Here is a 57,671-nt window from a genome sequence, read left to right as displayed (position 1 = left end):
TGACGCAGAACGTCACCACTAATATCGGCGCCGGCACGGTGCTGAGCCTCAACGACGATCCCAGGACCTCGACGGCCGTGATCAACATCGAGGCCTACAACACACTGAACACCAACGACACCGCGAGTCTCGCCACAGCCAGCTTCTTCGCCGGCGGTGGTGCTGAATCCAACATGACGGCGAATGCCACGCTCGCGGTCAACATCAACGCCCGTGAGCTGTTCAGCGCCGGCAAGATCTATGTCGGCACGGCGGCCAAGATGGCGGCGGCGAACAACGCCAATGCCAGCCTCTATGGCGCGATCGCGGGCGTCGGCGCCAGCACCAACAGCTGGGTTCACGCCAACCAGTCCGTCAACGTCGGCGCCAACGCGAAGATCGTGGCCTGGCGCGACATCAACATCTATGCCGGCCTTGCCGGCGACGGCAGCGTCTTCAGCAGCGTGCAGGCGACGGCGACGACGGTCGTCTACAACAACACTGCCATTCCGATCTCGACCCTGTACCGCGGCACGGCCAATGCCGACGACACCACGAGCCTGACACTCGCGTCCACCTCGAGCATCCTCGGGGCGCGCGACATCTATCTCGGCGCCACGCAGGGGCAGGTCACGGCAGTCGGCAACGGCAGCAACTACAACCCGTACCTGGACATCTTCAGCGCCAAGAACAGCGACAACCACAGCCATACCAGCGGAACCGGCGATGTCGCGCTCAACGGCCTGGTGGTGGCGGGCATCAACAACGACGTGACGATCACGATCCAGCTCGGCGCGAGCACGCCGACGCTGAGCACGACGAGCCCTTACTCCGCGCTGACCCTCGAGTCGGTCGCCGACGTCAACCACTTCAGCCCGGTGATGAGCTGGAACCACCAGACGGTCCAGTACGCCATCGTCGGCAACTTCAATCCCTACCAGCTGGTGGTCAACCAGCTGGCGTCGCTGACCGGCCTGACCGAGGCGCAGGTCCGCTCCCAGCTTGCAGCGGCGACGCCGACGTCGCCCGCCAGCATGTCGCCGTCCGGCACCGATCCGACCGGCGACATCCAGCGCCAGATCGACACGCTGATCAAGCAGGCGCCGTTCACCTCCGACGCGCCCGGCAACGCCTTCGCGTTCGGCGACATGCTGGTGTCGGCCGGCAACGTCTCGATCCTGGCGCAGAAGCTCACCGGCAACAGCGGCACGAACCCGGCCGCGCCCGCGGTCATCGCGCGCAGCTCGCCGTTGATCAAGATCGAGAACAAGGGGCTCGACTTCATGAGCCTCGGCAACCTCACGGTCACCGATGTGACCGGAGGCAACATCACCTATCGCCAGACCGACCATGTCGACCCGGATTCGCACTCCAACGTGACCTTCACCGCGATGCCGAGCGCCTCGCCGACCATCGACATCTCGGCCACCTACAACCGCCTCGATCCTGACAGCGGCCAGGGCATCGACCAGAACGGCAACGTGCTGACCCGCACGCCGGACATCTATTTCAATGGCGCGGTCAGCAACGCGAACGGTCTGCTCAAGATCATCAACAATCTCGGCAGCGTCGTCGCATCGCAGTCGCTCAGCGCCGCGACCGTGCAGATCGTCGTGCCCAAGGGCACCTTCACCTTCCTCGGCGGCATCGGCAGCTTCTACGACAGCGGCAGCGCGGTCACCTCGCAATGGGCCAGCACCGAGAACAGGCCGGAAGACGCGCTGACGGCGGTGATGACGGCGGCGACCTATCTCGGCGCCTACGGTGACTACTATACCGCTCCACATATCGGCTCCGGAGCCGATCATCCATACTTCTATTACTGCTGCGCCGACGGCAGCCACGGCATTTATCAACCCGTCGGCAACGCCGATGCCAGCACGATCTTCACCGCGCGCATGCTGATGACGTATTACGACGGCACCTCGCTCTATTCGTCGATCTTCCTGCCAGTGGGCAGGGGTACGCCTGGGAACACCAGCACTCCCGATGCCGGCAGCGTGCCTGACGTCGCGACCCTCAAGATCATCGAGGGGCAGTCGCAGGACTCGACCAATGTCGTGCTCGCGCAGTGGAAGAAAACGACTTATGACGGCCGAAACGTTTACACCGATAGCGGTCCGTACAAGACGCCATTCAACTGTGCGTCAGCCTGCGACAGCTCGGGCTTCTTCCAGGTGATCAACATCCAGCCGGATGCGATCACGCCGAAGACCGCGAATTCGCCGGCCACCGCGACAGCCTCCCGGACCATCACCGGCCAGGCGGTCATCATCTCGGCGTCGGTGATCAACATCAACGGCACCATCCAGGCCGGCTCGAGCAGCAATTACTCGGTTAACATCGGCGCCGCGGCGTACGATGCCATCTATGGCAGCAACGGCCTCAAGAACCGCAACGGAGGCGCAGACTTTGCTGCGGCCCAGGCCAATGCGCGGAACGGCGTCTACTACGACGTCTCCGGCTCCGTGACGGCGTCAGCCAGCGGCGACGCCAAGATCGGGGTCGGGTACAACGCTCTCACCGACCAGCTCATCTTGAACGGCGTGGCGCAGGGCGCCGGCGGCTACGTCTATCTGAACGGCAAGATCATCTCGACCTCGACCGACAGCACCCAGACCCAGGGAAACATCGAGATCAAGGGCGGCGCCGGCACGGTCACGGTCAACAACACCAGCGGGCTCCAGCTGGTCACCAATACCATCAATACCAGCGCCACCGCCCAAAGCGTGGTCGAGATCGTCGATCAGCTGAAAGGGAAAACGACGTGGTGGGTCTACGATCCCAAGGCGGCGAGCAACCAACAGGTCTCAAAGTACGAGGTCAATAGCGTCAACGCGGCCGCGATCGACCCGTCGATGCTTACAGCCAGGACCGGTACGGCAGGCATCCAATACGCGACGCAGGAGAACATGCTCTATCAATGGGTCGACACTGCGACCCTCGATCGTCCGACCACCAGCACGCAGTTCGACTACGGCTGGCAGTTCACGCCCAATCAGGCCACCGGGGCAAACTGGACCACCACGACCAGCCTGGTTTCGGGCGTGCAGAGCACCAACTACCAGAAGGTCACGACCGCCACCGGCAGCTATCACTGGGCGGGCGGCGTGAACCCGGACGGGAGCCCCGTTGGACTCAACACCCACTCCAACGCGTGCTGCGGCGCGGATGCCCAGTACAACTGGTACCAGGCGATCTATGATCACCTGACGCTCTCGCTGACCAACACGGTCAAGGCGTCGAACCCGATCAACATCAAGTTCACCGGTGGCAGCAGCAGCGACGTCGTGGTCAATTCGACCTCCGGCATCGTCATCAACGGGTCGATCAACAACCAGCAGGGAACGACGACGCTGGCCGCCACCGGCGTCAACTCGTCGATCACGGTCGGCGCCAATGCCAATAACCCGGTGATCTCGGGCACGAGCGTCTCGCTCCGGGGTGACGGCGGCATCGGCACGCTCGGCACCACCAAGGCTCCCGTCCAGGTGCAGCTCTATGGCGGCAGCCTGACCGCCAGCTCGATCGACCGCGACATCGCGATCTCGGCCGTCGGCGCGCTGTCGATCAACCAGGTGAAGGTGAATTCGGCGGGCGCCACGCCGCAGGGCAGCGTCTTCCTCTCGGCGACCGGCGACATCAACTCGGCCGCCGCCTACAACGTCGCGACACCCGTCGTGATCGGCAAGAACATCGAGATCAACTCCACCTCCGGTGCGATCGGCGCGACGAGCGCCGTCGTCAACAACGCCTCCACCCTGACCAACATCAATCCGCTGGTGATCCAGGCGACGGGGACGGTGCAGGCGGGCGGCGCCGTCGATGGCGGCGTGCTCGACAGTGCCTCGGCAACCGGTACCTACATCATCCAGTCCAAGGGTGATCTGCGGCTCGGCACGATCCAGTCGACCGGCGGCCCGGTCTTCCTGGAGGCCGCCGGCTCCGACGGCAACCAGGCCAGCATCCTGAACGGCCGGGCGGCAGTCGGTCTCACCCAGGCGCAGAGCCAGCATCTGCAGGACGTCTGGGCCAGCCTCGACCTGCTCAGCGGCAACGCCGCCACGAATGCCGTCAACAGCTATCAGTCGATGGTGACGTCAGCGTACAACGACTATTTCCAGCTCAAGAACATCGCCTTCCCGAACGGCAGCACCTACGCCCCGACCTCGGTGGGGCAGACGGTGCTGCGGGCGCAGGTGGCGGCCAAGCTCGGCATCGACCCCGCGAATGTCACGACGACGCAGATGAAGACCGAGGCCACGACGCGGTTCCTGCGGGATCAGTTCCTGCTCGGCAAGATCACCACCGACGAGCTCAAGACCTCGCTGACGAGCCTGCTCGGCACCGCACCTTCGGATCCGCTGGGCACGCTGTTCGGCAGCTCGTTGTCGACGACGTTGTTCACGAAGCTGTTCGACGGCGTCTCGACCGCCAACCAGCGCATGCCGACCAACACCGCGCTGCAGACCGCGCTGAACACGTACAATGCGAGCTACAGCTACACGCTGGCATCGACCGAGCGGGTCTATGGCATCATCACCGCGGGTGCGCAGTGGACGCAGAGCCAGCTGGCCTACACCGTCTCGTCGTCCTCGATCGGCGCAGCGCCGCCGCCGATCGACGAGAACGTCGTCGCCAATGTCAGCGCCAACCAGATCATGCTCTACGCGCCGCGCGGCTCGGTCGGCAATTCGGCGGCGCCTCAGACCTTCACTTTCACCAGTGTCGATGCCTCCTCGCTGACGACGGAGCAGCGGGCATTGCTGTCCTCGGCCGGTCCCGGCCAGCTCACCGTCGGCGCGGTGACGGACCCGACGACCCATGTCACCACTTATACAGTCAGCCTGTCGCAGCAGAACCTCGTCGTCGTCGACAACCCGATCGCGATCTCGGCCAAGGCGCTGACCAATGTCTATCTCGGCAGCAAGAACAGCCTCGCGCTCGGCGGCGTCACCGCCAATTACGGCCCGATCACGGCCGCCCAGGCCAACGGCATCCAGGTGACCGGCCGCGGCGACGTCAAGCTCGACGCCGTCAGCAACATCTCCGCCAATGTGGCCGGCGCCGTGATTTCAGGCGATATTGCCAACCTGACCCTGATTGCCGAGCGCGGCAATGTCGGCGCGCCCGGCGCGGCCGGAAGCAATCCCGTGACCAACGCGAACGCGCTTCAGATCGCGTTTGCCGATCCGGGCAACGACCAGCTCGACCAGGTCTCGTCGGCGCAGGGCATCTATGTTAAGCAGACCACCGGCGATCTCATCCTCGGCAACATCGCCGCCGGCAATGCGATCCAGCTCGCCGCGACCGGCAGCATCTACGCCGAAGCCGGCTTCACGGACCGCTCCGCGATCCACATCCTCGGCACCGACCTCGACCTGCGCGCCGGCGGCAGCATCGGCTTCAACGGCTCGACCTTCCAGCCGCTGCAGGTGAACATCTCCGGCGCGGTGACCGGCTCGGCGGTCGGCGATCTCAGCATCCTCGCGGTGACCGGTGATCTCGCGGTCGGCACCAGCGGTCCCTATGGGGCGCTGACGGCTGGCGGTGCGTTGACGCTGAACGCGGCGCGCGGCGCGCTCACCATCAATACTGGCATCACCAGCGACGGCCTGATGCAGCTGCTCGCCAACCGCGGCATGACCTTCGCGGCCGGCACCAGTGCGGCGCCGGTGGTTGCGACCAGCAGCGCGGACGGCGTGACGCTGGTGGCTTCCACCCTGTCGATGGGCGCCTATTCGGCCGTCAACGCGGCCGGATTGATCTCGGTGACAACCACGGGCGATGCGACGATCGGCCAGCTGAATTCGTCGCTGTCCTATGCGGCCGCCTCGAACACCCCGTCGATCATCGTCACCGCCGGCGGCGTCGCCTCGCTCGGCGCGATCATCGACAATGCCGACGGCCAGACCAAGTTCATCGCCTCCGGCGCGGGCGCCGAACTCGCGCTGGGCGCCTCGAACGGCATCGGCAGCGCGACCGGCCGGTTCACCGTCAGTGCCGCGCGGCTGTCGGCGAGCGCGAGTGCCGGCGACATCTACGTCAAGGTTCTCACCGACACCGAGGTGAGCCTGCTATCCGCGCTGAAGGGCAGCGTGGACATCATCGGCACTGGCGGATTGACGCTCGACCAGGTGATGGCGGGCACGGCGACCGGCGCGAGCGGATCTTTCCGCGCTGTGGCGAACAATGGCAGCATCGTCATCGGCACCGCCGACAGCAGCGGCTCGCAGACGATCCACGCGACCCAGAACGTGACGTTCAAGTCGCTCGCGACCACCGGCAATAGCGGCGACGTCGGCAACATCAATGTTACCGCCGACAACGGCTTCATCCTGGCGCAGACGGTGACCTCGGGCGGTGTGACCACGCTGGGCTCGGTCTCGGCCCATGGCTCGGCGACGCTGCTGGCGGCGACGACGATCACCGGCAACACGCTCGCCGCCACGACTGGCTCGGGGCTGCTGACGGCCACAGGCCCGATCAACTGGAATACGCTCAACGTCGGCACGACGCTGGGCGCGACCGCGGGGCAGGGCAGCATCACGTTCCAGACCGCGCAGAGCGGGGGGACGCAGACCATTCTCGCCCGCGACAATGTCAGCTTCAACGCGTTGACGGCGACTGGCGTCAACAGCGATGCCGGCAACATCAACGTCACCGCCGACACCGGCTTCATCCTGGCGCAGACCGTGACCTCGGGCGGCGTGACCACGCTCGGCTCGGTCTCGGCCCACGGCTCGGCGAGCTTGCTCGCCGCCACGACCATCACCGGCAACACGCTCGCCGCCACGACCGGCTCGGGCCTGCTGACGGCTAATAGCGGCCCGATCAACTGGAACACGCTCAACGTCGGGACGACGCTGGGCGCGACGGCGAGCCAGGGCAGCATCACCTTCCAGACCGCGCAGAGTGGCGGCACGCAGACCATCCGCGCCCACGACAACGTCAGCTTCAACGCGTTGACGGCGACGGGCATCAACGGTGATGCCGGCAGCATCAACGTCACCGCGGACAACGGTTTCATCCTCGCGCAGACGGTGATGTCAGGCGGCGTGCCGACACTCGGCTCGGTCTCGGCCCACGGCTCGGCGAGGCTGATCGCGGCGGGTACCAACACCGGCCATAACCTCACGGCCTCGACCGGCAACGCAGTCCTCAGCGGCACGGTCGTTCATTGGGACAATCTCAACGCCGGCGGCACGCTCGACGTCACCGCGACGACCGGAGGGATCACCGTCGGCACCGCCATCAGCGGCGGCACGCAGACCCTGCATGCCGTGAACGACGTCGTCTTCAGCCAACTCACCACGACGGGGATCCCCGGTGATGCCGGCGATCTTAACATCAAGTCCGACACGGGCTCGCTCCGCGGCGGATCGATCTCCGCGCACGGCGACACGCATTTCGATGTGGTCGGACCGGTCTCGCTCGACCGGATCAGCGGCGACATCGTCAAGATGACCTCGTCGGGTGATTTGACGATCAACTGGGTCAGCGTCGTGCGGGAGCTCGACCTCGCGGCTGATACCATCAACGTCAAGGGCGAGCAGATTCGTTCGAACCCGGCGGTCCCGCTGATCCTGAACGTCACCGGCTATAACGGCGGCGTCGCGAAGTCCGCCAACATCTCGATCGATCCCGACCACATCATCGTCAACCAGTTCAGGGTGGTGGACGCGACCTTCTGGACCGATGCGCCGGCTGTCTCGATCCTGAACGGCTACGTGCCGGGCCAGCTCATGCTCACCACGGCGACCCAGCAGATACTCCTGAACAACCGTACGCCGGCGCCGTCCAATTGGCCGACGCTCCAGCTCTACCAGCCGGGCGGCGTGTTCACGATGAGCCAGACCGGCAACGCCAATATCAGCAACGCCTATGTGGTGTTCTACACCGGGGACGTCTCGGCGACCGTCACCAATTACGGCCCGACCCACACCTGCTGCAATGTCTTCACCGGCGCCAGCATGGCGCGCAACATCTCGGTCGACGGCGAGGGCAAAGAGAGCATCGAGACCTGGCTCGCGAAGAAGGATGGGGGGACGTTCTACCTGCTCGGTCTCTCCGGTCAGGCGCGGCTCGATGCGCTGCTGACGCCACGGCCGGTCGAGGCCGTCGGGTCCGGCCCCGCCGTCAACATCGAAGGGCTCAGCGACATGCGCAAGCTGCACCAGAAGGGGCAGCGTGCGGGACGTCCGGGCTGGAAGGATGCGGCGGTTGAATCGGCGAAGCCGGCCGTTGGCCGTCTCGCACAGGCATGGTAATTGGATTCGGGATGCGGATTCTGGGGGCATCGTTGGGGATCGGGCTTGCAGCTTGCTGCATCGCGTCTGCGCGCGCCCAGTCGATCAATCCCGGCGTGATCCAGAACGACGTCGACCGGCAGCGGCGGCAGCTCGAACAGCAGAGCGCGCCGCCCAAGCTCACCGGGCCGGCGGTGATCGGCGGCGAGCGGGAAAAGTCCCAGCTCCTGAAGCCGGGCGGGCCGAAATTTCGCCTGCGCAAGGTCACGTTCGACGAGTCCAAGTTCATCACGCCGGCGGAGCTGGATGAGATCGCGAAGAAATATGTCGGCAAGGACGTCGACATCGCCTCGCTGTTGCAGCTCGTTGCCGACATCAACGCGATCTATGCCGCGCGCGGCATCGTCACGGGCATCGCGACCCTGCCCGAGCAGGACGCCAAGGGCGGTGTCGTCCGCGTCAAGCTGACCGAAGGTCGGCTGCAGAAGACGACGGTCGAGGGCAACAAGCAGACCCGCACCGACTACATCCTCGATCGCGTGAAGGAGCCCGAAGGCGAGGTCCTCGACGTTCCAAAGCTCAACCGCGACGTGATCTGGTTCAACCGGACCAACGACGTCCAGATCAAGGCGCTGCTGCAGCCCGGCACGAGCTTCGGCCTCACCGACCTCCAATTCGCGGTGATCGAGCCGCCGGTCGACACCTTGCAGCTCTTCACCGACAACCAGGGTTCCGAGAACACGGGGCGCTGGGAAGGCGGTGCCTTCTACAAGCGCCACGGCCTGTTCGGCGTCGACGACCGCCTGACCTTCTACGGCGTCCGTTCCGACGGCAATCTCAACGGCAACGTCGCCTACAGCATCCCGGTCAATCCCTGGGGCGGCCGCGCCGGCGTCAGCTATACCGAAGGCAAGATCAAGATCGTCCAGGGGCCGTTCGTCGCGCTCGACGTCACCGGCCGCTCGAGCCAGGCCGCGGTCAATTTCAGCCAGCCGGTCTGGGTGACCCAGGACTGGCTGGTGCTGCTCAACGCCGCCTTGACCGAGGGCAAGACCGTCAGCCGCTTTGCCACGGTCGCCGTCACCGACGACCACTACGACAAGACCACGGCCGGAATCTCGGTGACCAAGTCCGGCAACACCTATTCGATCACGGTCTCACCGGCAGTGAACTACATCGCGTGGCATGACTATGTGCTCGGCAACAACCGCGCGTTCAACACCTATACCGGCTCGCTGATCGCGACGAGCGCTGCAGGGCCCCAGAACTTCAGCGCCAATGTGCTGGCGAGCTGGCAGTACACGCAGGAGAAGCTGCTGCCGGGCGATCAGATCTTCTCGATCGGCGGCCCCACCACCGTACGCGGTTATCCCTCCAATGCGGCTTCCGGCGACAGCGGCTATTATCTCAACGCCGAACTGCATTACAACTGGTCGCAATGGCTGAGGGGTTTCGACACCTACGTCTTCACCGACTGGGGTGCGGTGTATTCGACCTTCCCCGGCGTCACCGAAATGGCCTCTGTCGGCGTCGGCTTCTCCTGGACTTATGCGTCGTTCATGACGTTCGAGGCGAATTACGCGACGCCGCTGAAGATGGCGGTCTCGACCCAGAACCATTACGAGGCCTATGGCCGCGTCATCTTCCGGCCGCTGCTGATGTTCCAGAAGCCGGAGCCACCCTCGCCTGTGGCGGCGATGGCTGGCAGGAGCAGGTCGTAGCGTCTCCGTCATGGCCGGGCGTGTCCGGCCATCCACGTTCTTTTGACGTGGAAACGAAGACGTGGATGCCGGGACAAGCCCGGGCATGACGAGCTTGGGGTCAACGCCGCAACGTAAACTCATCCGCGCCGCGCCGGTGCTCCCATTTCGCCTGCTCCAGCTCGGGCTGGTCGCATTCGACTTCCGGATAGCCGATGCAGAGATAGGCGATGAACTTCCAGGTATCGGGCACGTCGAGAACGGCGTGGATACGATCCGGATTGAGGATCGAGATCCAGCCGATGCCGATGCTCTCTGCGCGTGCGGCGAGCCACATCGCGGTGATGGCAGCGACCACGGAATACTCGGTGGTTTCCGGCATGGTCGCGCGGCCGAGGCCGTGGCCGATGTCGCTGGCCTTGTCGGCGAACACGGCGAGGTGTCCGGGGGCCTGTTCGAGGCCCGACAATTTCAGCGTGGCGTAGCGGGCCGCACGTTCGCCGGAATAGCAGTTCAGCGCGTCGGCGTTGCACGCCGTGAAATCGTCGATGATGGCGCGACGTCGTGCAGCATCATCGACGGTGACGAAGCGCCAGGGTTGACTCAGGCCGACCGAGGGCGAGAGACAAGCGGTCTCGATCAGGCGATCGATGGCGCCGGCCGGCAGCGGGTCAGCTCGAAAGCGGCGGACGTCGCGGCGCCATACGAACAGCTCGCGCAAGTGCTGACGGAAGGTGTCGTCGAACTCGACCATGAGATCAGCCTCCCATCCGGAAGGATGCCGCGACCAGCAGAATGAGGATCTCGCCGATCTGCTCGAAGGCACCGAGGATGTCGCCGGTCTGCCCGCCGATCTGGCGCACCGCAAGCCGCGCCAGCAACAGGCCGGCGAGCGACAGCAGGATCAGGCCGACCAGCGCCTTGCCCGGCCCCAACGCGAGAGCGAGCGCGAGCGTTCCAAGAGCGAAGGCGATGGCAATGCTGCGGCCCGGCGGCGATCCCGCGCTCGCCGACAGCCCGTCAGGCCGCGCTGGCGGTACCAATGACATGAAGGCCGGCACGCCGGCGCGGGCGGCGGCATGCGCTGACAACAGTGCACATGCAACCAGCAAGGGATCGGCGATGGCCGCGAGTGCGCTCCAGCGCAGGCCGAACGACACAATCAGCGCGCAGACGCCGTAGGTCCCGATCCGGCTGTCACGCATGATCTCGAGCTTGCGCTCGCGCGTGCGACCGCCGCCGAGCCCGTCGGCGGTGTCGGCGAGACCGTCTTCGTGCAGCGCGCCGGTGATGAGGGCGGTCGTCGCGAGTGCAAGCAGGGCAGCAATGTTCGGTGTCAGTCCGAAGCGGATGGCGACCTTGTAGACGAAAGCGCCGGCAAGGCCGACCAGCAGTCCCGCGACGGGTAGCGCCCAGGTCGCGCGCGCGACGGCGCCGTCGCCTGCAGGCTTCGACGATGCGACGGGAAGGATCGTGACGAACGACGCTGCCATCCTGAGATCGGCGACGACGTCCTTGAAGAGCTCGGCGCGCGGCATCATTTCAATTTCATGGGCAAACCGGCGACGACGAACTCGACCTCGTCGGCGGCTTCGGCGATGATCTGGTTCATGATGCCGGCGGCGTCGCGATAGCTGCGCGCCAGCGCGTTGTCGGGGACGATGCCGAGACCGACCTCGTTGGTGACGAGGACGACCGGGCTTTTCAGGCGGGGCAGGGCGGCCGCGAGTTCGGTCACTTCACGCTCCCAGTCGCGTTCCGCATGCATCAGGTTGGAAAGCCACAGTGTCAGGCAGTCCACCAGCCGTGCGCCGCCGCCATCGCTTGCGACTAGCGCGGGAACGAGATTAAGCGGCACTTCGCGCTCGATCCAGTCGGTTCCGCGGCGCGCGCGATGCTTGGCGATGCGCGCCTCCATTTCGGTATCGAGTGCCTCCGCCGTCGCGACATAGACGGGCTGCCCGGGAAAAGCGCGCGTGCGCGTTTCCGCACGCTTGCTCTTGCCCGATCTCGCTCCGCCGGTGATCAAGATGACGGCCATAAAGGTCTCCTGTGGGCCTGACTAATCACCAAACGCGGCCAAAGACAAAGCCGAAATCAGGCGGGTAGGGGCTTGCGCTTGGGACTTGCTTTGCGCAACAGGGGCGGGACAGGAGGCGTGTGTGGGCTTTGCGGGCGCGATGGTGGTGGCGATGGCGGTGGATGCCCTCCTGGGCTGGCCGTCGTGGCTGTTCGCGCGGATCGGTCATCCCGTGACCTGGCTGGGTCGGCTGATCGGTGCCATCGACATCACCTGGAACCGCTCGTCCGATCCGCCGGCATTTCGCCGCGCTGCTGGTGTCGCTGGCGCGCTTCTGGTGATTGCGCTCTCCGTCGCACTCGGCTGGACGCTTCAGGCCTTGCTTTCCTCGGGTTGGATCCAGATCGTGCTGATCGGCATCCTAGCCTGGCCCTTGGTCGCTTCGCGCTCGCTACATGACCACGTCGCCGCCGTCGCGAATCCTCTGATGGCCGGTGACATCACCGCCGCGCGCGAGGCGGTCTCGCGCATCGTCGGTCGCGATCCCAAAGCGCTGGATCAAGCCGGCATCGCGCGGGCGGCGATCGAAAGCCTTGCCGAAAACGCCTCGGACGGCATCGTCGCGCCAGTGTTCTGGGGCGCGCTGTTCGGCCTGCCGGGTATCCTCGGCTACAAGGCGATCAACACGTTGGACTCCATGATCGGCCATCGTAGCGAGCGGCATGAGGCCTTCGGTTGGGCCGCGGCGCGCATCGACGATGTCGCCAATTTCATTCCGGCGCGGCTGACCGGCTTTCTGTTCGTGCTGCTGGCCCCGCACCGATCGCAGGCGCTGGCGTGCATGACGCGGGACGCGCGCCGTCACCGCTCGCCCAATGCCGGCTGGCCGGAAGCGGCGATGGCGGGTGCGCTCGGTGTGCGGCTCAGCGGCCCTCGCATCTATCACGGCAGCTCGACGAATGAGCCCTGGCTCAATGAAGGTGCGCGCGATCCGCTGGCAGCTGACATCGGCGAGGGACTGACGGTCTATCGCCGCGCCATGGTGCTGCTCGCTGGCACCCTTGCGATCCTGGCCTTCGCGTGAAAGAACGGGGCATGCGCGAGCACGGTGGAAATCTGGATCTGGCACAGCAGCATTTTGGCGGGCGCGCGGAAGACTGGATTGACCTGTCGACAGGGATCAACCGGCTGCCTTACCCCGTGGCCGAGATCGATCCGCGCTATTGGAACGCACTGCCTTCGCGATCCGACCTCAACGCCCTGCATCAGGCGGCGCAGCAGGCCTATCGCACCAGCGCACCGATCGTTGCGATGGGCGGCGTGCAGGCTGCCATTCAATTGCTGCCGCAACTGGTGCCGACCGGCCGCGCGCGCATTCTCGCGCCGACCTATAACGAGTACGCAGGGGTTCTGTCGGCCGCAGGCTGGGATGTCCAGGAGGCCAGCGAGCTCGACGCGCTGGCAGGCGCGGATCTCGCCATCGTCGTCAATCCCAACAATCCCGGCGGTCAGCATCATGCACCGAAGGATCTGCTCGCACTGCTGCCGCGCGTCGGCCGCCTCGTCATCGACGAGAGCTTTGTCGACGCCGTTCCGCTGCTGTCACTTGCATCGGAAGCCGGTCGGCCGGGACTGCTGATCCTGCGCTCGTTCGGAAAGTTCTATGGTCTTGCCGGCCTGCGGCTCGGCTTCGCGATCGGCAATGCCGCCGACATAGGCAAGCTTGCGTTGATGTCGGGTCCATGGCCGGTTTCGGGAGCGGCGATCGCGATCGGCTGTCGCGCGTTGCGTGACGACGCCTGGGCCGAGGCCACGTCAGCGCGACTCGCCCGGGACTGTGTTCGCCTCGATGCCATCGCGCACGCGCAAGGCTGGATGCTGCTTGGGGGGACGCCGCTGTTCCGTCTCTACGAGACGCCCGGCGCGCTCGCCGCGCAAGAGAGATTGGCACGAAGCCATATCTGGTCGCGCGTCTTTGCACAAAGGCCGACATGGCTGCGCCTCGGGCTTCCGGGCAGCGAAGCCGAATGGACGCGGCTTGCCGAGGTGCTAGCGCGCTAGCGCGAGCAGTCCTTCCACGTCGAGATGCTTTTCGATGTGATCGGCCAGCGCATCGAGCGCGCTTTCGACCCTGGCTTGATAGGGCTCGCCACCTGCGGGAATGTCGAGCCTGGCCAGATAGGCCTTGCGGAAATCATCCGACGTGAACAGGCCGTGCAGATAGCTGCCCTGCACGCGGCCATCGCGCGAGATCGCGCCTTCCGGCTCGCCGTTCAGCTTCGCAAACGGGCGCGCGCGGTCCGGCCCGTCAGTGCGGCCGATGTGGATTTCGTACGCCTCGATTGGCTGGTCTGTGTCGGCATGCACGGCCGCGACACGCGTCAGCGTCTTCTGCGGACTCATCACCGTGTCCACGTCCAGCAGCCCGAGGCCCGGCGTGTCGCCTGCGGTGCCTTCGATGCCGTCAGGATCGGCGACGTTGCGCCCAAGCATCTGATAGCCGCCGCAGAGACCGAGCACATGGCCGCCCCTGCGGTGATGCGCGAGCAGATCGATGTCCCAGCCTTGCGCGCGCAGGAAGGCGAGATCGCCGCGGGTGGATTTCGAGCCGGGGATGATGACGAGACGCACGTCCCCCGGGATCGCTTCGCCCGGGCGTACCATCACGAGATCGACGCCCGGCTCGAGCTTGAGCGGATCGAGATCGTCGAAATTGGCGATCCGCGACAGCGCCAGGCAGGCGATCTTGCACTGGCCCGGCTTGCGCGCGTCGCTGAGGCCGAGCGCGTCCTCGGCCGGCAGCTCGCCGGCGCGCGCGAACCAGGGCAGCACGCCGAAGCCGAGCCAGGCCGTTCTTTGTTCGATCAGCCTGTAGCCGTCGTCGAACAGCGAGGGATCGCCGCGGAACTTGTTGATGACAAAACCCTGGATCATCGCGGCATCGTCGGGGTCGATCACGGTCTTGATGCCGACCAGCTGGGCGATGACGCCGCCGCGGTCGATGTCGCCGACCAGCACGACCGGCACGTCCGCCTTGCGCGCAAAGCCCATATTGGCGATGTCGGCCTTGCGCAGGTTCACTTCGGCCGGGCTACCGGCACCTTCCACCAGCACCAGATCGGCCCGCCCCTTCAGCCGCTCAAAGCTCTCCAGCACCGCGCCCATCAGCGATGGCTTCATCGCGGCATAGTCGCGGGCACGCGCGGTCGCGATGCGCTTTCCTTGGACGATCACCTGCGCGCCGATGTCGGTCTCGGGCTTGAGCAGCACGGGGTTCATGTCGGTGTGCGGTTCGACGCGAGCGGCCAGCGCCTGCAGCGCCTGGGCGCGGCCGATCTCGCCGCCATCGACGGTGACGGCGGCGTTGTTCGACATGTTCTGCGGCTTGAACGGGATCACGCGCAGGCCGCGCCGCGTGAGGGCGCGCGCGAGACCGGCGACGATGAGCGACTTGCCCACGTCCGAGCCGGCCCCCTGGATCATCAGCGCGCGTGCCATCGAACTCAGAACTCGACGCCGGCCTGTGCCTTGATGCCGGAGCGGAAGGGATGTTTCACCAGCGTCATCTCGGTGACGAGATCGGCGATCTCGATCAACTCCTCCTTGGCGTTGCGGCCGGTGAGGACGACATGCGTCATCGGCGGCTTCGAGGTGGTCAGAAACTCGACGACCTCGGCGATGTCGAGATAGTCGTAGCGCAGCGCGATGTTGATCTCGTCGAGCACGACCATACGCAGGCTCTCATCGAGGATCAGCTCCTTGGCCTTCTCCCAGCCGGCGCGCGCGGCGGCGATGTCGCGGGCGCGGTCCTGCGTCTCCCACGTAAAACCTTCGCCCATGGCGTGGAACTGGCAGAGGTCGCCGAAATGGCCGGTGAGCAGGCGCCGCTCGCCGGTATCCCAGGCGCCCTTGATGAATTGCACGACTGCGCAGGGAAGGCCGTGCGCGACGCAGCGGACGATCATGCCGAAGGCCGACGAGGACTTGCCCTTGCCGGCCCCGGTGTGGACGATGATGAGGCCCTTTTCGCCGCTCTTGGTCGCCATGATCTTGTCGCGGGCGGCCTTCTTCTTCGCCATTTTCGTGGCGTGGCGGGCGTCGGTTTCTTCGGCCGTTTTTGTATCCGGTTCAGGCGTCATCGGGTCCCGGTCCTTCGGCTTGACAAGTGGCGGCCACCGGCAAATGGTGGCCCGGCGTTGGTTCCTGTCCTATGACAGGCGAAGAGGGAATGCGATAGGGTCCGAATCGGCAAGATTTGGGTCCAAAATGCAGCCGCCCCCGCGACCGTGACCGGAGAGATGTCCGAAGCCACTGATTCCCTCAGGGAATCGGGAAGGCGGGGATCGAAGGGGAAAACCCTGCTCCGCAAGCCGGGAGACCTGCCAGCGCGGACGAGTTTTGGACCGGCGGACGGGGTGTTCCGCGACGGGGAAAACGGGCCTCCAATAGAGCGGTCCGTGTGCCTCATCGCCTCCCGCTGTTATCTGGAAGAGGCGATGACCGTCACACTTCACGTCTGCATCACCTGCCGTGCCGGCGAGACGCCTGGCGAAGGCGAGGCGACGCCCGGCAAGCGCCTGCATGGGGCGATCCTCGACGCGGGCGTGCCCGAGGGTGTCAATGTGGTTCCCGTCGAATGCCTGTCGGCATGCAACCAGGGTTGCTCGGTCGCGCTGAGCGCGCCCGGCCGGTGGTCTTACGTCTATGGCCGCCTCTCGGATGCAAATGCGCAGGATGTGGTCGCGGGCGCCGCGGCCTATGCGGCCGCGCCTGACGGCCTCGTGCCCTGGCGCAGCCGGCCGGAAATATTCCGCAAGCAGTCGCTTGCCCGCATTCCCCCCATTGCCGTCGTGCCGGAGGCCGCCGAATGAACTCGCTCGCAAAAGTCCCTGTGACGGTGGTCACCGGTTTTCTCGGCTCGGGCAAGACGACGCTGATCCAGCATCTGCTCAGCAATGCCGGCGGCAAGAAGCTCGCGGTGCTCGTCAACGAGTTCGGCAGTGAGGGCGTCGACGGCGAGATATTGAAATCCTGCGCCGACGCCAATTGCCCGGAGGAGAACATCGTCGAGCTCGCCAATGGCTGCATCTGCTGCACCGTTGCCGACGATTTCATTCCGACCATGGAAAAACTACTGGCGCGGCCCGTGCGGCCCGATCACATCCTGATCGAGACCTCGGGCCTGGCGCTGCCCAAGCCGCTGCTGAAGGCATTCGACTGGCCGGAGATCCGTTCGCGCATCACCGTCGACGGCGTGATCGCGCTCGCGGATGCCGAGGCTGTCGCCGCTGGCCGCTTTGCGCCGGATCCTGACGCCGTCGAAGCGCAGCGCGCGGCGGACGAGAGCCTGGATCACGAGACGCCGCTGTCGGAAGTGTTCGAGGATCAGATCGCCTGCGCCGACATCGTGCTGCTGACCAAGGCCGACCTCGCTGGCGCGGCGGGACTTGAAGCGGCCAAGGCTGCCATCACCGCCGAGATGCCGCGCCGCGTGCCGATGCTCCCCGTGACCGACGGTGCGATCGATGCGCGCGTCATCCTCGGTCTTGGCGCTGCCGCCGAGAACGATCTCGCCGCGCGTCCCTCGCATCATGACGGCGAGGAAGAGCACGAGCACGATGATTTCGCCTCGGTCGTGGTCGACCTTCCTGAAGTCGCCGACGTCGATGCGCTGGTCGCATCCGTCCAGAAGCTGGCGCGCGAGCAGAACGTGCTGCGCGCTAAGGGCTACATCGCGGTCGCGGGCAAGCCGATGCGGCTGCTGCTGCAGGCGGTCGGCGAGCGCGTGCGCCACCAGTTCGACAAGCCCTGGGGCGCAGGTCACAGGCGGTCGAAGCTCGTCGTGATCGGCGAGCACGGCGATATCGACGAGGCCGCCATCAAGGCAGGACTAGGTATCTGATGCACGTCGTCTTCCGCGAGAGCCGCGGTCTGGAGGAGACCGCGACGCCAAGGGATATCGGCCAGGACCCGGCCGATCTCGTGGTGCTCTCGTATTCGGATTCGGATCTCGCGGCGTTCGCAGCCGGCTGGCGGCGTGGCCGCCACAGCCTGCCGACGCTGCGGCTCGCCAATCTCGCGGAGCTGCGTCATCCGCTGTCAGTGGACACCTATATCGAGCGCACGCTGTCTCAGGCGCGTGGCATTCTGGTTCGCCTGATTGGTGGTGAGTCCTACTGGCCGTATGGTCTGGCTGTGCTCCGGCAGCTCGCCAAGGACCGTGGCATTGTGCTGGCCGTGCTGCCGGCCGACGGCCGCGACGACCCGCGGCTCGATGCATACTCGACCCTGCCGGTCTCGACGCTGCGCCGGCTCAAGGTGCTCTGCGACACCGGCGGACCGGTCGCCGCGCAAGCCGCGATCGCACAGCTCGCACTGGCTTCGGGACTCTATGCCGGGCCTGTTATCGGCGATACCGCTGTGCCCGAGATGGGGTTCTACGATCCCGCCCGCGGCGTCATTGCGGCACCGGCGCACGGCGAGGGCAAGCCGCGTGTGCTGGTAACGTTCTATCGCTCATATCTCACCGCCGCGGACATGGGCCCGGTCGATGCCCTGATCGCAGAGCTGCGCGGGCGCGGCTTTGAAGCCTGCGGCGTGTTCGTGACCTCGCTGAAGGCCGCGGGCGTCGCGGATTGGTTGCGGGCGCATCTTGCGCAAAATCCTCCGGCGGCGATCGTCAACGCGACGGCGTTCTCCGCGGCTGGCGACGACGGCACGACGCCGTTCGATGCCGCAGCGTGCCCGGTGTTCCAGGTCGCGCTCTCCACCGCCCGGCGCGAGGACTGGACGGAGTCGCTGCGCGGCCTGTCGCCCGGCGATCTCGCGATGCATGTGGTGCTGCCCGAGGTCGACGGCCGTTTGTTCGCGGGCGTGGTGAGCTTCAAATCAGCCGGCATTCGTGACCCCGATCTGCAGTTCTCACACCTGGCGCATCGCGCCGATGAGGAGCGCGTGACGGCCGTCGCTGCGCGCGTCGCGGCGTGGCGGCGACTTGCGGAGACGCCGGCCGGTGAGAAGCACCTGGCGCTCGTGCTCTCGAACTATCCGGGCCGGCCGCACCAGATCGCGCATGCGGTCGGGCTCGATGCGCTGGCCTCGGTCGAGGCGTTGGTGTCGGATCTCGCCGAGGCCGGCTTCGATGTTGTTCCGGTCCATGCGCTCGGCGAGGCGCTGCTCAAGCAGAAGCTCACTTGGAGCGTCGCCGACTACCGCGCGGCGCTTTCGCGCCTGCCGCAAGCCTTGCAGGATGATCTCGCGCAAGCCTGGGGCGCGCCCGAGAGTGATCCGAGCTGCCGCGACGGCGCGTTTCATTTCGCCGCGATCCAATGCGGCCGATCGATCATCGCGGTTCAACCGGAACGCGGCGATGCGACCACGCGCGATACCGATTATCACGATCTCGCCCGCACGCCGCGCCACGCCTATGTCGCGTTCTATCTCTGGCTTCGGCAGCAGGCCTGTGACGCCGTCGTGCACATGGGCGCACATGGCACGCTGGAATGGCTGCCCGGGAAATCCGTGGCGCTGTCGTCCGCGTGCTGGCCGGAAGCCCTGATCGGCGATCTTCCAATCATCTATCCCTTCATCGTCAACGATCCCGGCGAGGCCGCGCAGGCCAAGCGGCGCTTGGGGGCCGTCACCATTGGTCATCTGCCGCCGCCGCTCACCGCATCCGCCGTGCCCGAAGGCTTGCGCCGGCTCGAACAGCTCCTCGACGAATATTCGACCGCCGATGGTCTCGATCCCGCGCGCCGTCAGCGATTGATCGCAGCGATCCGTGATGAGGCGCGCGTGGCGGGCCTCGAGGACGATCTCGGTTTGGATGCCTCGGCCGCGCCCGCCGAAGCCATTCCGCGGATCGATCGCTTCGTCTGCGATCTCAAGGAAAGCCAGTTCGGCGACGGCCTGCATGTGTTCGGCCGCGGCGCCTGCGGCGATGCGGAGCGCGACGCGTTGCGTTCGGCACTTGCCGGCAAGCGCGTTGCGCCGGGACCGTCGGGCTCGCCCTATCGCGGCCGTCAGGACGTGTTGCCGACCGGACGCAATCTCTTTGCCGTCGATCCGCGCGCGGTGCCGACGCCGTCGGCGCATGCGCAGGGCATCAAGCTTGCCGAAGAGCTGCTGCGCCGCCATCTGCAGGATCATGGCGACTGGCCGAAGGGCCTCGTGGTCGATCTCTGGGGCTCGGCAACGATGCGCACCGCGGGCGAGGAATTTGCGATGGCGCTGCATCTGGCCGGCCTTGCGCCGCGCTGGGATCACGCCTTCGGCCGCGTCATCGGATACGACATCGTCGCGCCGGCCGAGCTCGGCCGTCCCCGCATCGATGTCACGTTGCGGGTGTCGGGCCTGTTCCGCGACGTCTTCTCAGGCCTTGCGCAATTGTTCGAGGCCGCCTCCGAAGCGCTTGCGACGCGCGAGGACGAGGGCGACGAGAATCCGTACCGCCACCGCGCCTCCCGCGTGTTCGCGCCGCGTCCCGGACAATACGGCGTCGGTCTATCGGCGATCCCCGATGCCTTCACGCCCGAGACACGCGAAGCCGCGGGCGAAGCCTGGTTGTCGGCATCGTCCTGGGCGTTCTCGGCCGACGGCGAGATGCAGCCGAATCGCGCCGGCATCGAGCAGCGCCTTGCTTCGGCTGATGGCTTTGTCCATGTCCAGGATTTGCCGGAAACTGATCTGCTGCTCGCGGCCGATTATGCCGCGCATGAAGCCGGCGTTGCGGCGGCTGCAGAGCATCTGGGCGCGGCAGGACCATCGCTCTATCACCTCGACACGACTCGTCCCGAGCAGCCCCACGCGCGCACGCTGACCGAGGAGGTCTCGCGCGTCGTCCGAGCGCGCGCCGCCAACCCGGCGTGGATCGCCGGCATGATGCGTCATGGCTTTCGCGGCGCCGCCGAGATCACCGCGACGCTGGAGCATATGGCCGCTTTCGCTCATCTTGCCGGCGCCGTGCCGCCGCATCTGTTCGATCTCTACTACGATGCGACGCTCGGCAATGACGACGTCCGCGCCTTCATGGCGCGTGAAAATCCGTCCGCTCTCGCCGCGATGGAAACCTGTTTCGCGCGCCTGCACGATGCGGCGCTTTGGCAAACGCGCCGCAATTCGATCGCGGCGGCGCTGCGGGAGGCCTCATGAGCGCGGCCACGGTCAAGGGCTGGTGTCCCGGCGCGCTGCGCCCGATGCTCTCGGGCGACGGGCTCGTGGTGCGCGTGCGTCCGTTCGGTGGGCGGCTCGAAGCACCACAAATCACAGGACTTGCCGAGCTCGCCGGGCAACACGGCAATGGTCTGATCGACGTGACGAGCCGTGCCAATCTGCAGATCAGGGGCGTTAGCGAAGAAGGCCATCGGCCGTTGATCGACGGCCTTGCGCGACTGGCGCTGCTCGATCCGGATCCGGCGACGGAAGCCCGTCGCAACATCCTCGTCACGCCGTTCTGGCGCGCTGGCGACGCGACTCAACCGCTAGCAGCCGAGCTCGAAGAAGCGCTCGAGGATAACGCGCTCGCGCTTCCAACGAAGTTCGGTTTCGCGATCGATGACGGGACCTCGCGCGTGCTCGCCGGCGATTCCGCCGACATACGCATCGAGCGCGATCGCACAGGCGGTCTCCTGGTGCGGGCCAACGGCGCAAAGCTCGGCCGCTCCGTCGCACGCGGAGAGGCCGTGAGCACGGCGCTCGCGCTCGCAAGCTGGTTCCTGGTCTCCGGCGGCGCGACGGGCGGGCGAGGGCGCATGGCGGCCCACATCGCCTCCGGCGCGCTATTGCCTCAATCGTTGCGCGGCGAGACCGAGCCCGCGCCCGTGATGGCCGCCTCGCGCCCCGGGCACTATCCGCAAGGCGCGATGGTGGGCGTCGCGTTCGGGCAGATGCTGCATACGACGCTGCATCAATTCGCCGGTTGCGGACATGCGCTGCGCATGACGCCCTGGCGGATGGTGCTGAGCGAAGGCAAGCGCGAGATGCCGAGCGCGCCGGGCCTGATCACCGAGCCGTTCGATCCCGCGTTGCGCGTCATCGCCTGCAGTGGCGCGCCGCGCTGCCGCGAAGCCCATGCCGATACGCGCGCGCTCGCAGCAGCGCTCGCCCCGCGCATCGCCGCCGATACGCGGCTGCACGTCTCCGGCTGCGGCAAGGGCTGTGCCCATTCCGGCACGGCCGCCGTCACGCTGGTGGCGACCCGCGCCGGCTTCGATCTCGTCCGTGACGGCTCGATCCGCGACGAGCCGGTGTTGCGCGGCCTGAACGGCGCCGACATCGTCAGCGACCCCTCCATCCTGGTGGGAGGGAACTGATGCCGCACACTTACGAGACCGATGGCGCGGCGATCTACCGGCAGTCCTTTGCGACCATCCGCGCCGAAGCCGATCTCGCGCGCTTTTCGCCCGACGAGGAGCAAGTCGTGGTGCGGATGATCCATGCCGCCGGCATGGTGGGTCTTGAGGCGCATATCCGCTTCACCCCGGGCATGGCGATCGCTGCGCGCGCCGCCTTGCAGAAGGGCGCGCCGATCCTCTGCGACGCGCGCATGGTCTCGGAAGGGATTACGCGCGCAAGGTTGCCCGCAGCCAATGCTGTGATCTGCACGCTTGGCGACGAGACCGTGCCTGCACTCGCACAATCCATGCACAACACCCGCTCGGCCGCGGCGCTGGAGCTGTGGCGGCCGCATCTCGATGGCGCGGTCGTTGCGATCGGCAATGCGCCGACCGCGCTGTTTCATCTGCTCAACATGCTGGAGGACCGCGACTGCCCGCGGCCTGCGGCGATCATCGGCTGTCCCGTCGGTTTTGTCGGCGCGGCCGAGTCCAAGGCCGCGCTGATGGCCGATCCGCCCGTGCCGGCGCTGACGGTCCAGGGCCGCCTCGGCGGCTCTGCGATCACGGTTGCCGCGGTGAATGCGCTGGCGAGCCGGAGCGAATAGCGATGGGACGCATCATCTGCTGCGGTCTCGGCCCCGGCGATCCTGATCTGATGAGCGTGCGCGCCGATCGCACCGTGCGCGCCGCGCAGCACGTCGCCTATTTCCGCAAGAAGGGCCGGCCGGGCCAGGCGCGGCGCATCGTCGAAGGCATGTTGGCGACCGATGTCACCGAATATCCCATGGAATATCCCGTTACGACGGAGATCGCCTTCGACAGCGCCGAGTACGTGCAGCTGCTGGCCGGCTTCTACGACGAGTGGGCGGAGCGTCTGGCGCGGCTTGCGCGCGCGGTCGACGTCGTCGTACTTTGCGAGGGCGATCCTTATTTCTACGGCTCCTTCATGCATCTGCACATACGCCTGCAGGGCCGCGTCGAGATCGAGGTGATCGCGGGCATTCCCGGCATGGTCGGCTGCTGGAACGGCGTTGGACAGCCGATCGCACTCGGCGATGACGTGACGACCGTGCTGATGGGGACGCTTCGCGAAGACGAGCTCGAGCGGCGTATGCGCGATTCCGATGCGATCGTCGTCATGAAGACGGGACGCAATCTCGCAAAGGTGCGGCGTGCACTCAGCTCTGCCGGCCGGCTCGACGATGCCTGGCTGGTCGAGCGCGGCACCATGCCAGGCGAGCGCGTGGTGCGGCTCGCCGAGGTCGACGGCGCCGACTGTCCCTATTTCGCGATTGTGTTGGTGCACGGCAAGGGCCGGCACCTGGACGCTGCCGAATGACGGGCACATTGACCATCGCGGGCCTCGGGCCGGGCAGCGATGCGCTGGTGACGCCCGAGGTCACGGCCGCGCTGGCTTCCGCGACCGACATTCTGGGTTACGCGCCCTATGTCGCGCGCGTGCCGCCGCGTGCTGGGCTTAAGCTGCACCCCTCGGATAACCGCGAGGAGCTGCAGCGTGCGAGCGAAGCGCTGCGGCTTGCCGCCAAAGGCGGGCAGGTCGTCGTCGTCTCCTCCGGCGATCCCGGCGTCTTCGCGATGGCCTCGGCCGTGTTCGAGGCGCTCGAACAGGCGCCGCAATGGCGGGATCTTTCGATTCGCGTGCTGCCTGGCATCACCGCGATGCTGGCAGCGGCCGCACGTGCGGGCGCGCCGCTCGGCCATGATTTCTGCGCGATCAATCTCTCCGACAATCTCAAGCCGTGGGCAGTCATCGAGAAGCGCCTGCGGCTCGCCGCCGAGGCCGATTTTTCGATTGCGATGTATAATCCGCGCTCGGCAAGCCGGCCGGAAGGATTCGGCCGCGCGCTTGCGGTGCTGAAGGACGCAGGCTGCGGCGAGCGCCTCGTGATTTTTGCGCGCGCGATCAGCGATTCTGATGAGAGCATCGAAACTGTCACGCTGAACGAAGCCCGGCCCGAGATGGCCGACATGCGCACGCTGGTGATCGTCTGCAATTCGCAGACCCGCCGGGTCGGCCGCTGGGTCTATGCGCCGAGGCGGGTAGAATGACCGAGCCACTGCATGATCTCGGCCACGCTCTCGACCCGCAACCGCTCGGGCAGCTCCGGCCGCGATATCATCATCACGGGCAGGCCGAGCATGCGGGCCGCGTCGATCTTGGCGCGCGCGCCGTCGCCGCCGGAATTGCGGGCGACGATCCAGCCGATGCCGCGCCCATGCAACAGATCAAGCTCACTGTCGAACGTGAACGGCCCGCGCGATACGATCACGTCGGCGGCGAAGGGCAGGGGCGCCTCCGGCGGATCGACGAACCGCAGCGAATAGGTATGCTGCGGCTTGTTCGCAAACGGCGCGATATGCTGGCGTCCGATGGCGAGGAACACTTTTGCGGGCGCCTCGGGCAGCGCGGCGACGGCGGCGCTGACGTCCGTGACTTCGATCCAGTTGTCGCCGGGCGCTTTCGTCCAAGGCGGGCGCTCCAGCGCAATCAGCGGTGTGGCGGTTTCCGCGCACGCTTCGACCGCATTGCGGCTCATCTCGGCAGCGAACGGATGCGTCGCGTCGATCACGTGCGTGATGCCTTCGCGGCGGATGTAATCGGCCAGTCCGCTAACGCCGCCGAAGCCGCCGATGCGGGTCGGCAGCGGCTGATCCGCAGGCGCGCGGGTGCGACCGCCATAGGAGTAGACGGCCTCGATGCCTGCTCGCGCGATCGCCGCGGCGAGCAAGCTCGCATCGGCAGTTCCGCCCAGAATGAGGGCGCGCGTCATGGCTGATCCCTGGCTGACCATCATTGGTATTGGCGAAGATGGCCTTGCCGGGCTGTCGGAGGCAAGCCGAAAGGCGCTCAATGAGGCCGAAACCGTCTTCGGTGGTGAACGGCATCTCGCGCTTGCCGGCGTCGGCAGCCGCGGCCGTCCGTGGCCGGTGCCGTTCGACGCCCGTGTCGTTCTGAGCTGCCGCGGCCGGCCGACGGCGGTGCTCGCTTCCGGCGATCCATTCTGGTACGGCGCCGGCGCAGGTCTTGCCGAGAAGCTCGGAGGGGACGAGTGGATCGCGCATCCGGCACCGTCGACCTTCTCGCTTGCGGCCGCGCGGCTGGGCTGGCGTTTGGAGTCCGTGACCTGCATCGGGCTTCATGCCGCGCCGTTCGAGCGTCTCGTGCCGCATCTGGCGCGAGATGCACGCATCATCTGCCTGGTACGCGACGCAGCGGCGGTCGACGATCTCGCGAAATGGTTGACCGAACGCGGATGGGGCGCTTCACTCTTGTGGACCCTCGTGGCACTTGGCGGCCCACGGGAATACATTGATCAGCATCGCGTCGATCTCTTTGCTGATGATATCGCTGGAAATCTGGTTGCGGTAGCGCTGCTGGCGAGGGGCACGCAAGGCATGCCCCGCAGCTCGGGCCTGTCAGACGATCTGTTCATCCATGACGGCCAGATCACCAAGCGGCCGGTGCGCGCGCTGGCGCTGTCGGCGCTGGCGCCGCGTCCGGGCGAGCGACTGTGGGATATCGGCGCCGGCTCGGGGTCGATCTCGGTCGAGTGGGCGCTGTGCGGCGGGACAGCGACTGCGATCGAGGCGCGCGAGGAACGCACCGCAAACATCCGCAGCAATGCAGCGGCGTTTGGACTTTCGCACCGGATCACCGTCGTCAAAGGGAGGGCGCCCGAGGCTGTTGCTGCCCTGGAAGCACCGGATGCGGTCTTCATCGGCGGCGGCCTCGATAGCGCGATGTTCGATGAGATCTGGTCGCGAATTGCGCCGGGCACGCGGCTGGTTGCACATTCAGTCACATTGGAGACGGAAGCGTTGCTCGGCGATCTGCACCAGCGCCACGGCGGCGAGCTGATGCGGGTGGAGATCGCGCATGCCGCGCCGCTCGGCCGCTACCGCTCCTGGGAGGCGGCACGGCCGGTGGTGCAGTGGAGTACGGTCCGATGAAGGTGGCCGGGTTTGGCTTCAGAAGAGATGTCAGTCTCGCTTCGCTGCGCGAAGCACTGCTGGCGGCGGGTGATCCCGAAGGCCTCACTGCGATGGCAACCGTCAGCGACAAGGCCGACGCGGAGCCGCTGCAGCAGCTCGCGCGTGAGTGCGGTGTGCCGATCAAGGCTGTACCGGCCGAAATGTTGGCCGGTATCGCCACGCCGACCCAGTCCAATCTCGTGATGGAGAAGTTCGGCACTGGATCGATCGCCGAAGCCGCGGCGCTCGCTGCGGCCGGGCCTCGCGCTCGGCTGATCTCGACACGCGTTGTCTCGCAGGATCGCACGGCGACGGCCGCGATCGCGGAAGGAGACGGCGCATGACGGTGCATTTTATCGGCGCGGGGCCGGGCGCTCCCGATCTGCTGACGTTGCGCGGCCGCGACCTGATCGCGGCCTGTCCGGTCTGCCTCTATGCCGGCTCGCTGGTCCCCGAGGGCGTGCTGGCGCATTGTCCGCCCGGCGCGCGCATCGTCAATACCGCGCCGCTGTCGCTCGACGAGATCATTGCCGAGATCGCCGCCGCGCATGCGGCGGGCAAGGACGTCGCCCGCCTGCATTCCGGCGATCTCTCGATCTGGTCGGCGATGGGCGAGCAGCTCCGCCGCCTGCGCGCACTTGGCGTTCCGTTCACCGTGACGCCTGGTGTGCCGTCCTTCTCCGCCGCTGCGGCAGCGCTCGAGGCCGAGCTGACTTTGCCCGGCCTGGCTCAGACCGTGGTGCTGACGCGCACGCCGGGCCGTGCCAGCGCGATGCCTGAGGGCGAGAAGTTGGCAGCCTTCGCCGCGACCGGTGCAGTGCTCGCGATTCATCTGTCGATCCATCTGCTCGACAAGGTCGTCGCCGAGCTCGCGCCGCATTACGGCGCGGACTGTCCGGTCGCGATCGTCTGGCGCGCGAGCTGGCCGGATCAGCGCATCATAAGCGCCACGCTGGCTACGCTCGATGCTGCCGTCGGCACCGAGATGGAGCGCACCGCGATCATTCTGGTCGGCAAGACGCTCGGCGCTGCGGATTTCGACGAGAGCCGCCTTTACGCCGCTGATTACGATCGCCGCTATCGGCCGGTCGGCGCCGAGCCGCGTTTTCCGGAGGGCTCGTGATGGCGGCAGGCCTCGTCATCTCCGCACCGGCCTCCGGCGTCGGCAAGACCACGCTGACGCTGGCGCTCGCGCGCGCCTGGCGCCATCGCGGCTTGAACGTGCAGTGCTTCAAGAGCGGTCCCGATTACATCGATCCCGCCTTCCACGCCGCCGCCACGGGGCGCGCTTCCGTCAACGTCGATAGCTGGGCGATGGATCGCGGGGCGATCTCGCATCTCGTCGGCCGCGGCGCGGACGCCGATGTCGTGCTTGCCGAGGGATCGATGGGCCTGTTCGACGGCGTCGCCGCGCCCGGTGTTTCCGGCACCGGTGCCACCGCCGACATTGCGGAGATGCTGGGCTGGCCGGTGGTGCTGGTGATCGATCCTTCCGGACAAGCGCAGACCGCGGCGGCGATCGCCGCGGGTCTTCGTGATTATCGCCCCGGCGTACGGCTCGCCGGCGTCGTGCTCAACCGCGTTGCCAGCCCGCGCCACGAAGACCTCGTGCGGCGTGCGCTCAACGACGCCGGCATTGCCGTGTTCGGCGCGCTGCCGCGCCATGCCGAGATCAGCCTGCCGAAGCGGCATCTCGGCCTGGTGCAGGCCGAGGAGCAGGCCGAGATCGGCAAGCTGATCGACGAGGCCGCGCGCTTCGTTGCCGAGCATGTCGATCTCGATGCGGTGCTGCGATCGGCTGCGTCCTGGACACCACAACCCGCCGCGAATGGGCTGAACGTGACGCCGCCGGGCCAGCGCATCGCGCTCGCGCGCGATGCGGCGTTCTCTTTCGTCTATCCGCACATGCTGGAAGCCTGGCGCGGGGCGGGCGCGGAGATCTCGACATTCTCGCCACTCTCCGATGAAGCGCCCGACGCGAGCGCCGATGTGTGCTGGCTGCCCGGCGGTTATCCCGAGCTGCATGCCGGCAGGATCGCGGCCAATGCGCGTTTTCGCAGCGGCCTGCGCGCCTTCGCCGAAACGCGACCGGTGCACGGCGAATGCGGAGGCTATATGGTGCTGGGAACCGCTTTGACCGATGCGGACGGTGTTCGCCATGAGATGACAGGCCTGCTTGGCCTCGAGACCAGCTTTGCCAAACGTCGCATGCATCTCGGTTATCGTCTCGCGACGCTGGCCGCGCCGATGCCGGGACATCGCCCCAGTGCGCGCCTGCGCGGCCATGAGTTCCACTATTCGACCATTCTTGCCCAGCCTGATACGCCGTTGGCAGTCGTGCACGATGCAACCGGCGCGGTCATTGCCGAGACCGGTTCGCAGCGCGGCCACGCCACCGGCACGTTCTTTCATCTGATCGCGGAGGACCGGTGAGCGGATTCGTCTCCTTCATCTCCGCCGGCCCCGGCGACCCCGAGCTTCTCACGCTCAAGGGCGCCGCGCGGCTGCGCGAGGCCGACGTCGTGCTCTATGACGATCTCGCCTCCGGCGCGATCCTTGATCTCGCCCGGCCCGGCGCCAATCTCGTCGCGGTGGGGAAACGGGCAGGGCGTCCCTCGACCAAGCAGCACCACGTCAACCGCCTGCTGGTCGACTACGCCGCAACAGGTGCGCGCGTGGTTCGGCTCAAGTCGGGCGATGCCGGCATTTTCGGCCGGCTCGAGGAGGAGCTGGAGACGCTGCGTGAGGCCGGCATCGGCTACGAGATCGTTCCCGGCGTCACATCGGCCTGCGTTGCCGCAGCGCAAGCCGGCATCCCCCTGACCCGGCGCCACACCTCGCGCCGGGTGCAATTCGTCACCGGCGCTGATGTCACCGGCGAGTTGCCGCCGAATCTGAATTGGGCGGCCCTGGCCGATCCTGAGGCGACGACCGTGGTCTATATGGGTCGGCGCACCTTCCCCGCGCTTGTCGCAAAGTTGATCGCGCACGGCCTCGCTGCAGATACTCCCGCGCTGTTCGCCGAATCCCTCGGCCGCCCGGACGAACGGCTGGTCCGCACCACCATCGCCGAGCTTGCCGAGCAGCTTGCGCGCGGCGGCGCCGCGTCGACGGCCGCCGTGATCCTGTTTGGGGCGCTGGCGGGGGATTATCCGTCATGACGGCCTTGGCCGCCGTTCGCCCCTTGACGCAGGCTCAGCGAAAGGGGCACACAAGAGAAGCATGGTGCTCGACGCGGCGCAAAGCGCCGGAGCATAATCGGGAATGGGGGTGGGCGGACCCAGTTGCGGCGCCCAAAACCCCAGCCGCCCCCGCGACTGTAAGCGGTGAGGGACTCCGATCAGCCACTGGGCCGCAAGGTCCGGGAAGGCCGGAAATCCCGGGGAACCGCGAGCCAGGAGACCGGCCCTGCACGTTTTGAGGCCAAGGCCGTCGGGTGTGACGGCAGGAAGGAATTGAGCCATGCATATCGAACCCGGGGTCGTGACGGGCGCCAAGCTCGTGTTGAGTTACGCAACCGGCATCGCCGCAGGCGGCGTTGCGCTGAAGCTTGCGGTGGAGACCGTGCGTGAGCAGGGCATCACGTCGTTCGCAGCGCGGACGCTCGCCACCACAGTCCTTGTGTTCATCTTCTTCGAGATCCTGCCGCACTTCCCGGTCGGCGTCTCCGAGGTGCACTTCATTCTCGGCTCGACACTGTTCCTGCTGTTCGGCGCAGCGCCCGCGGCCTTCGGCCTCGCATTCGGCCTGCTGCTCCAGGGCGTATTCTTCGAGCCGGTCGACATCCCGCAATACGGCATGAACGTCACGACGCTGCTGGTGCCGCTGTTCGCGATCCAGGCGATCGCCACACGGATCATCTCGCGCAACACCGCCTATGTCGATTTGAAGTATCGGCAGGCGTTGGCGCTCTCGACGACCTACCAGGCCGGCGTGATCGCCTGGGTGGCGTTCTGGGCGCTCTATGGCTCGGGCTTTGCGATGAGCAACCTCGCCAACATCGCGACGTTCGCGGCGTCCTATGCGCTCGTCATCGTAATCGAGCCGCTGGCCGATCTCGCGGTGCTGGCACTGGCGAAGTCGCTGCGCGGCGTCACCGCGCCCGGTCTCGTCACCCCGCGCCTGCATAACGCGGCCTGAGAGATAAGCGAACGGGCGGCCAGCAGGGCCGCCCGTCGCGTTCGCGATGCTCACGCTCTCCCTGATAGGCATCGGTTGCGGCGATCCCGACCAGCTGACGCGCGCCGCTGTTCAAGCGATCAACGCCGCCGACCTCGTCCTGATTCCGCGTAAGGGTGCCGCGAAGTCCGATCTCGCCGATCTCAGGCGGACGATCTGCGCGAATGTACTCACCGGCGATAACACAGCCATCGCTGAATTCGACCTTCCCGTGCGCGACGCAGGTGAGGCGGAATACCGCAAGGGCGTGGACGATTGGCACGATGCGGTTGCCGCGACTTGGTCGAAAGCGATTGCGAACCATCTCGAAGGCGAGGGCAAGGTTGCGCTGCTGATCTGGGGCGACCCTTCCCTCTATGACTCCTCGCTGCGGATTGCGCGGCGGCTCAATCCCCTGCCTGACATCGAGGTCGTGCCCGGCATCACCTCGATCCAGGCGCTGTGCGCGGCGCATGCGCTGCCGCTCAACGACATCGGCGAGCCCTTTCTGGTCACGACGGGGCGGCGTTTGCGCGAAGGCGGCTGGCCGGCAGGGGTGGATACCGTTGTTGTAATGCTCGACGGCGGCACGGCATTCCAGTCGCTTGATCCAGCCGGGATTCAAATCTATTGGGGCGCCTATCTCGGCATGCCCGACCAGATCGTCATGTCCGGCGTGCTCGCCGAGGTTGGCCCGCGCATCGTTGCGGCGCGGCAGGAAGCGCGCGAGCGGCATGGCTGGATCATGGACAGCTACATTCTCAAGCGCAGGCCGTAAGCGAGGCAGCATGCTCCCCGAATGGGTCACCCGAAATTGCCCCGATGTCTCCGCCGTGCATCGCGAGGCCGCGATCGCACGGCAGGCGCAACTGACAAAGCCGACCGGTGCACTCGGCCGGCTGGAGCAGCTCGCAATCGAGCTTGCGGACCTGCAGGCGACCGAACAGCCGCGTGCCGCACGGGTGCCGATCATTGTCTTCGCCGGCGACCACGGCATCGTCGCGCAGGGCGTCTCGGCCTATCCGCAAGCCGTGACCATCGCGATGATGGCGAATTTTGCCTCCGGCGGCGCCGCGATCTCGGTGCTGGCGCGCGAGCTTGGCTCGAGCCTGGACGTCGTCGATGCCGGCACGCTAGCAACAGAGGCGATGGCGGGTGTCATCTCCGACAAGCCGCGCCATGGCACGCGCGATTTCAGCGTCGAAGCCGCGCTCGCACCCGCCGAGCTGGCGTATGCCTTCGAGGTCGGCCAGCGCGCGGTTGCGCGCGCGCAAGCCAATCAGCCCGATCTCTTGATCTTCGGCGAGATGGGGATCGGCAACACGACGACGTCGGCGGCGATTGCTGCAGGCCTGCTCGGCATCAGCGCCGAAGAGATCGCGGGCAGCGGCACCGGCGTCGATGCGGCCGGCCGCGCACATAAGGCCCGCGTGATCGACGCGGCGATCGCGCGTCACGGCGTTGGCGGCGCCTCGCCCGAAAAAATCCTGTGTGCCGTCGGCGGCCTCGAGATCGCGGCGATCTCAGGTGCGATCATTGCGGCGGCGCAGCGCCGTATTCCCGTATTGATCGATGGCTTCATCGTATCGGTGGCAGCGCTCGCAGCAGTGCGACTCAATCCGTCGTGCCAGCCGTTCCTGCTGCCGTCGCATCAATCGGCGGAGCAGGGGCATCGGCTGGTGTTGCGCGCGCTGAACGTGCAGCCGTTGATCAGCCTCGATCTCAGGCTCGGCGAGGGATCGGGCGCCGCCATCGCGCTGCCGCTGGTGCGGCTCGCTTGTAGCCTTCACAACGGCATGGCGACGTTTGCGCAGGCCAATGTGCCTGACAGACCTAACTGATCGGCTGATTGACGGAGACGACGCGCCAGCCGCTCGCGAGGCGATCGATCCGGGTCAGCGACAGCGGATCGACCACGAAGCGCAAGGCGGCCTGCGGCGTCAGATCCAGCGCGATGCAGAGCGCGGCGCGGATGGTGCCGGAATGCACTACGAGCGTGGCCGATCCGGCTGCGATCCGCGACAGGCCCAGCCGGACACGCGCGACCTGATCCGCAAAGCTTTCGCCGCCGGGCGGCCGTCCGCCAGCCGGATCGCTCCAGAACTGCGCATAGGCCTCACCGCGGGTCGCCTCGAGTTGGTCATGGCGGTGGCCGGTCCAGTCACCAAAATCCTGCTCGCGGAATTCACTGACCAGCTTCGGTTCGAGCCCCAGCGCGCGTGCCGTCTCGATCGTGCGCCGCGACGGGCTGGCATAGCCGGCGGCATCCGGTGGCAGGCGCCGTCGCACAGCGTCCAGTTGCACGCGATCGCTGAGATCGGCCGGCGCGTCGGCGGCATGGATGGTGCCTGTGACGCCCGCGACGGGCGCGTGCCGTATCAACCAGAGGAAGGTCTCGCCTTCCATGCTCATCTCCAAGGAAGTTGGTCGTTGTGGCCATAACGCCGCAACTGGCACATTGACTCTGTTGTGATGGTAATCCTAGATGCTCGCGACGGTTTCCCCGAGAGGGGATGAAAAGGGAATACGGTGCGGGGACATTGTCCCCAACGCCGTGGCTGCCCCCGCAACTGTGAGCGGATAATCCTTCGTCAGAAGCCACTGGGTCCTCGGTCCCGGGAAGGCGACGAAGTGGTGATGACCCGCGAGCCAGGAGACCTGCCGTCAGCCGTGGTCACACGCGAAGATGTCGGTCGGGGAGTACAGACATTCGGCTTCATCGGACGGCTGAAGAGCCAAAAGGTGAGACCTCGTTCGCTGTGACGTGCCACTGACGTCATACCGAGGTCCGAAAACCGTGTCTTCCATCCGTATCGTACGACCGCGACAATTCCTGCTCGCATCCGCTGCGCTCACATCCCTTGCCGCACTCGATCTGCCCGCTGCGCTGGCGCAGCAGGCCCGGGAACCCCTGCCGCCCGTCGAAGTATCGCCGGCCCAATCCCGCAAGCAGGCCAAGCCTGCCGCCCGGGAGGCGCAGAGCGCGCACCGGCAAGCAGCGCGCAGGCCGGCGGCCGCGGCAGCGATGCCGAAGCCCGTCGTGCCGGCTACGGCACCCCCGACGCCGCTCAACAGCAATGCCGTCGCCGAAAGCGCTTCGCGGCTCGGCCTGACGGTGCGACAGACGCCCGCGACCGTCGAGGTGATCTCCGCCGAGACCATGCGCGAGCAGGGCTATCGCACGGTGTCCGACGTGGCCCAGGGCGCGGTCGGCGTCACCGCCGGCGATAACCCGGCCGAACCTTCCGCCTTCTCGATGCGTGGCTTCACCAACAGCCAGATCAACACGCTCTACAACGGCATCAAGATCGGCCCGCAGAACATGACCTCGCGGATCATGGACACCGCCAATCTGGAGGCCGTGGAATTCCTGAAGGGCCCGGCATCGCTGATCTCGGGTGAAGGCGCCGCCGGCGGCGCGATCAATTTTGTGACCAAGCAGCCGCACACGGGACCGATCCGGAACGAAGCTGATTTCTCCTGGGATTCGCTGAATTCGTTCCGCGCGCATTACGGCTCGGGCGGCAGCACCAACGTCCAAGGCCTCGACTATCGCTTCGACATCAGCCGTTCCGCGCTCAACGGCTTTGCCGACGACACCAATACCAAGATGCTCGATGTGTCCGGCCAGCTCAATTACCGCATCTCCGACAGTCTCAAGATCTGGGGCGCGATCGAGTATCGCGAGGACCGTTCGAAAGCCTATTGGGGCGCGCCGCTGGTGCCGATCGCCTTCAGCGGCTCGCACGCGACGACGAGGATCGTCTCCGGTAATTACTTCAACAGGACTGATCTTGGCGCGGTCACGATCGACGACCGCACCTTCAATACCAACTACAACGTCCTCGACAATCGCAATGTCGCGCAGGAGGTGTGGCTGCGCGGCGGCTTCGAGCTGAAGCTGGCGCCGGACCTGACGCTGAAGAGTCAAGCCTATGGCTACGGCGCCGAGCGCACCTGGTTCAACAACGAGATCGAGGCGTTCGATTCCACCAACAACCAGGTGTATCGCGAGCGCTTCTATGTCGCGCACAGCCAGCGCCTCGTCGGCAACATCACCGATTTGATCTGGGACGCTGATATCGCGGGTTTCGACAATCGGCTGGTCACGACGTTGTCATCGAGCTATCTCGACTTCGTCAGGCCGGGCGCGGCAAATTTCCCGAACGATTATGTCTCGCTGGTCGATCCCAACCGCGGCTTTTACGGCTCGCTCACGACGCAGCAGCAGACCGCGCGCATCAACAACGAGGCGCTGTCGTTCGAGGACCGGCTGAAGCTGACGCGGACCTTCGCGCTGATCGGCGGCCTGCGCGTCGAGCATATCGGGCTCGACCGCAATTCGACCGATTCCGCCGGGCTTGTGAGAGCCGGCTTTCCGTTCACGAAAGACTGGGCGCCGGTGACGGGCCGCATCGGTTACACTTGGGAGGCCGTGCCCGGCCTGATCTTCTTCAGTCAGTACGCCACCGGCGCCGACGTCTCCGCGAACACCAGCTTCCTGCTGTTGCCGACCCAGCCGCTCGACCTGACGACCGCGCGTACCTATGAGACCGGCGTCAAGCACCTGTTCTGGGACAACCGGGCGGAGTGGTCGTTCTCGGCCTATGACATCGTGCGCAAGAACGTCTATGCCGCGGCCGGCGGCATGGCGCTCAACATCGCCGGGCGCCAGGAATCCAAGGGCGTCGAGCTTGCCGCTTCGGTTCGTCCGATCGATCCGCTGCGTCTGTGGGGCAACATCGCCTATGTCGATGCCCGCTATGCCGACTACAATTTCGCCGGCGGCTCGTTCTCCGGCAATACGCCGCCGAACGTGCCGCGCATTGTGGCGAATGCTGGCGCGTCCTGGCGCTTCTTCACGCCCTGGCCGGTAGAGCTCGGCATCGTCGGCCGCCATGTCGGCGACCGCTACAACACCGATGCCAATGTCGTGACGATGAAGGCCTATACCGTCGCCGACGTCTATGCCTTCGTCGACATTCCCAAGACGGTGTTCAACGCGGTCGATCAGGCCCGCCTGACCTTCCGCGTCCGCAACATCACCGATAAGCGCTATGCGATCTGGGGCGATCCGTTCTATCCCGACCAGATCCTGCTCGGCGCGCCTAGGACCTACGAGCTCTCGGCCGCGTTCAAATGGTAGGATCATGAACGCATGATGGGCGCGATCGTCCTTGCGCATCGCTGGCTCGGGATCGCGTTCTGCCTGCTGTTCGCGATGTGGTTCGCGACGGGGATCGTGATGCACTTCGTGCCGTTTCCGTCGCTGACGGAAGCGGAACGGTTTGCCGGCCTGGCGCCGGTGGATCGCGAAGCGGCGAGGATCCCGGTTGCGGCGGCGGTCGCTGTGAGCGGGGTCGCGGACGCCGTGCGCGTCCGGCTGATCCAGCGGAGCGATGCAGCGGTCTACATCGTGTCGGGATCATCGCGCGTGCGCGCGGTCCGCGCCTCCGACGGAGCGGATGCGTCGGTCGCAATTGCCGATACCGTCCTTGCGATTGCGCGGGAGCACGCGCGCAATCGCGGGCTCGATGCCGTGCAGGCCGCGGTCGTTGCCCGTCCGGACTATGATCAGTGGAGCGTGCCGAACGGCTTCGATCGCCATCGGCCGCTGTTTCGCGTGGCCTTCGGCGATGCTGCCGGGACGGAAGTCTATGTCTCCTCGCCCACCGGCGAGATCGTCCTGGATACGACGCGGCGCGAGCGGGGCTGGAATTGGGCCGGTAGTGTCCTGCACTGGATTTATCCGACGGTCCTGAGAAGCAACTGGCTCCTGTGGGATCGCGTCGTCTGGACGCTGTCATTGCTGGCCTTGATCGCGGCAATGCTTGGTGCGGTGCTCGGGATCGCGCGGGTGAAGCTGCGAGGGCGCCGGATGTCCTCGCCCTATCGTGGCTGGCACGCGTTGCACCACGTCATTGGCCTCGCGGCAACAATGTTCGTGCTGACATGGAGTCTCAGCGGCTGGCTCTCGATGGATCACGGCCGGCTGTTCTCGCGCGGACAATTGACCTTGGCCGAATCCGGCGTGATGAACGCGCCGCTTGATTGGGCGGCTGCCTCATGGCTCGATCGGCAGCCGATATCGCCCTCGGCCCGGGAGATCGAATGGTTTGCCTTCAACGGCAACGTCTATCGCCGCGATCGGGTGAGCCTTGACCATCAGGTCTTGATCAAAGCAGGGGACGCGTCCCGCGACGGACCAACGGAATTTCTGGACGTGCATGAGATCCAGAGTCTCGTGGCGCACCTTGCTGCCGGCTGCGGCGCGGCGTCCGTTCTTGCTGGCAACGACGATTACCCCGCGCAATCGGCTATTGCCGGTGCGCCCGTCTACCGTTCGCGCTGCGGCGACCTCTGGTTCGATATCGACGGTGCCGACGGCAGTGTGCTGCAAAGGCTGGATGCCTCGCGGCGGGCCTATCGCTGGCTCTACAGCGCGCTCCACACCCTCGATTTTCCCCTTCTGGTGGCGCACCCGCGTCTGCGCGATACCATCATCGTCGGACTCTGTGTGTTGGGACTGGTGTTCTCCGTCACCGGGATCGCGATTGGCTGGCGGCGTCTGCGGCCCCGACCGACGCGCATGTCCTGACCGAGGGCCGGCGGTTATATCGGCTCTCTCTAATCCAGACCGGTCTTGCCCGGTGCCCAATAGGCTTTCGCTCTGATCCGCGATGATGCGACGCCGGCGGCCTTCAGGGCGCGGCCGACGCGCTGGATCGAGGGTGCCTTGCCGGTCAGGACGAACTGTGCGCCGTTTGCGGCAAGACGCAGCAGCTCGGATTCTGCAGTTGCAAGATGGGTGTCATCGGCACTGCGTGCGATTAATCTGGCCTGGCCGAGGCCGATGGAATCCAGCACCAGTCTCGACTCCGCGACATCGGCGGCCTCGAACAGATGGAGCGCGCCGCCAGCCTGTAGGCTGTCGCGCAACGCGGCCGCAAGGCCGAACGAGGTTTCATCGCCGAACAGAACGATGGGCGCTCCGAGGTCCGCGAGGTCGAACGAGCGGCGTGGACCAAAGAACTGGCAGGCGTTGCCCGCGCGCAAGCCGCTGGCCCAGCGGCTGCCGGGGCCATCGCCATGTGCAAAGGCGAGCAGCCGCGTTCTGCCGTTGCCGGCGTCCCACGACATCGGCGTATAGGTGCGCGCGCTCAGGCCCGAGCCCATCGCGACCTGGATCTTGTCGCCGGCCGTCCAGGCGACGTTCTCCAGCGCTTCGCCTTCGAGCTCGACGAGCCGGAAATGCGGCGAGAGCGTCCTGACGCCGGCAACGTGTGCAGGACGCATCAGCCATCGCAGCAACATCCGCGTGAGCCGTCCCTGCGGTGCCCGCGATGGCTCGGACGTTTGTGGCTCGTGAGCGGGCTCGTTCAAGTTTGGCTCCATCACAGGGTTCACCGCCGTGCCGATCATCTGGCTTTGATCGTGAATTCGTTGCCACGTCCCGGCTCGAACGGCAGCGATAGTGAGAGGTAGCCGTTCTCGGGATCGCGCACGTAGTCGATATAGCCCGAAGCTTCCTCGAGCGCGTTCTCGCCGACGATGAGCGCGCCGCGCTTCAGGTGCGGCTCCAGCAGCCTGAGAATGGGAAGATAGAGAGTGAAAGCGCCATCGAGCATCACCATGTCGACCTCGCCGCCGAGGCCGGAGCTGAGCGTTTGGCGCGCATCGCCGTGCCTGAACTCGACGAGGTCGGCGAGCCCCGCGGCGGCAAGGTTCGCTTGCGCCCGCTCGATCTTGCCGGGTTCGAGATCGGTCCCGATCAGACGGCCGCCACCGATGTCGCGCAGGCCCGCCGCCATGTAGATCGCGGAAATCCCCATCGAGGAGCCGAACTCGACGATGCGCTGTGCCTTGGTGGCACGGACGCACATGTAGAGGAAGCGTCCGAACCGCGGAGAGACGCTCAGGAAATTGTCCGCAAGTCCACGATAGACTTCGTTCAGATCACGGCTCTCGGCGGCGATGGTCTTGCTGATGATCTCATCCCGGCTCTTCGCTTCGTTCGCGAAGGTTTGCATCAGTTGTCCGTCGGCGACCTCCGCTTCCTGGTGAAGACGAAGGAGGACGTCGGCGACGGCGCCCTTGCTGAGTGAATCCATGTCGGTCGGCTCCTTAATGCGCCCGCCGGGCGCTTCGGAGCCTGGATACGAAATGGTCCCTCAGACCGCATTCCGCGAACGGGACAATCGATTGCGAATTCCGGTCAGTGTGCGCCGATGCGGCGTTCGGCCAGATATCGCGCCGGCGGCTTGCCCAGCGCCTTGCGGAACATGATGACGAAGGCGCTGGCCCCCTCATAGCCGAGATCGAGCGCCACCGCTTGAACCGATGCGCCCTGGTCGAGGCGCTGAAGCGCGATCAGGATGTGGAGCTGCTGGCGCCAGCGGCCGAAGCTCATGCCGGTCTCGCGTTGCAGGATGCGGGTGAGGGTGCGCGGGGCGACGGCCATGCGCCGGCTCCAATCCTCGATCGTCGCGCGATCGGAAGGATCAGTCATCATCGCGCTGGCGATCCGGCGCAGCCTGGCATCGGCCGGCATCGGGAAGAGCAGCTCTTCGGCGGGAGCCAGCGACAGCTGGTCGAGCAACACCGCGGCGATCCTGCCGTCGGCGCCGTCGAGATCGTACATCACCGGCATGTGGGTGGCATGCACCAGCAAACGCTCGAGCAAGGGCGAGATCGTCAGCGCGCAGCATTGCCGCGGCAGCGCCGGTACCGCCTCCGGTTCGACGAACAGGCAATGCATCTCGACGTCGCCGGCGACGCTGACGCTGTGCGGAACATGCCCGGGAATCCACACCGCACAGCGCGGCGGGACGATCCAGACGCCGTGTCCGGCCTCCAGCCTGACGAGGCCGCGCGTGGTCAGGACGAGCTCGTCCTTGCGATGCTCGTGCATGGCCAGCTCCATGCCCTTGGTGACCATCTGGCCCCCGAAAGCGGCAACGGCGCGCGGCACGGTTTCAGGATCGAAATCCCCGAGATCATCGGGGTTCATATGGTCGTCGTTGAGCCGGAAGAAGGGCATGGCAGGCGATGGTCGATCCGAACATGACTGGCGGGTTCAGGCAATATCTGGCCCGCGATCGCGACTTTCAACGCAGGACGTTCGAATCTCGATGGTTTCTAACGAGCTCGTCCCACCGGATCGCGGCGCTGCTTGCGAGACGATATCCTCGCTTACTATACAATAAAGAAAGGCTGTGCCGCCTGCCGTGCATAGCTCATAGGATACCAACCTCGCGTCCGATCGCCTGCAAATTAGACAGATGATCTTTGACGTTGCGATTGCACTGCAACGGACGTGACGGTTTGCGCCGAAAAACCCGTGGTGCGATGCACTTTGCTGGTGTTCAGCAGTCGACATCTGCATGCTCTCCGCGCGGGCAGAGCTGCACCAAAACGTGCAACCGAATTTGCGGCTCGCGGCGCCGGCCCGGTGGTTTGCGACAACTCTGGCTCTATCCCGACCTGACCGCTCTGTCGCACACTCGCGGACAATGGCAAGACAAGGGATGCATGATGAGCGCTCTCGGTTGGGCATTGGATGTCGCGATGGACGGTAACAGCCCGGCGTCCGGTTCGGACCTCATCCGTCGCTGCCCCCGCACATGAGCTCCTCCGAAAATCACTGGGAGGTTGGCACCGATATCGGCGGCACCTTCACCGATATCATCGCGATCCGGCGCGATTCATCGGAGGCGCGGATCGCAAAGGTGCCGTCGCGCCCCGGCGCTCCGGTTCAGGCGATGCTGGAAGCGATCGAGGCGGTGGGCCTGCGCAAAAGCGAGGTCAGGCGCTTCGTCCACGGCACCACGCGCGTGACCAACGCTATCGTCGAGGGCCGGCTGCCGAAGGTGGCGCTGGTTGCGACCGAGGGCTTTGCCGATGTGCTCGAGATTGCGCGTTATCGCCGCCGCGATCTCTACCGTCTCGACGTTCCGCCGAAATCGCCGCCGCTCGTGCCGCCTGAGCGCTGCTTCGGGCTCGCCGAGCGCCTCGATCACGAGGGACGCGTGCTGAAGCCGCTGGAACAAGCGGAGATCGAGCGCCTGGTGGCCTGGCTGAAGGAGGCCGGCGTTCAGAGCGTCGCGGTGGCTCTGCTTCACGCCTATGCCAATCCGGTGCACGAAAAAATGCTCGGCGAGCGCCTCAAGGACGTCGTCGCCCATGTCTCGCTGTCGCACGAGGTCAATCCCGAGGCACGCGAATATGAGCGGACCTCGGCGACCGTGTTCAACGCCGCCGCGATGCCGATTGCGGTGGAATATCTGAGCGAGCTGGAGCAGCGGCTGCCGATCGGGCCGGGGTTGCAGGTGTTTCATTCCGCCGGCGCGATGATCCCGATCTCCGCGGTGAAACGTCGCCCGCTTGTGATGGCAATGTCGGGCCCGGCCGCCGGCGTCTCGGCGTCGGTCAGCATCGCGCGCCAGCTCGGCACGCCGCGCATGCTGACCTTCGACATGGGCGGCACCACGACGGACGTTTGCCTGATCGTCGACGGCCAGGCCGAGATGACCGACGGCCGCATGCTCGGCGACAAGCCGCTGCGCCAGCCGATGCTCGCGGTTCACTCCATCGGGGCGGGCGGCGGATCGATCGTGCGCAACGGCCCGGGTGGTCTGACCGTCGGGCCGGAGAGTGCCGGCTCCGAGCCGGGTCCGGCCTGCTACGGCCGCGGCGGCACCGAGCCAACCATCACCGACGCCAACGCCGTGCTCGGCTATCTCAATCCCGAAACCAAACTCGGCGACCGGATCGGCATCGACGTCCAGGCGGCCAGGCGCGTCATCGAGCCGATCGCGCAGGCGTTGGGGCTGAGCCTGACCGAAACGGCGCTCGGCATCATCAAGGTCGCCAACGCGACGATGGCCCGCGCGCTGCGCCGCGTCACGGTCGAGCGCGGCATCGACGGGCGCGACTGTACGCTGCTCGCCTTCGGCGGTGGTGGCCCCATGCATGCCGCGGGGCTCGCCGATCTCTACGGGATTGCGCAGGTCGTCGTGCCCAGCGCATCGAGCGCGTTCTCGGCGCTGGGCTGTCTCACCGCCGACTTCAGCTTCCTGCAGCAGCAGACCTTGCGCGCCGGTCTCGACGGCATCGATCTCGTACGCGTATCGGAGCGCATAGGGGCGCTCATTGACGATGCGTCGGCGCCGCTGATCGCCAACGGTGTCGCGAAGGCGGAGATCGAAATCGAGCTGGTGGCGCTGATGCGTTACGCGGCGCAGAACGACGCCATTCCAGTCCCGCTCGCACTGCCGCTCGACGTGATCAGGCTCAAGAGCGATTTTCTGGCGCGGCATCACGAACTCTTCGGCTATGCGACGAGCGAGCCCTGCGTCATCGAATCCGTGCGGGTGCAGGCGCGCCGGCCGTCGACAACGGTGGTGAGCCGGCCGGCGACAGCGGCGAGGGCGATGTCGTCAGGCACGCGCCTTTGCTCGTTCGACGGCTACCCCGACATCGCGACAGGGATCATCGACCGTGCCTCGCTGGCCGACACCGTCCGCGGCCCAGCCATCATTGAAGACGCCTGGTCGACCGTGGTGGTGCCGCCGGGTTGGCAGGCGAGGCCCGATGCCGCAGGCAATCTGTTCCTGACGCGGAGGGCAACATGAAGCTCGATCCGTTCGTCGTCGAGGTCATCCGGCACGGTCTCTCCGCTGCGGCCGAGGAAATGAGTCTGGTGATGACGCGGTCGGCGCGCTCGCCGCTGCTGCGCGAGGCCGGCGATTTGTCGTCGGCGATCACGGACGGCCATGGCGGCCTGGTCGGGCAGGGCCGCGACATCCCCATCCACCTTGGCGCGATGGCTTACACGGTCCCCGAATTGCTGAAGGTGGTGCCGCGCGACAGCCTGAACGACGGCGACGTGCTGATCTACAATGTCGGCGCGCTCGGCGGCAATCATCTCAACGACGTCAAGGTCGTGCGCCCCGTCTTCGTCGATGGCGAGATCGTGGCGTTCGCGGTCAGCCTCGCGCACTGGCCGGATATCGGCGGCACCTGGCCCGGCAGCTATTTTGCAAAAGCCATCGACACGTTCCAGGAGGCGATGCGTATCCCGCCGGTGCTGATCGCGACCGCAGCCGGCGTCATCGCGCCGATCGTGCAGCTGCTCAAGGCCAACGTCCGCGACGCCGAATCCTGCGAGGGTGATCTTCTCGCGCAGATCGCGGCAACCAAAGCCGGCGAACGGCGCATCGTCGATCTCTGCCGCGAGCACGGCAAGGCGGTGTTCACCGCGACGCAGTCGCGCCTGCACGATCTCTCCGAAATCGAGATGCGCGAGGCGTTGCGCGCCTTGCCGGACGGGATCTACGAAGGCGAAGATCATCTCGACGACGGCAGCGCGAACGACGCGCCCGCGCGTATCCACGTCAAGATTACCATTGCCGGCGACGAGGCGACCTTCGACCTTTCGGGGAGCTGTGACCGCGTCTCGAATTTCTGCAACACGACGCCGTTCATGGCGCGTTCGGCCGTCGCCTATGCCGCGCGCATCATGAGCGGGCGCGACATGCAGCAGAATGCCGGCGCGCTGCGCCCCCTGACCATTATCACCCGCCCGGGCTCGATCCTGGAGCCGGGTTGGTCGGCCTCCGTCGCCGCCGGCAACCACGAGACGTCGATGCGCATCGTCGATGCGATCTTCCGCGCCATGCAGGACACCATCCCCGAACGATTGTCGGCGGGCGGCGCCACCACCGCAGGCGTCCTGTTCTTTGCGCAGCCGCGGCAGGACGGTTCCTGGAAGATGCTCTACGAGGTCCACGGCGGCGGCGAAGGCGCGCGTCACGACCGGGCCGGCATCTCGGCGACCCGGGTGCATCTGTCCAACACCTCGAACACGCCGGTCGAGGTGATCGAAGCGAACTACGCGATCCGCCTCGAGCAGCAGGCCATCCGCCGGCAATCCGGCGGCGCCGGCGTCCACCGCGGCGGCGATGGCGTCGTGCGCGCTTACCGCATTCTGGCTCCGTCCATGCATCTGACCACCTGCATCGAGCGCATGGTGATTCCCCCGTTCGGCATGCAGGGCGGTGAACCCGGCAAGGCCTGTCGCATCTCGCTTGTCAGGCAGGGCGTAAACGTCGCGATCGACGGCAAATCCAACCTCGTGCTGCAGCACGGCGATCTCGTCACCGTCGAGACTTGCGGCGGCGGCGGCTACGGCGCTGAAGCTGCGGAGTGAAGGGATTGCGATGAGCAAATTGTTGCGAACCGGGCTGAACGCGGGCGACAACGCGCCTATGGCCGTGGTCGGCGGCGAGGGCGTCTATTTTCATCTTGCGGACGGCCGCAAGCTCATCGACGGCAGCAACACCGGCGGCGGTCTCGGTCACCGTCATCCCGCGATGGTGGAGGCGATCCGCCGCGCGGCGGATACGCCCGTCGTCAACGAGGGCTGGACCTGGGTCGGCCGCGAGCAGGCCGCCGACGATTTGATGGCGACGGCGTTCGGCGGTGAGGAGGATTGGGTTGGCGCAGTGCGCTTCTGCATCAGCGGCAGCGAGGCCAACGACATGGCGCTGTCGCTCTGCCAGGCCTTGACGCAGCGCTCGGCGCTAGCGACGCGTGAGCGTGCCTATCACGGCATCACGGGCCTGTCGCGCAGCATGACCGTGCAGCCGCAATGGCATGGCGGCCTTGCGGTGCACTCCGGCGGCTCCAGGCTACCGGCGCCGATGGCGCCGGTGCGAATCCTGCCGGCGCCGGATGGCGCGATCTACGGTGGGCCGGCCAGCAACAAGCCGCCGCGCGAATATCTGGCCGACGCCACGCGTCTGCTGTCGGATACCGCGGCGACGATCATCGACTACACCCAGGGCGGCATCTATTACGACGGCGCCTATCAGGACGAAGTGGCGCGCTGCGCGCGACAAGCGGGCTCATACTGGATCGCCGACGAGGTCGTCACCGGCGCGGGCCGCGCCGGGCGCTGGTTCGCGTTTCAGGGCGCCGAAAGTCGCCCCGATATCGTGACGCTCGGAAAGTCGCTCGGTGGCGGTGCGGCCGCAGTGGCGGCGGTCGTCGTGTCGAAAGAGATCGTCGAGCGGTTGAATGGCACGAGCTGGCAGAATTACGGCACCTTGCGGGGCCACCCGATCAGCATGGCCGCCGTCAGCGCTTACCTGAAGGTCATCAGCGAAGAGAAGATTCTCGAGCATGTGAAGAGCCTCGAAGAGCTGTTCAGCCGCCGCCTGCTCGCGATCGCGCAGAAACATCCCAGCGTCCAGCGCGTGGCGGGGCAAGGGTTGCACTGGACGGTGGAGCTGCACGGACCGGACTGGCGCTCCTGGCACGCCGACACCACCGAAGTGCCGATCGCCTCGCGCGTCGCGACGCGGGCGCTGGAAGCCGGCGCGGTGATCGGAACCAGCGGCGAGCAGGTTTCGCTGTTCCTGGCACCGCCGCTCGTCATGTCCGAACGTGAGGCCGACCAGCTTCTGGACGCGCTCGATCATGGCCTCGATGTCGCCGACGAGGAGCACCGATGAGCGCCGATCGCGCCACAAAAACTGTCCAACCCATCCGGCTGGAAACCTTCGGCGGTGCCGCGTTATGCTGCACGCGCCCGCAATTCGTTGAAGCTTTCACTTCCTCCAAGAGATCACCGGGAAATCGCTGATGCGTATCGTCAATGTTGCCGCCGCCCAGATGGGTCCGATCCAGAAGGCCGACAGCCGCGAGGCCGTGGTCAGGCGCATGATCGCGCTGATGGACGAAGCCAAGAGCAAGGGCGCCGATTTGATCGTCTATCCGGAACTGGCGCTGACGACATTCTTTCCGCGCTGGTACGCGGAGGACCGCGCCGAGTTCGACATCTGGTTCGAGCGTGAGATGCCGAACGCGGCGACGAAGCCGCTATTCGAGCGCGCAGCGCAGCACCAGATGGCGATGAACTTCGGCTATGCGGAGCTGACACCGGACGGCCATCACTTCAACACGGCGATCCTGACCGACAAGTCCGGCAAGATCGTCGGCAAATATCGCAAGGTCCATCTGCCGGGCCATGTGGAGTACGACACCAAGCGCTCGCACCAGCATCTGGAGAAACGCTATTTCGAGCCGGGCGATCTCGGCTTCAACGTCTGGCGTGAGCTGGGCGGCATCATCGGCATGGCCATATGCAACGATCGGCGCTGGCCGGAGACATATCGCGTGATGGGCCTGCAGGGCGTCGAGATGGTGCTGATCGGCTACAACACGCCCTCCGTCAACGCGGAGCGAAGCGAGGAGGGCGTCGAGAAGCGCCTGTTTCACAACCGCCTCTCGGTGCAGGCCGGCGCCTATCAGAATTCGACCTGGGTCGTCGCGGTCGCCAAGGCCGGCAATGAGGATGGCCACCCGCTGTTCGGCGGCAGCCTGATCGTCGATCCCAACGGCGAGATCGTCACTGAAGCCAGGACGGAGGACGATGAACTCCTGCTCCATCCCTGCGATCTCGATGCCACAAAGTTTGGCAAGACCACGATCTTCAATTTCGCGCAGCATCGCCGGATCGAGCATTACGGCCTGATCACCAGCCAAACCGGCGCGGTGCCGCCGCCGGAGAAATGACGCCGATGTCGGATAATGGCATATCCTTGCGCGAGCTTGATCCGCGCGATCGCTACAAGCTGCTCTGCGGCGTAATCGTGCCGCGGCCGATCGCGCTGGTGACGACATTGGACGAGAACGGGGCGGTCAATGCGGCCCCGTTCAGCTTCTTCAACGTGTTCTCCGAGAGCCCCGCGCTGATCGTGCTCGGCCTTCAGCACAAGCCGGATCACAGCCCGAAGGATACCACCCGCAACATCCATCGCGACGGCGAGTTCGTCGTGCACATGGTGGATGAGGCGCTCTCGGTGGCGATGAACGATTGCGCGGTCGATTTCCCCTCGGGCGACAGCGAGGTCGCGGCGACCGGGCTTGCGACGCTTCCCTCCGTCGATGTGAAAGTGCCGCGCCTCGCGGCAGCGCCCTTTGCGCTGGAATGCCGGCGCCATGTGGTGCTGAACTTCTCGCCCGACCGGGAACTGCTGGTTGGCGAGGTGCTCAGGATTCACGCCCGTGAGGGCCTGGTCGACGAGGCCAACATGTATGTCGATCTCGACGCCTATCGGCCGATCGGCCGCATGTTCGGCAATCTCTACACCACCCAGCGGGATGTCTTTTCGCTGACGCGCGAGAGCCACGCGCAATGGCGCGCGCGGCAGGACGCCAAAGAGCTGAAGGACGCCTAGTGAGCCGAGAACTGCACCGTGCCCAGCGCCATCGTGACGGCCGCCTGTGTCGGGTCGATCACGGGAATGCCCAGCGCGTCTTCGAGCGGGCGGCGATGGCGCGCCATGCCGGCGCAGCCCATCACGATGGCGCGGGCGCCGTCCTGGTCGCGCAGCGCACGGCCGATTTCGATCATCTTCGCGAGTGTTCCGTCGCCCGAGGCGGTCTCCGCGACGCTCATGTTGAGCGGCCGCTCGCCGGCGAGGCGATCGGTCAATCCCATCTGCCTGAGATAGCGCATGTGGCGCGGGATCGAGCGCTGCGCGATGGCGATGACGCCGAACGTTTCGGCGCGGGCGAGCGCGGTCAGCACGCCGCACTCGGCAATGCCGAATACCGGCCGTTCCGTGCCTTCGCGGCAGACCTGAAGGCCGGGATCGCTATAGCAGGCGATGACGAAGGCCGAAGAGCTGTTGTCGCTTTCCACCAGCCGTCGCAGCGGCATCGCGACGCCGTCGACGTCGGCCTGGCTCTCAATGCCGAACGGACCCTCTGCCAGCGACTGGCAGACCAGTTCCGGTCCGCCCTCGAAACCGAGCGGCCTCAAGGCCTCCTCCAGCCCTTGCGTGACTGCAGGGTTGGAGTTCGGATTGATGACGAGAATGCGTGGCCGGGACATGATGGTCTTCCTACGAAACGGAGATCATTTGCCCAAGCCTATCACGGAGTGCCTCATGACTGAACCCACCTACGACCTGATCATCCGCGGCGGACGCGTCGCCACGACCACCGATGTCTTCGAGGCCGACGTTGCCATCTCCGGCGAGACCATCGCGGCCATCGGCCGCGGGCTTCCGGCGGCCAGGCGCGAGATCGATGCGCGCGGCAAGTTGGTGCTGCCTGGCGGCGTCGACAGCCACGCCCATATCGAGCAGCTGTCGGCCGCCGGTATCATGAATGCCGACACGTTCGAGAGCGCGACCGTCTCTGCCGCTTTCGGTGGCACCACCACGGTGATCCCGTTCGCCGCCCAGCATGTCGGCATGAAATTGCCGCAGGTGGTGGAGGATTATCACGCGCTGGCGAAGAAGGGCGCGGTGATCGACTACGCCTTTCACATGATCATTGCGGACGCGACCAAGGAGACGGTCGAAGAGCATATTCCGGCGCTGGTGAAGCAGGGCCACGCCTCGATCAAGATCTTCATGACCTATGACCGGCTCAAGGTCGACGACGAGCCGTTGCTCGACATCCTGCTCGCGGCGCGCCAGTCCGGCGCGATGCTGTGCGCCCATGCCGAGAACCACGGCATCATCGCCTGGATGGTCAAGCGACTGCTCGCGCGCGGCTACACCATGCCGAAATACCATGCCGTCAGTCATGCCCGTGTGTCGGAAGCGGAAGCTTTCACCCGGCTGATCGGCATGGCGGCGCTGATCGACCAGCCGATCATGATCTTCCATGTCTCGACCGCCGAAGGCGCCAAGGTGATCCGCGACTCGCGCGGGCAGGGGCTGAAGGTGTTCGCGGAGACTTGTCCGCAATATCTGTTCCTCACCGCCGCCGATCTCGACAAGCCCGGCGCCGAAGGCGCCAAGTGGATGTGCAGCCCGCCACCGCGCACGCATGCAGATCAGGAGGCGCTGTGGCAGTCGCTGTCGCTCGGCGACCTCCAGACCATCTCGTCGGATCACGCGCCCTATCGCTTTGACGAGACCGGCAAGCTGCGCGCCGGATCCAACCCCAATTTCAAGCAGGTCGCGAACGGGCTGCCGGGGCTGGAGCTGCGGCTGCCGCTGCTGTTCGACGCGATGGTCTCGAAGGGGCGGCTGGGCCTGGACAAGTTCGTCGAGCTGACCTCGACCGCGCCGGCAAAGATCTACAATCTGCACCCGCGCAAGGGCTCGATTGCGGTCGGCGCCGATGCCGATATCGCGATCTGGGATCCGAACCGCGAGGTCACGATTGCGGACGAGATGATGCATGATCTTACCGGCTACACGCCGTTCGCGGGGCGCAAGCTGAAGGGCTGGCCGGTGTCGGTGCTGTCGCGCGGCCGGGTCATCATCGACGGCGACAAGTGCCTCGCGAGCGCCGGCAGCGGAAAATTCCTGGCGCGCAGCGGCGGCGAGGCGGCGAAGCCGACGGGCCGGCTGGTCGCCGACATGGATCCGGAACGGAATTTCGGGGCCAAACTGCTGTGATCGTGGATCGCGCGCGATGAAAATCGTCATCTTCGGCGGCACCGGCTTTGTCGGCCTCAACCTCGCCGAGGTGCTGCTCGCGCGCGGGCACGAGGTGACGCTGTATGATCGTAAGCAACTTCCAGCGGGAGCGGAGCGGTCCTTTGCCGATCACCGGGAGCGGCTTACGATTGTTCAGGGCGAGATCACAGACGTCGAGAGGATCGACGCGCTCATAAAGAACGGTTGCGATGCGATCGTCCTTGGCGCTGCCATAACGGCCGGGGACCAGCTCGAACGGTCCGTCACCTCGAATATCCTCGAGATCAACGTGATGGCTCAGATACCGATCTTGAGCGCGGCGAACCGCCGTGGCGTTCGACGCGTGGTCAACCTCTCTTCCGCTTCCGCCTATGGTGCTGCGGGGCAGCGCCATCCGGTATTGGACGAGGAGACGCCCTGCGATCCAGTTTCCTTTTACGCGATCAGCAAGTTTACCTCGGAGCGATCGGTGGCACGCCTTGCCGAGCTGTGGGGCGGCGATTTCCTGAGCGTACGTTTGAGTGCGGTGTTCGGTCCGTGGGAACGGATCGGGAAGGTGCGAGATACGCCAAGCCTCCAGTTCCAGATTCTCGCCGAGTTCGCCCGCGGTGAGCCGGCGCTTCTTCCCGCGCCGGGCACCAAGGATTGGACCTACGCGCCCGACGCCGCCGAAGCGGTGGCGGTGCTGATCGAGGCCGAGCGGCCGCGCCACCGGCTCTACAACATCTCCAGCGGTGCGGCCTGGTCGGCGCTGCAATGGGGCGAGGCCTTTGCGGCGTTGCATCCCGGGCTGCAATGCCGGCTGGCCGCGCCGGGAGAAAGAACCGTCATCAAGCTCCACGGCGGGGATCGGGCGCCGCTGTCGGTCGAGCGGATGGCCGATGAGTTCGGCTGGCGCGCCCGGTTCGGCTGCGCGGAGTCGGCCGCTGCGATGAGCGCCTGGTGGATGCAGCACAAGGATGGGATCTGACATGCGGCTGCAGGGGCGCACGGCCATCATCACCGGAGCGGGCTCGGGCATCGGCCGGGCCAGCGCAAATCTGTTCGCGGAGGAGGGCGCGCATCTCGCTCTGGTCGATCGCGATGCCGCAGGGCTCGAAGAGACGTTGCGCTTGGTGGGCGAGGCCACGACGCATGTCGGCGACGTCGGCGATGCCGCATTCGCCGAGACCGTCGTAAGCGACGTTGTCTCTCGGCACGGCCGGCTCGACATCCTGATGACGGCGGCCGGATTTTCCGTCGGCGGCACGGTGCTGACCACGGATCCGGACGATTGGGATGCCGTGTTCCGCACCAATGTCGGTGGCACCTGGCTGTGGGCGCGGGCCGCGGTGCCGCAGATGCAGCGGCAGAACAGCGGCTCCATCATCACGCTGGCCTCGCAACTCGCGATCGCCGGCGGCAAGGGCAACAGTGCCTACATCGCTGCCAAGGGCGCCATCGTCAGCCTCACCCGCACGATAGCGGTGGATTTCGCCACCGACGGCATCCGCGTCAACGCCATCGCGCCGGGTGCGATCGACACGCCGATGCTTCGCCGCAGCTTTGCCCGGCATGGCAATGCCGACGAGGTGCGCGAAGCCTCCCGCAACCGCCATGCCATGAAGCGGTTCGGCGTGGCTGAGGAGATCGCGCAGACCGCGCTGCATCTGGCGAGCGACGCATCCTCGTTCACGACCGGCACGGTGATGGTGGTCGACGGAGGTTGGCTCGCGGCATGAGTGATGCGCTGACACAGCTCGAAGCGGGCATTCGCGCCGATCTCGCCAGGATCGCGCATCCCGGCGCCGCCTGGCTCGAACCGAAGATGGGGCCGGACGGCAAGCCCGCTCTGGACGTGCTCATCGTCGGCGCTGGCCAATCCGGCGTGGCCATCGGCTTCGGTCTGATGCGCTCCCGCGTCAGCAACATCCTGCTGCTCGACAAGGCCGCGGAGGGGATGGAGGGGCCGTGGCTGACCTATGCCCGCATGCCGACCTTGCGCAGCCCGAAGGACTATACGGGGCCCGACCTCGATATCCCGAGCCTGACATATCAGTCCTGGCATGAAGCCCGCTTCGGCAAGGAGAGCTGGCAGGGGCTTGGCCTGATCGAGCGCGAGCATTGGGCGGACTATCTGCTCTGGCTGCGACGCACGATAGACCTGCCTGTGCGCAACGGCTGCGAGCTTCTGGAGATTGCGCCGGCGGCCGATGGCCTGCTGGCTGCCATCGTGAAACGATCCGGAGAAGTCGAGACGCTCCATGCGCGCAAGATCGTGCTGGCGACGGGACAGGAGGGCATGGGCGGCTGGATGATCCCCGAGCCGCTGCGCGATCTTCCTACACGTTCGGTCGCAACCGTCGCCGACGAGATCGATTTCGAAAACCTTCGCGGCAAGCGCGTCGCCGTGATCGGTGCCGGCGCATCAGCGTTCGACAATGCGGCCACGGCGCTGGAGGCGGGCGCCAGTGAGGTGCACCTGCTCTGTCGGCGCGAGCAGATCCAGGTGATCCAGCCCTATCGCTGGCTGACCTTCCGCGGCTTCCTGCGCCACCTCAGCGATCTCGACGATGCCTGGCGTTGGCGCTTCATGCGCGCCATCCTGGAAATGCGGGAAGGATTTCCGCAAGCGACCTACGACCGCTGCGCGCGCCACGCCAATTTCACATTGCATGAGGGTGCGCCGCTCGAGGCCGCGTGCGCGACCGGAAAAGGTATTGAATTGCACACGCCGCTTGGCGCCATCGCGGCGGACTTCGTCATCTGCGGCACCGGTATCGATATGAACTTTGCCGCGCGCGGCGAGCTCAGTCGATTTTCTGGCAATATCGCGACCTGGGCCGACCGTTATCAGCCGCCGGACAACGAGCGCAACGCGCGGCTCGGCCGCTTCCCCTATCTCGCCGACGATTACGCCTTCACCGAGCGCGTGCCGGGCGAGACGCCCTGGATCTCCGACATCCATCTGTTCGCCATCGCCTCGACCATGAGTTTCGGCCCGTCGGGGTCATCAATCAACGCGATGACGACGGCCGTGCCGAAGCTGGTCCACGGCCTGACGCGTGGCCTATTCCGCGCCGATGTTGCGCGGCACTGGGCCTCGCTCAGCGCCTACGACGTGCCGCAGGCCGTGGTCACGCGGAGGGCGGGAAAGATAGGAGAAGCGCGATGATTATCCATGCGCCGCCGCGACGATGCGCCTCTGCGAGACTGGCGCGCAACTTGCTTCTTTCTTAACCTGCCTTGCTGGCATTCTTGTTCGAAATTCGGGGAAAAACCAATGCGTTTTGTGTCTTTCAGGCCGGCGTCCTCCGTGCTCGCCGCCGCTGCGCTGTTGCTCGTCGCCACCGCGCCTTCGCAGGCGCAAACCCGGGCGGAGACGCTGCGCTATGTCACCGGCGCATCCGTCAACACGCTCGATCCCAACATCCCCGGCTCGACGCGGGAATCGTTCGCGCTGAGCATGAGCACCTATGACCGGCTGGTGGCGTTCGGCCGCAAGCAGCTCAATGGCAAATGGGTGTTCGATCTCGACAAGATCACCGGCGAGCTCGCCGAATCCTACGACGTCAGTCCCGATGGTCTGAAGCTGACCTTCCGCCTGCGCAAGGACGCAAAATTCCAGGACGGCTCGCCGGTCACGGCCGAGGACGTGAAATGGTCGCTCGATCGCTGCGTCACCGCGCCGATCCTCGGCAAGGCGCAGCTGCTCACGGGCTCCCTGACGTCGGCCGATCAGTTCAAGGTGATCGATCCTCTCACGATCGAGGTAACGTTGCCGAAGCCCGACAAGCTCGCGCTGCCGAACCTCGCCACCGTCTATCCCATGATCATCAATTCGAAGGTGGCGAAGGAGCATGCGACCGCGGATGATCCCTGGGCCACCGCCTGGCTGAAGGAGCACACTGCCGGCAGCGGCGCCTATGTGATCGAGACGTTCAAGCCGGGCGAGCAGGTGATCGTCAAGCGCAACGAGGCCTGGAATCGCGGTTCGCCCGATAAGCCGGCGTTCTTCAAGCGCGTGATCATCCAGTCGGTGCCGGAGCCGGCGACCCGCGCCAATCTGGTCGAGCGCGGCGATGCCGATCTCGTGGTCGATCTCCAGGCCAGCGACGTGCAGTCGCTGGAGGCCAAGGGCAAGCTGAAGGTGATCTCGACCCCGCAATACAATTCGATCACCTTCGTCTCGATGAACAACCAGATCCCGCCCTTCGATAACGTCAATGTCCGCCGCGCCGTCGCCTTTGCGCTGCCCTATGACGACATGTTCAAGGCCGCTCTGTTCGGCCGCGGCGCGCCGCTGTTCGGTGCGAGCTGGCCGGACGGCAAGCCGCTGAACGGCATCTATCCGTTCCAGCAGCCCGTCAAGATCGACCTCGACAAGGCCAGGGAATATCTCAAGGCCGCAGGGCTCCCCGAGGGCTTCTCGACCACCTTCAGCTTCAATGTAGGCCAGGCCTCGACCGCCGAGCCGATGGCGGCGCTGGTCAAGGAGTCGCTCGGCAAGATCGGGATCAAGGTCGACATCCAGAAGCTGCCGGACGCGCAGATGTCGACGCAGATCAACGAGAAGAAGCTGCCCTTTTACACCGAAGGCATCGTCGCGTGGCTGCCGTCCACGGACTACTTCTACCGCAACTTCTACACCGGCAATCAGCGCTGGAACTACAGCTCGATCAACAACCCGGACCTTGCCGCGATCGCGCAGGAAGCCCGCTTCGAGCCGGATAAGGCGAAGTATGAGGAAGCGGGCCGCAAGCTCAACGCGATGCATTTCGATTTGATGCCGCAAATCATGCTGTGGCAGCCGAACCAGGATGCGGTGATGGCGTCCTCGATCGAGGGCTACACCTACGAGTTCCACCGCCAGGTCGACTATCGCGATGTCAGCCGCAAGTGATAGCGTCAGTCCAAAGGAGCTCTAGAAGGTGAGGACCGGTCTTGGCGCAACGATGGTGCGGGCGGGCAGGCGGCTGCTGTCGTCGCTGCCGGCGCTGTTCGGTGTGCTGGTCTTCACTTTCCTCCTGATGCGCGTCCTGCCCGGCGACCCCGCGGTGTTCTTCGCCTCCGGGCCCAATGCCGGCAAGGAGGAGATCGAGCAGATCCGCAAGCAGATGGGGCTCGACAAATCGGTGCCGGAGCAGCTCGTGTTCTACCTCTCCGACATCGGCCGCGGCAATCTCGGCCGCTCCATGATGACCGGGCAGCCGGTGCTGAAGGATCTGCGCGAGCGGCTGCCGGCCTCGCTCGAGCTCACCTTCACCGCGCTCCTGATCGCGCTGATCGCCGCGGTGCCGCTCGGCGTGGTCGCGGCCTTGAAGCCGGGCTCGGTCGTCGATCACGGCGTCCGGCTGTTCTGCGCGCTCGGCGTCTGCGTGCCGACCTTCGTGTCGGGCCTGCTGCTGATCTACGTCTTCTACTATCTGCTCGGCCTTGCACCCGATCCGACAGGGCGGATCGACGTCTTCACGTCGCTGCCGCCGCAGCACACCGGGTTTCTCTCGATCGACTTCCTGCTCGCCGGTGATTTCGAGGGATGGTGGGCGGCCTGCAAGCAATTGATCCTGCCGGCGGTGAGCATGGCGCTGTTCGTGATCGCGCCGCTGGCGCGGATCACGCGTGCCTCGATGCTGGTCTCGCTCGGCAGCGACTTCGTGCGCACCGCGCGCTCGGTCGGGTTGTCCTGGCGCAAGGTGGTCGTGACCTACGCGCTGCGCAATGCGATCCTGCCCGTCATCACCATCGCCGGCATCGTGTTCTCGACCATGCTGGGCGCCAATGTGCTGGTGGAGAAGGTGTTCTCCTGGCCGGGCGTTGCCTCCTACGCGCTCGATGCGCTGCTATCCTCCGACTATGCGCCGGTGCAGGGCTTTGTGCTGCTGATGGCCAGCCTGTTCGTGCTGGTTAATCTGGTCGTGGACATCTGCTACGGCATCGCCGATCCCAGGGTCTCGATCGGATGACCAGCGCAACCCTCCGCCATTCGGTCTGGATCCTGCGCGGCAACCCGCTCACCGCCGTTGCCGCCACCGGTGTACTCCTGTTCGTGCTGGTTGCGATCTTCGGACCGTGGATCGTGCCTTACGATCCCGTAGCCTCCAACGTCTCGGAGGCGTTGCTGCCGCCGAGCGCGGCGCACATCGCCGGCACCGACCAACTCGGACGCGACGTGTTCAGCCGTCTCATCATCGCCGCGCGTCTTGATCTCGCCATTGCGGTCTCGGCCGTCGGCATCTCCTTCGCGATCGGTGCGGTGGTCGGCTCCTTCTGTGGCTATGCCGGCGGCCGGCTCGACCGCGGGGTCGGCCGTTTCGTCGACGTGATGATGGCCTTTCCGCTGTTCGTGCTGGCGATGGCCATGGTCGCAGCCCTCGGCAACCGGATCGAGAACATCGTGATCGCAACCGCGATCATCAATCTTCCCTTCTACATCCGCTTCGCGCGGGCCGAGGTCAATGTCCGCCGGAATGTCGGTTGGGTCGAGGCGGCGCGGGCCTGCGGCGAGAGCCATTTCTCGGTGGTGCTGCGCTTCCTGCTGCCGAACATCCTGCCGGCGATGGCGGTGCAGATCTCGCTCAACCTCGGCTGGGCCATTCTCAACGCCGCGGGCCTGTCCTTCATCGGTCTGGGCGTCAAGCCGCCGACGCCGGAATGGGGCATCATGGTAGCGGAAGGCGCGCGCTTCATCTCGACCGGGCGGTGGTGGCTGGTCGCATTTCCGGGGCTGGCGCTGATGATGGCCGTGCTGTGCTTCAATCTCCTCGGGGACGGGATGCGGGACATTCTCGACCCCCGCATGCGCACATGAGCGAGGCGCTGCTCAACATTGACGACCTCCACGTCGCGTTCTCGACGCGACGCGGCATGGTCGAGGCCGTGCGCGGCGTGACGCTCACCGTCGAGAAGGGCGAGATGCTCGGCCTCGTCGGCGAGAGTGGCTCGGGCAAGTCGGTGACCGGCTTTGCCACGACGCGGCTGCTCGACGCGGCCGGCCGCGTTACCGGCGGCAAGATCCTGTTTCGCGGGCAGGACGTGACAAAACTCAGGGGCGACGACCTTCGTCAGCTCCAGGGCGCCGCGATGTCGATGATCTTCCAGAACCCGCGGGCGGCGCTCAATCCGATCCGGGCCATCGGCCTGCAGATCGCGGACGCAATCCTCACCCATAAGCGCATCTCGAAAGAGGCCGCGCGGGGCGAGGCGCTGGACCTGCTGCGCGCCGTTCAGATCCGTGAGCCCGAGGCGCGGATGAACGCCTATCCGCATGAGCTCTCCGGCGGCATGTGCCAGCGCGTCATGATCGCGATCGCGATCTCCTGCAATCCCGCGCTGCTGATCGCGGACGAGCCGACCACCGGCCTCGACGTCACCACGCAAAAAGTGGTGATGGATCTCCTGGCGGACATCGCCGCCGCGCGCGGCATGGCCACGATCCTGATCACGCACGATCTCGGGCTCGCGGCGCGCTATTGCCGCCGTATTGCCGTGATGGAACGTGGCCGCATCGTCGAGGAGGCGAGTCCCAGGACACTCTTCAGCGCGCCACAGCACGCCTATACGAGGCGCCTGGTCGCGGCATCGCCGACCGCGACGTCCCGTATCGAAGATCTCGTGACGGAAGAGGAGCGGGAGCGCTACGCGACTGTCGTCGGCAAGCCCCGAGCGGAGCTCGCGCACGGCACGCCGCCGCTTCTGGAGGTGCGAAAACTGGCAAAGCGTTTCGACCAGGGCTCTGCTGCGGTGGCCGACTTCTCGATGACGATGGCCGGTGGCGAGAGCGTCGGTCTCGTCGGCGAGTCCGGGTCCGGCAAGAGCACGACGTCGCGGATGATCTGCCGCCTGATCGACCCGAGCGAAGGCGACATCGTGTTCGACGGGCATTCGATCGGCCACGTGGCCTCGCGCGACTTTCACCGCTCGCCCTTGCGCAAAGACATTCAGATGGTGTTCCAGGATCCGAACGAGAGCCTCAACCCGCGCTTTACGGCCTTCGATTGTATCGCCCACCCCCTGATGCGGCTTGGCGGCATGCGGGCGGGTGAGGCGCTGCGCGAACGGGTGGAAGAATGTGCGGAGCGGGTCGGGCTGCCGCTGGATCTGTTGCCGCGCTTTCCGCACCAGCTCTCCGGCGGCCAGAAGGCCCGCGTCGGCATCGCCCGCGCCATCGCCTGCCGGCCGCGGCTGCTGGTGCTGGACGAGCCGACGGCCGCGCTCGACGTCTCGGTGCAGGCGGTTGTGCTGCAACTGCTCGACCGCCTCAGGCGCGAGAACGACATCGCGCTGCTGTTCGTCAGCCACGATCTCAACGTGGTGCGCATGCTTTGCGACCGCACCATCGTGCTGCGCAATGGCGGAATCGTCGAGCAGGGCGAGAGCCGGGCGCTGTTCGACAATCCGAAGACGGACTACACGCGCAAGCTGGTCGAGGCCATCCCGCATATCGAGACCGGCGAGATGCTGGCGGCAGCTCTGTGAGGCCTGGGCCGGCCCAAAAGACATTGAGATCCCGCTGGCGAAGGTCCGGTTAGTGGCATACCATTTGCACGCCAACGGGTTCTGGTTTCACCTGCTCTTGGCCAACGATGGCCGGCATCACGGCATTAACGGGAGGACTTCATGGATCGCAGGACCGTATTGAAGGGACTGGCTGGCGCGGGCGGTCTGGCATTGACGGGCCTCTCGGCCCCCGCGATCGCGCAAGGCGCATCAGCCCGCACCCTCCGCTTCGTGCCGCAAGCCAATCTCGCCAATTTCGATCCGATCTGGGGCACGCAATATGTCGTGCGCAATGCCGCCGCGCTGGTCTG

46 protein-coding genes and 3 riboswitches (2 of these 49 cut by a window edge) are annotated in these 57,671 nt (G+C 66.2%); of the genes, 35 read left to right on the top strand and 11 right to left on the bottom strand.

The genetic code is table 11. The features are described from left to right. Window positions 1-8,249 carry the 3' portion of a leukotoxin LktA family filamentous adhesin gene (locus BM190_RS15570; RefSeq protein ID WP_092256227.1) on the top strand. 8,749 nt of this gene lie to the left of the window's left edge, so 8,249 of the gene's 16,998 nt are visible here — the last part of the coding sequence; its start codon lies beyond the left edge, outside the window; the stop codon is at window positions 8,247-8,249. Window positions 8,250-8,260: 11 nt separating this feature from the next. Beyond that, the gene (locus BM190_RS15565) at window positions 8,261-9,949 is read left to right on the top strand and encodes a ShlB/FhaC/HecB family hemolysin secretion/activation protein (RefSeq protein ID WP_092256224.1); all 1,689 of its coding nucleotides are present in this window, start codon (window positions 8,261-8,263) and stop codon (window positions 9,947-9,949) included. Between the two features lie 100 nt (window positions 9,950-10,049). On the opposite strand, the gene bluB is transcribed toward BM190_RS15565, so the two are convergent. Genes bluB through cobU form a run of 3 tightly spaced genes read right to left on the bottom strand, consistent with a single transcriptional unit; the run spans window position 10,050 to window position 11,969 of the window. Then, a complete protein-coding gene (bluB, locus tag BM190_RS15560) occupies window positions 10,050-10,682 on the bottom strand; it encodes a 5,6-dimethylbenzimidazole synthase (RefSeq protein WP_092256221.1) in 633 nt (210 codons plus the stop codon). A gap of 4 nt (window positions 10,683-10,686) precedes the next feature. After that, the gene (cobS, locus tag BM190_RS15555) at window positions 10,687-11,469 is read right to left on the bottom strand and encodes an adenosylcobinamide-GDP ribazoletransferase (RefSeq protein WP_092256219.1); all 783 of its coding nucleotides are present in this window, start codon (window positions 11,467-11,469) and stop codon (window positions 10,687-10,689) included. Next, window positions 11,466-11,969: a bifunctional adenosylcobinamide kinase/adenosylcobinamide-phosphate guanylyltransferase gene (gene cobU, locus BM190_RS15550; protein ID WP_092256216.1), complete on the bottom strand. Its 504-nt coding sequence runs from the start codon at window positions 11,967-11,969 to the stop codon at window positions 11,466-11,468. The genes cobS and cobU overlap by 4 nt, the downstream gene beginning before the upstream one ends. 121 nt (window positions 11,970-12,090) lie before the next feature. Here cobU and cbiB point away from each other — a divergent pair, with 121 nt between their 5' ends. Together cbiB and cobD are read left to right on the top strand one after the other, a co-directional pair. After that, window positions 12,091-13,032 (top strand): adenosylcobinamide-phosphate synthase CbiB, encoded by a 942-nt coding sequence (gene cbiB / locus BM190_RS15545; RefSeq protein WP_177237095.1) that lies wholly within the window; start codon window positions 12,091-12,093, stop codon window positions 13,030-13,032. An 11-nt stretch (window positions 13,033-13,043) separates the two neighbouring features. Next, window positions 13,044-14,009: a threonine-phosphate decarboxylase CobD gene (cobD, locus tag BM190_RS15540; protein ID WP_177237094.1), complete on the top strand. Its 966-nt coding sequence runs from the start codon at window positions 13,044-13,046 to the stop codon at window positions 14,007-14,009. On the opposite strand, the gene BM190_RS15535 is transcribed toward cobD, so the two are convergent. Together BM190_RS15535 and cobO are read right to left on the bottom strand one after the other, a co-directional pair. Beyond that, window positions 13,998-15,446 carry a cobyric acid synthase gene (locus tag BM190_RS15535; protein WP_092256211.1) on the bottom strand — a complete coding sequence of 483 codons (1,449 nt, stop codon included), beginning with the start codon at window positions 15,444-15,446 and terminating at the stop codon, window positions 13,998-14,000. The genes cobD and BM190_RS15535 overlap by 12 nt on opposite strands. A 5-nt stretch (window positions 15,447-15,451) precedes the next feature. Further along, the gene (gene cobO, locus BM190_RS15530) at window positions 15,452-16,087 is read right to left on the bottom strand and encodes a cob(I)yrinic acid a,c-diamide adenosyltransferase (RefSeq protein ID WP_092256208.1); all 636 of its coding nucleotides are present in this window, start codon (window positions 16,085-16,087) and stop codon (window positions 15,452-15,454) included. Window positions 16,088-16,128: 41 nt separating this feature from the next. Then, a riboswitch (cobalamin riboswitch) is annotated at window positions 16,129-16,349 on the top strand. A 95-nt stretch (window positions 16,350-16,444) separates the two neighbouring features. Between cobO and BM190_RS15525 the strand changes: the two genes are divergently transcribed. From BM190_RS15525 to cobJ, 7 genes are read left to right on the top strand one after another with little or no spacing between them, the layout of a single operon-like run. Next, on the top strand, window positions 16,445-16,819 hold the full coding sequence (locus BM190_RS15525) for a DUF1636 family protein (protein ID WP_018315957.1): 375 nt from the start codon (window positions 16,445-16,447) through the stop codon (window positions 16,817-16,819). Then, the gene (gene cobW / locus BM190_RS15520) at window positions 16,816-17,850 is read left to right on the top strand and encodes a cobalamin biosynthesis protein CobW (RefSeq protein ID WP_092256206.1); all 1,035 of its coding nucleotides are present in this window, start codon (window positions 16,816-16,818) and stop codon (window positions 17,848-17,850) included. The genes BM190_RS15525 and cobW overlap by 4 nt, the downstream gene beginning before the upstream one ends. After that, entirely contained in the window at window positions 17,850-21,098 is a 3,249-nt protein-coding gene (cobN, locus tag BM190_RS15515) for a cobaltochelatase subunit CobN (protein ID WP_092256203.1), read from the top strand. The genes cobW and cobN overlap by 1 nt, the downstream gene beginning before the upstream one ends. After that, complete coding sequence (gene cobG, locus BM190_RS15510) at window positions 21,095-22,258, top strand: precorrin-3B synthase (RefSeq protein ID WP_092256866.1); 1,164 nt, start codon at window positions 21,095-21,097, stop codon at window positions 22,256-22,258. The genes cobN and cobG overlap by 4 nt, the downstream gene beginning before the upstream one ends. Continuing rightward, window positions 22,258-22,887 (top strand): precorrin-8X methylmutase, encoded by a 630-nt coding sequence (locus BM190_RS15505; protein ID WP_092256199.1) that lies wholly within the window; start codon window positions 22,258-22,260, stop codon window positions 22,885-22,887. Before cobG ends, BM190_RS15505 begins: the two co-directional genes overlap by 1 nt. Window positions 22,888-22,889: 2 nt before the next feature. Beyond that, on the top strand, window positions 22,890-23,621 hold the full coding sequence (locus BM190_RS15500) for a precorrin-2 C(20)-methyltransferase (RefSeq protein ID WP_092256198.1): 732 nt from the start codon (window positions 22,890-22,892) through the stop codon (window positions 23,619-23,621). Beyond that, a complete protein-coding gene (cobJ, locus tag BM190_RS15495) occupies window positions 23,618-24,352 on the top strand; it encodes a precorrin-3B C(17)-methyltransferase (RefSeq protein ID WP_092256195.1) in 735 nt (244 codons plus the stop codon). The genes BM190_RS15500 and cobJ overlap by 4 nt, the downstream gene beginning before the upstream one ends. On the opposite strand, the gene BM190_RS15490 is transcribed toward cobJ, so the two are convergent. Next, on the bottom strand, window positions 24,328-25,074 hold the full coding sequence (locus BM190_RS15490; RefSeq protein ID WP_092256192.1) for a cobalt-precorrin-6A reductase: 747 nt from the start codon (window positions 25,072-25,074) through the stop codon (window positions 24,328-24,330). The genes cobJ and BM190_RS15490 overlap by 25 nt on opposite strands. Here BM190_RS15490 and cbiE point away from each other — a divergent pair. The 8 genes from cbiE to cobT all read left to right on the top strand — a co-directional run bounded on the left by cbiE (window position 25,073) and on the right by cobT (window position 32,274). After that, entirely contained in the window at window positions 25,073-26,254 is a 1,182-nt protein-coding gene (cbiE, locus tag BM190_RS15485; protein WP_092256190.1) for a precorrin-6y C5,15-methyltransferase (decarboxylating) subunit CbiE, read from the top strand. The two genes, BM190_RS15490 and cbiE, sit on opposite strands and share 2 nt — an antisense overlap. Continuing rightward, window positions 26,251-26,619, top strand: coding sequence for a cobalamin biosynthesis protein (locus tag BM190_RS15480; protein ID WP_177237093.1), 369 nt, complete (start codon window positions 26,251-26,253; stop codon window positions 26,617-26,619). Before cbiE ends, BM190_RS15480 begins: the two co-directional genes overlap by 4 nt. After that, window positions 26,616-27,398 (top strand): precorrin-4 C(11)-methyltransferase, encoded by a 783-nt coding sequence (gene cobM / locus BM190_RS15475; protein WP_092256185.1) that lies wholly within the window; start codon window positions 26,616-26,618, stop codon window positions 27,396-27,398. Before BM190_RS15480 ends, cobM begins: the two co-directional genes overlap by 4 nt. After that, window positions 27,398-28,708, top strand: a complete 1,311-nt coding sequence (locus BM190_RS15470; protein WP_092256182.1) for a cobyrinic acid a,c-diamide synthase CobB — start codon at window positions 27,398-27,400, stop codon at window positions 28,706-28,708. Before cobM ends, BM190_RS15470 begins: the two co-directional genes overlap by 1 nt. Then, on the top strand, window positions 28,705-29,436 hold the full coding sequence (gene cobA / locus BM190_RS15465) for a uroporphyrinogen-III C-methyltransferase (protein WP_092256179.1): 732 nt from the start codon (window positions 28,705-28,707) through the stop codon (window positions 29,434-29,436). The genes BM190_RS15470 and cobA overlap by 4 nt, the downstream gene beginning before the upstream one ends. 45 nt (window positions 29,437-29,481) lie before the next feature. Next, a riboswitch (cobalamin riboswitch) is annotated at window positions 29,482-29,700 on the top strand. A 37-nt stretch (window positions 29,701-29,737) separates the two neighbouring features. After that, window positions 29,738-30,415 carry an energy-coupling factor ABC transporter permease gene (locus BM190_RS15460; protein ID WP_092256176.1) on the top strand — a complete coding sequence of 226 codons (678 nt, stop codon included), beginning with the start codon at window positions 29,738-29,740 and terminating at the stop codon, window positions 30,413-30,415. 46 nt (window positions 30,416-30,461) lie between these two features. Further along, complete coding sequence (cobF, locus tag BM190_RS15455) at window positions 30,462-31,211, top strand: precorrin-6A synthase (deacetylating) (RefSeq protein ID WP_092256175.1); 750 nt, start codon at window positions 30,462-30,464, stop codon at window positions 31,209-31,211. A gap of 10 nt (window positions 31,212-31,221) precedes the next feature. Next, complete coding sequence (cobT, locus tag BM190_RS15450) at window positions 31,222-32,274, top strand: nicotinate-nucleotide--dimethylbenzimidazole phosphoribosyltransferase (protein WP_092256173.1); 1,053 nt, start codon at window positions 31,222-31,224, stop codon at window positions 32,272-32,274. Here the strand turns inward: cobT and BM190_RS15445 are convergent. Beyond that, on the bottom strand, window positions 32,267-32,839 hold the full coding sequence (locus BM190_RS15445; RefSeq protein ID WP_177237092.1) for a histidine phosphatase family protein: 573 nt from the start codon (window positions 32,837-32,839) through the stop codon (window positions 32,267-32,269). The two genes, cobT and BM190_RS15445, sit on opposite strands and share 8 nt — an antisense overlap. A gap of 72 nt (window positions 32,840-32,911) precedes the next feature. After that, window positions 32,912-33,113, top strand: a riboswitch (cobalamin riboswitch). 117 nt (window positions 33,114-33,230) lie between these two features. On the opposite strand from BM190_RS15445, the gene BM190_RS40415 reads away from it, so the two are divergent. Next, window positions 33,231-35,579 carry a TonB-dependent receptor gene (locus tag BM190_RS40415; RefSeq protein WP_177237091.1) on the top strand — a complete coding sequence of 783 codons (2,349 nt, stop codon included), beginning with the start codon at window positions 33,231-33,233 and terminating at the stop codon, window positions 35,577-35,579. Between the two features lie 12 nt (window positions 35,580-35,591). Continuing rightward, the gene (locus tag BM190_RS15430; RefSeq protein WP_092256167.1) at window positions 35,592-37,031 is read left to right on the top strand and encodes a PepSY domain-containing protein; all 1,440 of its coding nucleotides are present in this window, start codon (window positions 35,592-35,594) and stop codon (window positions 37,029-37,031) included. A gap of 29 nt (window positions 37,032-37,060) precedes the next feature. Here BM190_RS15430 and BM190_RS15425 read toward each other — a convergent pair whose 3' ends face one another. The 3 genes from BM190_RS15425 to BM190_RS15415 form a co-directional block, all read right to left on the bottom strand. Continuing rightward, on the bottom strand, window positions 37,061-37,729 hold the full coding sequence (locus tag BM190_RS15425; RefSeq protein ID WP_244550652.1) for a siderophore-interacting protein: 669 nt from the start codon (window positions 37,727-37,729) through the stop codon (window positions 37,061-37,063). A 122-nt stretch (window positions 37,730-37,851) separates the two neighbouring features. Then, the gene (locus BM190_RS15420) at window positions 37,852-38,544 is read right to left on the bottom strand and encodes an O-methyltransferase (protein WP_092256158.1); all 693 of its coding nucleotides are present in this window, start codon (window positions 38,542-38,544) and stop codon (window positions 37,852-37,854) included. Between the two features lie 104 nt (window positions 38,545-38,648). Further along, window positions 38,649-39,473 carry an AraC family transcriptional regulator gene (locus tag BM190_RS15415; RefSeq protein WP_092256155.1) on the bottom strand — a complete coding sequence of 275 codons (825 nt, stop codon included), beginning with the start codon at window positions 39,471-39,473 and terminating at the stop codon, window positions 38,649-38,651. Window positions 39,474-40,056: 583 nt separating this feature from the next. Here BM190_RS15415 and BM190_RS15410 point away from each other — a divergent pair. From BM190_RS15410 to BM190_RS15390, 5 genes are all read left to right on the top strand, one after another. After that, entirely contained in the window at window positions 40,057-42,066 is a 2,010-nt protein-coding gene (locus BM190_RS15410) for a hydantoinase/oxoprolinase family protein (protein ID WP_092256152.1), read from the top strand. Beyond that, complete coding sequence (locus BM190_RS15405; protein WP_177237090.1) at window positions 42,063-43,643, top strand: hydantoinase B/oxoprolinase family protein; 1,581 nt, start codon at window positions 42,063-42,065, stop codon at window positions 43,641-43,643. Before BM190_RS15410 ends, BM190_RS15405 begins: the two co-directional genes overlap by 4 nt. Before the next feature lie 10 nt (window positions 43,644-43,653). Then, window positions 43,654-44,949: a class-III pyridoxal-phosphate-dependent aminotransferase gene (locus BM190_RS15400; protein WP_092256145.1), complete on the top strand. Its 1,296-nt coding sequence runs from the start codon at window positions 43,654-43,656 to the stop codon at window positions 44,947-44,949. 130 nt (window positions 44,950-45,079) lie between these two features. Next, on the top strand, window positions 45,080-46,012 hold the full coding sequence (locus tag BM190_RS15395) for an N-carbamoyl-D-amino-acid hydrolase (protein WP_092256142.1): 933 nt from the start codon (window positions 45,080-45,082) through the stop codon (window positions 46,010-46,012). After that, window positions 46,009-46,677 (top strand): flavin reductase family protein, encoded by a 669-nt coding sequence (locus BM190_RS15390; RefSeq protein WP_092256140.1) that lies wholly within the window; start codon window positions 46,009-46,011, stop codon window positions 46,675-46,677. The genes BM190_RS15395 and BM190_RS15390 overlap by 4 nt, the downstream gene beginning before the upstream one ends. Here the strand turns inward: BM190_RS15390 and BM190_RS15385 are convergent. Further along, window positions 46,674-47,336, bottom strand: coding sequence for an aspartate/glutamate racemase family protein (locus tag BM190_RS15385; RefSeq protein WP_018315984.1), 663 nt, complete (start codon window positions 47,334-47,336; stop codon window positions 46,674-46,676). The two genes, BM190_RS15390 and BM190_RS15385, sit on opposite strands and share 4 nt — an antisense overlap. Window positions 47,337-47,391: 55 nt before the next feature. Here BM190_RS15385 and hydA point away from each other — a divergent pair, with 55 nt between their 5' ends. The 9 genes from hydA to BM190_RS15340 all read left to right on the top strand — a co-directional run. Beyond that, complete coding sequence (gene hydA, locus BM190_RS15380) at window positions 47,392-48,861, top strand: dihydropyrimidinase (RefSeq protein ID WP_092256137.1); 1,470 nt, start codon at window positions 47,392-47,394, stop codon at window positions 48,859-48,861. A 16-nt stretch (window positions 48,862-48,877) separates the two neighbouring features. Next, window positions 48,878-49,852, top strand: a complete 975-nt coding sequence (locus BM190_RS15375) for an NAD-dependent epimerase/dehydratase family protein (protein WP_092256134.1) — start codon at window positions 48,878-48,880, stop codon at window positions 49,850-49,852. Between the two features lies 1 nt (window position 49,853). Next, window positions 49,854-50,603: an SDR family oxidoreductase gene (locus BM190_RS15370; protein ID WP_092256131.1), complete on the top strand. Its 750-nt coding sequence runs from the start codon at window positions 49,854-49,856 to the stop codon at window positions 50,601-50,603. Then, on the top strand, window positions 50,600-52,036 hold the full coding sequence (locus BM190_RS15365; RefSeq protein ID WP_092256128.1) for an NAD(P)-binding domain-containing protein: 1,437 nt from the start codon (window positions 50,600-50,602) through the stop codon (window positions 52,034-52,036). The genes BM190_RS15370 and BM190_RS15365 overlap by 4 nt, the downstream gene beginning before the upstream one ends. A gap of 108 nt (window positions 52,037-52,144) precedes the next feature. Further along, complete coding sequence (locus BM190_RS15360) at window positions 52,145-53,764, top strand: ABC transporter substrate-binding protein (RefSeq protein WP_092256126.1); 1,620 nt, start codon at window positions 52,145-52,147, stop codon at window positions 53,762-53,764. Window positions 53,765-53,792: 28 nt separating this feature from the next. After that, window positions 53,793-54,827: an ABC transporter permease gene (locus tag BM190_RS15355; protein ID WP_026201579.1), complete on the top strand. Its 1,035-nt coding sequence runs from the start codon at window positions 53,793-53,795 to the stop codon at window positions 54,825-54,827. Further along, window positions 54,824-55,672: an ABC transporter permease gene (locus tag BM190_RS15350; protein ID WP_018315991.1), complete on the top strand. Its 849-nt coding sequence runs from the start codon at window positions 54,824-54,826 to the stop codon at window positions 55,670-55,672. Before BM190_RS15355 ends, BM190_RS15350 begins: the two co-directional genes overlap by 4 nt. Beyond that, the gene (gene nikE, locus BM190_RS15345; RefSeq protein ID WP_092256123.1) at window positions 55,669-57,339 is read left to right on the top strand and encodes a nickel ABC transporter ATP-binding protein NikE; all 1,671 of its coding nucleotides are present in this window, start codon (window positions 55,669-55,671) and stop codon (window positions 57,337-57,339) included. Before BM190_RS15350 ends, nikE begins: the two co-directional genes overlap by 4 nt. A gap of 141 nt (window positions 57,340-57,480) precedes the next feature. Then, a protein-coding gene (locus tag BM190_RS15340; protein ID WP_092256119.1) for an ABC transporter substrate-binding protein crosses the window boundary here: on the top strand, window positions 57,481-57,671 show its 5' end (the start). 1,411 nt of this gene lie beyond the right edge of the window; only the first 191 of its 1,602 coding nucleotides appear in the window; the start codon lies at window positions 57,481-57,483; the stop codon falls past the right edge of the window.

The organism is Bradyrhizobium sp. Rc3b (genome assembly GCF_900114915.1).
Taxonomy (GTDB): domain Bacteria; phylum Pseudomonadota; class Alphaproteobacteria; order Rhizobiales; family Xanthobacteraceae; genus Bradyrhizobium.
The sequence above is the reverse complement of the archived record's forward strand: the minus strand, read 5'-3'. Positions and strand labels throughout refer to the sequence as shown.

Coding starts and splice junctions, on each gene's coding strand:
- BM190_RS15565 (WP_092256224.1), top strand. CDS start 8,261: ATGCGGATTCTGGGGGCATCGTTGGGGATCGGGCTTGCAGCTTGCTGC.
- bluB (WP_092256221.1), bottom strand. CDS start 10,682: ATGGTCGAGTTCGACGACACCTTCCGTCAGCACTTGCGCGAGCTGTTC.
- cobS (WP_092256219.1), bottom strand. CDS start 11,469: ATGATGCCGCGCGCCGAGCTCTTCAAGGACGTCGTCGCCGATCTCAGG.
- cobU (WP_092256216.1), bottom strand. CDS start 11,969: ATGGCCGTCATCTTGATCACCGGCGGAGCGAGATCGGGCAAGAGCAAG.
- cobD (WP_177237094.1), top strand. CDS start 13,044: ATGCGCGAGCACGGTGGAAATCTGGATCTGGCACAGCAGCATTTTGGC.
- BM190_RS15535 (WP_092256211.1), bottom strand. CDS start 15,446: ATGGCACGCGCGCTGATGATCCAGGGGGCCGGCTCGGACGTGGGCAAG.
- cobO (WP_092256208.1), bottom strand. CDS start 16,087: ATGACGCCTGAACCGGATACAAAAACGGCCGAAGAAACCGACGCCCGC.
- BM190_RS15525 (WP_018315957.1), top strand. CDS start 16,445: ATGACCGTCACACTTCACGTCTGCATCACCTGCCGTGCCGGCGAGACG.
- cobW (WP_092256206.1), top strand. CDS start 16,816: ATGAACTCGCTCGCAAAAGTCCCTGTGACGGTGGTCACCGGTTTTCTC.
- cobN (WP_092256203.1), top strand. CDS start 17,850: ATGCACGTCGTCTTCCGCGAGAGCCGCGGTCTGGAGGAGACCGCGACG.
- cobG (WP_092256866.1), top strand. CDS start 21,095: ATGAGCGCGGCCACGGTCAAGGGCTGGTGTCCCGGCGCGCTGCGCCCG.
- BM190_RS15505 (WP_092256199.1), top strand. CDS start 22,258: ATGCCGCACACTTACGAGACCGATGGCGCGGCGATCTACCGGCAGTCC.
- BM190_RS15500 (WP_092256198.1), top strand. CDS start 22,890: ATGGGACGCATCATCTGCTGCGGTCTCGGCCCCGGCGATCCTGATCTG.
- cobJ (WP_092256195.1), top strand. CDS start 23,618: ATGACGGGCACATTGACCATCGCGGGCCTCGGGCCGGGCAGCGATGCG.
- cbiE (WP_092256190.1), top strand. CDS start 25,073: ATGGCTGATCCCTGGCTGACCATCATTGGTATTGGCGAAGATGGCCTT.
- BM190_RS15490 (WP_092256192.1), bottom strand. CDS start 25,074: ATGACGCGCGCCCTCATTCTGGGCGGAACTGCCGATGCGAGCTTGCTC.
- BM190_RS15480 (WP_177237093.1), top strand. CDS start 26,251: ATGAAGGTGGCCGGGTTTGGCTTCAGAAGAGATGTCAGTCTCGCTTCG.
- cobM (WP_092256185.1), top strand. CDS start 26,616: ATGACGGTGCATTTTATCGGCGCGGGGCCGGGCGCTCCCGATCTGCTG.
- BM190_RS15470 (WP_092256182.1), top strand. CDS start 27,398: ATGGCGGCAGGCCTCGTCATCTCCGCACCGGCCTCCGGCGTCGGCAAG.
- BM190_RS15460 (WP_092256176.1), top strand. CDS start 29,738: ATGCATATCGAACCCGGGGTCGTGACGGGCGCCAAGCTCGTGTTGAGT.
- cobF (WP_092256175.1), top strand. CDS start 30,462: ATGCTCACGCTCTCCCTGATAGGCATCGGTTGCGGCGATCCCGACCAG.
- cobT (WP_092256173.1), top strand. CDS start 31,222: ATGCTCCCCGAATGGGTCACCCGAAATTGCCCCGATGTCTCCGCCGTG.
- BM190_RS15445 (WP_177237092.1), bottom strand. CDS start 32,839: ATGGAAGGCGAGACCTTCCTCTGGTTGATACGGCACGCGCCCGTCGCG.
- BM190_RS15430 (WP_092256167.1), top strand. CDS start 35,592: ATGATGGGCGCGATCGTCCTTGCGCATCGCTGGCTCGGGATCGCGTTC.
- BM190_RS15425 (WP_244550652.1), bottom strand. CDS start 37,729: ATGCGTCCTGCACACGTTGCCGGCGTCAGGACGCTCTCGCCGCATTTC.
- BM190_RS15420 (WP_092256158.1), bottom strand. CDS start 38,544: ATGGATTCACTCAGCAAGGGCGCCGTCGCCGACGTCCTCCTTCGTCTT.
- BM190_RS15415 (WP_092256155.1), bottom strand. CDS start 39,473: ATGCCCTTCTTCCGGCTCAACGACGACCATATGAACCCCGATGATCTC.
- BM190_RS15410 (WP_092256152.1), top strand. CDS start 40,057: ATGAGCTCCTCCGAAAATCACTGGGAGGTTGGCACCGATATCGGCGGC.
- BM190_RS15405 (WP_177237090.1), top strand. CDS start 42,063: ATGAAGCTCGATCCGTTCGTCGTCGAGGTCATCCGGCACGGTCTCTCC.
- BM190_RS15400 (WP_092256145.1), top strand. CDS start 43,654: ATGAGCAAATTGTTGCGAACCGGGCTGAACGCGGGCGACAACGCGCCT.
- BM190_RS15395 (WP_092256142.1), top strand. CDS start 45,080: ATGCGTATCGTCAATGTTGCCGCCGCCCAGATGGGTCCGATCCAGAAG.
- BM190_RS15390 (WP_092256140.1), top strand. CDS start 46,009: ATGACGCCGATGTCGGATAATGGCATATCCTTGCGCGAGCTTGATCCG.
- BM190_RS15385 (WP_018315984.1), bottom strand. CDS start 47,336: ATGTCCCGGCCACGCATTCTCGTCATCAATCCGAACTCCAACCCTGCA.
- hydA (WP_092256137.1), top strand. CDS start 47,392: ATGACTGAACCCACCTACGACCTGATCATCCGCGGCGGACGCGTCGCC.
- BM190_RS15375 (WP_092256134.1), top strand. CDS start 48,878: ATGAAAATCGTCATCTTCGGCGGCACCGGCTTTGTCGGCCTCAACCTC.
- BM190_RS15370 (WP_092256131.1), top strand. CDS start 49,854: ATGCGGCTGCAGGGGCGCACGGCCATCATCACCGGAGCGGGCTCGGGC.
- BM190_RS15365 (WP_092256128.1), top strand. CDS start 50,600: ATGAGTGATGCGCTGACACAGCTCGAAGCGGGCATTCGCGCCGATCTC.
- BM190_RS15360 (WP_092256126.1), top strand. CDS start 52,145: ATGCGTTTTGTGTCTTTCAGGCCGGCGTCCTCCGTGCTCGCCGCCGCT.
- BM190_RS15350 (WP_018315991.1), top strand. CDS start 54,824: ATGACCAGCGCAACCCTCCGCCATTCGGTCTGGATCCTGCGCGGCAAC.
- nikE (WP_092256123.1), top strand. CDS start 55,669: ATGAGCGAGGCGCTGCTCAACATTGACGACCTCCACGTCGCGTTCTCG.